Genomic DNA, 57671 nt, shown 5'->3' with positions numbered 1-57671 from the left:
ATCATCTGGTGCGTCTTGTCGTAGAAATCCTCGGTCTGCACCCGTTCCATCGCTGTAATCAGCGCCTCGCTTTGAAGCAGTACGGCGCCAAGCACCGCCTGCTCCGCTTCGAGGTTCTGGGGAGGTATCCGATCGAAATAGAGTTCTCCGCCCATTTTACTCCTCCGTAATTTGAACCTTGAGTGTTACTTTGACATCAGGGTGAAGCTTCACAGGCACCTGTGTTACACCCAATGTACGAATCGGCTCGCTCAATTCAATTTTGCGTTTATCAATCTTAATCTTTTGTGCCGCCAAGGTTTCTGCAATCTGCTTGCTTGTGATGGCACCAAACAAACGTCCGCCCTCACCAGACTTGGCTTTCACGGTTATCGTCATTTCCTCAAGCTTCTTCCCAAGCGCTATAGCTTCTTCTTTCTCCTGCTGTTTGCGTTTTTCTTCAGATACCTTCTGCTGCTCCAGCGTTTTCATGTTACCTGAAGTAGCGGGCCGAGCGATACCGCGCGGAAACAAGAAGTTTGTAGCATAACCTTCCGATACCTCTTTTACCTCGCCTTTCTTGCCTTGACCCTTCATATCTTTAATAAAAATAACTTTCATTCCAATAACCCCTCTTTCGCTTCAATGTCAGCCAGTACTTCCAAGAGCGCGTCTTCCGCTTCCTCAATCGTCATATCAAGCTGAACCGCGGCGTTGGTTAGATGTCCACCACCGCCGAGCCGTTCCATAACGACCTGAACGTTCATTCGCCCCATAGACCTTGCACTGATTCCAATCAGACCATCAGGCCGTTCGCCAATAACAAAGGAAGCTTGAACATCTGTCATATTCAGCAGCATATCCGCCACCTGAGCTATAAGCAGCTGAGATACCTTCTCTCCTTTATGTGTCACTGCGAGCGCGATGTGTTCATATACCATTCTAGCATGTTTTACAATCTCGGCCTTAGCTATAAATTCTGTCAGATCTTCTTTTAACACCCGCTGGATCATCATGGTGTCTGCACCATGCCGTCTCAGGAACCCCGCCGCTTCAAACGTACGCGATCCAGTATGCAGTGCATAATGCTTCGTATCCACTGTAATACCTGCGAGAAGAGCCGTAGCTTCCAGCGGAGACAAAGACACCCGGTCATGAATGTATTGAAGTACCTCGGTCACCAGCTCACAGGCTGATGATGCATACGGCTCCAGATATACGAGCACGGCATCATTAATAAATTCTTCACCACGACGGTGATGATCAATGACGACAACCCGGCTGGCCTGCTTCACAAGCCGCGGCTCCATCGTCATCGAGGCTTTATGAGTATCCACTATAACAAGCAGCGTATGCTGGGTTAGATTTTGCATCGCCTGCTCCGGTGAAATAAACTGGCTCATCAAGTTTTCATCCTTGCGAACCTCTTCCATAATCCGCTTGACGGAAGGATTGATTCCTTCAAGAACGATATGGGCCTCCACATCAAACAGCTGAGCTGCTTTCAGTACCCCTATGGAAGCACCGACCACATCCATATCCGGCATTTTATGCCCCATGATGATGACACGATCACTTTCCTGGATCAGATCACGGAGCGCATGGGAAATAACACGGGCACGCACCCGGGTCCGTTTCTCCACAGCATTTGACTTTCCGCCATAAAAAGATAACCTCTGTCCGGCCTTTACAGCGGCCTGATCGCCCCCGCGTCCAAGAGCCATATCCAATGATGACTGAGCCAACTGACCAAGCTCCCTGATGTCCTCCGAACCAAAGGCAAGCCCTGCACTGAGTGTCAGCGGCACCTTCAAATCAGCCGTCATCTCCCGAACCTTATCAAGAATAAGGAAGCGACTGTTCTCCAGAGCATCGAGTGATTTTTTGTTCAGCATCATCAGAAAACGCTCAGAGGAAAGCCTCCGTAAATAAACGTTGAACTCGCGAGCCCAATCTGTAACTTCACTGCTTACCTTCGCCAAAAGCGCTGTACGCTGCTGATCATCCATCCCCTGAGTTGCTTCATCAACATTATCCATCATCAAAATGCCAAGGGCAAGCCGCTCTTCCTCATAACGCTGACGCAGTACGACAAGCTCTGTAATCTCGTCCAGATAAATAAGCCGCTCTTCTGGTATAACGGTAGCTTCATAATATTTACGATCATGGTTCAGCACCAGACGCAGCTCCGCCTTTAAGCCCTCTTTGGACTCCTTTTTTTCCCGTATCGCATCGATAAGCTTGGGAAATAGTTCATTCAAAGGCATACCCACCAGTGTTTGGTGCGGAAACATGTTCACAACGAATTGATTGTGCCACTCAACGGTCTTATCCTCACTGTAGAGAATAATTCCAAATGGCAGCATACTGACCGCTTCGCCCTCCACACGCCGGATACGAAACGATAAATCACCGATATATTCAACCAGATCACTTCGGAACTTCAGCTCTGCCCTGAGCATCAAATAACCGCTTATAATCGCAAGCAGCAGGCCGATAACACCAGCCCAGGTATTATAGAAAGACAGAAAAGCAACAAGTAATAGAACCAGCGCAAACGCCCAGACGGTATGATAGCCGTGCCAGCGTTTCTGCAGAAATTTAGGCATGACTAATCACCCTATCTATTTTTTTTACTTATGGACTGTCGCAGTGGGAACGCCAGGTCTAATAAACCAATAATAAGCATCGGCGGGAAAAACAAAATCGGAACAGCGACAAGATATGGAACAATCGGATGCCATTTCTTCTCATGAGTGAGGAAAAAGAAAAATCCGAGAGCCTGAATCATAAAGCAAAACTGTAGCAGCGGCATGGCATTGACCACAATCATCTTCAGGGTGCCGCTATCTGTTCCCCTGCTGAACATACCTATTATCCAAACGATCAGATAATACCAAATCAAGGAACGGGGAAGCATCCATTCCCGCGCCTTTTTCAATGCAGGTACGGAGTAACCCATACTGCTCAGAATCGGACGAGTCAACGCATGTGTTACAGCCGTCATCAAGATCGAGCTAATAATCATCGCAAACGGAACCATCATCATGGTTCTCTCTTTAAAAGTGTCTATATGCTCCTGAGTCGGTACGAACTGTCCGGTCATACCGCTATCAACACCCATCTGCTCTAACGGTGAGGTTGTCATTTGTACAATTTGGTCCACATATTCCGACAGATCAATCTGGAAAAATGCAGTTCCAACTACAAGCAGTAGAAGCATTTCGATGAGTATGGACGCTATTCCATATTTCAACACACGCATTGCCGGCGCTCTCTTTCGATACCAGTATCCCATCACGATTCCGGGAATTATGAAATAAGCCGCAAGTATCAAATATATCGGAGAAATCAGTGCCACGACCAGCCATACCGGGGCAAGGTGAAGAATAAATGATTTTGTATTTAATGCTGTGAAAAGAATTGCAACCGGCACAATCACTAGAAGCGCGGTTACAATCGAAAATGGTGTAAGTAAAGAGAGCAGCAGAAGCAAATAAATAACGCTCCACACTACTGTTACCCAACGCTGTTTCAAATGTGCTCACCTCTTACGTAAATGTTCTTCCAACGCAGAAATATCCTGATACCAATCTTCCAACTGATGCCCTTCCTGCTTATGTTTCTTCAACTTTTCAATTAAGAGATCATCCATATCCCGATATGACATGCCTAGTCTACGGCCTAGTATGTAAGAACTCATCATCAAGCTAGCCAGACTGTCGCCCACCTTGGCTGTACTTCCTTCCCACAGCGCTTTGAACAGTCGGGATACGTTATCAACCACTTCAGTCTTGAGCCATTCAATTACCTTGGCGCGCTTAGCCACATCCAAATCCTTTGGCATGTTCGACAAGTTCCATCTCTCCCTGAAAAAAAGCTTTATTCTCCATTATATCACAAAAGCTACCCATCCACACAAAAGAGCCCAGCGGCTGGCCGGTCCCAAGCTCATCTGTAGAACAGGCCTGCTTCGCAAAATAAAGCGATGGCAGGCCTGTGAACTTGAGAAGTGGCAAACAATCATGTTTTAGGTTGCCCCATGTGACTCCAAACTTTCCTCTCTGGATACATACTTCTCACAGTATTCAATAATCTGGCTCCGTCTTACGATGCCGATAAACCGATTCATATCGTCTACCACGGGTACAAAGTTCTGTACTTTGGCCAAATTGATCAAATCCTCCATTTTAGCTTCGATCGATACGGGTTTAATATTCATACAAAGCGGAACATCTTTAAGTAAAAATTTCGATGCATTCTCAAATGTAATCTTCCCATTCGAGTTTTTCATGTGCCACAAAAGATCGCCTTCTGTTACCGTACCCGCATATTGTCCATCTTTATCGAGAATAGGCACGGCTGTATAACGATGATACTCCATCCGCTCTAGCGTCTGCCGCAGCGTGGAATCCATCGTTAAACAGATGACTTCCTGTTTCGGCAGCAAAAAAAACGCGATATTCATAATTATGAATCCTCCTTATGAGCGTAAACGTGAGGCCCATCCATAAAGTAATAATGTCTCATTTAAATAGCTATGCTGCAAAACCTGTACTTCATGAGCATTTTTGCAAACGCTTTATATATATACGCAAGCAACACATCAACTGTTTCATGAAGAACATAAAATCAGCAGTCGGACATTCCGGACTGCTGATTAAAAATTCAATGATATGCCCGTTTTGCCCATTCTAAAAGTCGTTATATATTGACTAATGGGATTATTTATTTCTCTGTGGTTTCCGTTTTGTTCGTGTCTTCAGGTTTCATCAGCTGAGATTCTGGAGTTTCTGGGTCCATCCAGTTATCGATCATCTCTTGAGCCCGTTTAACATCCTCATCATTGGCATCATTATAATAGACGCCATTCAATCTCATGCCTTCACCCATAATAGTAAAGCTTGTTATTTCCGGCTTGCCCCCGGTCAACATCTGCTTCGCCAGGTCTGTAATGAATTTAGGCTGCATGTCAGTCTGAAAATTATCGCCCATAATCTCAATAAATTCAGGCACTTTCGCGATTTGACCAGGTTCCATCATCCGTTTTGCTACCGCATCCAGAAACACCTGTTGACGCTTTGCCCGGTTGAAGTCACTATCTTCCCGGTAACGCACATAATTCAGCGCTTCCTCACCTGTATATATCGGTTTATTCGCTTTAACTGTAAATTTCTCGTGATTTTTTCCCTTATTTACAATGTCTTTGCCAATCGGAAGCTCAACACCGCCCATCGCATCAACGACATCCTTTAGTCCTTGGAAATTGATGGATGCATAATAATCGATCTCTTCATCCAGGAAAGCTTCCATCGTATCCTTGGCCATCTGATGCCCGCCGAAAGCGAAAGCGTGTGTAATTTTATCTTTCTTATCTTTACCGATAATATCCACATACGTATCCCGGGGGATAGAGACAAGCAGTATATTTGATTCTTTAGGACGTACCACAGCAAATATCATCGTGTCCGAACGGGCGGGCTCATCCTCGCGCTGATCGCTCCCCAGCAGCATAACACTAAACGGCTCACTTTGAAGAACGACAGGCTCAGGCGTTTGTTCACTCTGAAGCGGCTTATACGACTTTTGCAGCGAGCTCTCCACCTTATCCGACATGAATAAATCAAATGCCATTACTGCAAGCTGACCTCGGAACAAATAACCTAAGCCGCCCAGCAGCACAACTGCAGCAAGAGCAATATATAATGTTTTCCTCTTCATAGGATAGATTCCTTCTTTTTTTGTAAAATAAAAAGCATATTTATATGAGATAAACCAATTTTAGCGGAAAAAGTTTCTGCCTCTTGGCTCGCCTCCTTCCTTAATTAAACGGTAAGCGTAGGATTGACGCATGACCGAAGCCTGTTTCTAAGATAAAGGCTTAAAACTGCACACGGTCTATTGTAAACCAGAGTTGCGCTTTATGTGAAGTCCAGGACGGCAGTTCTATAAAACTACCAATTTAGGTGATTTCTCTGTAGATTAAGAAAGAGCAGCCGATGATTTCCCAATATGGAACCAATCATTCAGCCGCTCTTTCAAGGTTAATGTTTTAGAAAAACCATAATCAAATAACTTTCGAGCCTCTTCAAACTGAGCTTCCTTACTTTCAGTCCCCAGCACAACGGCTATGAGACGGCTTCCTGCTTTTTCAGCTGTTCCGGTAAAGCAATAACCCGCTTTTTCCGTATAGCCTGTTTTTAATCCGTCTGTCCCTTCGTACGAATAAGGACCGCCAAGTGAAGGAAGCATCCAGTTGGTCGTGCTTAAGTACAGGTCTCGGCCTGAAAGCTTCATTTGTGTCTTGCTTGATGTATTTAATATTTCAGGGTAACTTTTGATGAGATGAGATGCAAGCTTGGCTGTATCGATCGCCGTCATACGAGTCTCTCTTGGATTGTCAGCAGAATTTTTACCACTATGTTCAAAACCTGACGCACTGAAGAAGTATGTTTTGCTGGAAAGTTGAAGCTCTTTCGCCTTCAGATTCATTCGTTTAACAAACTCCGATTCTGACCCGGCAAAATGCTCAGCAAGCGCTACTGCCGCATCGTTCGCGGAATAGACAGCCATGCTTTGGAACAGCTCCCCCAAAGTAAGCTGATCCCCTGTATTTAAAGATAACCGCACCCCGCCTACGGTACTTGCGTTCTCGCTAATCGTCACTACTTCATCCCAATCATGATGACCACTCTTCATTTCGTCCAGGATGATGAGTTCAGTCATCATTTTGGACATACTCGCTGGAGGCAGAGGCTCATCCCCATTTTCACTAAACAGAATTTGTCCAGTATTCATATCCATAAGCACAACTGCCTTAGCTTCTACTTCTGGCCTAATACCGATACGTTCTGTATTCGTTGTAAAGATCAAAACGACAGGAATTACTATAACTGCACTGATTACAAACCATAACCACCGTTTTTTCATATGTAAGCCCTCCATAATATTAGACGGATGAAACGGCGGTTTAGTCTGCATTTTTTTCAAATTTTCTTAATATTTTCGAAAAAAAACAGCGAACAGATGACCTGTCGCCGTTTTCATATAACAATGAATCATGTATTTTTATTTAAGCATAATGACAAGCTACATAATGTTCATCGCCCATGTTACGATACTCCGGTATTTGCTGTTTGCACAGGTCGGAGGCAAGCGGACAACGAGTATGGAACTTACATCCAGAAGGTGGATTCGCTGGGCTAGGTATATCGCCTTTCAAGACGATTCGCTCACGCTTTAATGTCGGATCTGGAACCGGAACAGCAGAAAGAAGAGCTTTCGTATATGGGTGAAGTGGATTACGGAACAGTTCTTCCTTGCTGGCCATCTCAACCATAGAACCCAGATACATCACGCCAATTCGGTTGCATAGATGCTCTACAACGCTGAGATCATGGGATATGAACAAGTATGTGAGCTGTTTCTCCCTCTGCAGATCAGTCAGCAAGTTAATGATCTGTGCCTGTATGGATACGTCAAGCGCAGACACCGGCTCATCGGCTACGATGAATTCCGGGTTCAAGATCAAGGCCCGTGCAATACCGATCCGCTGACGCTGTCCTCCGGAAAATTCATGCGGGAAACGGTCATAATGATAGCCAGACAATCCGCAGATCTCAAGCGTTTCAATGACCCGATTCTTTAAATTTTTTCGGTCAACAAGTCCATGATCCAGAAGCGCTTCACCAATAGCTTCCCCTACTTTAATTCTCGGATTAAGTGAGCTGAAAGGGTCCTGGAATACGATCTGCATTTTAGGTCGCATTTCACGCAGCTTATTTTTGGACAACGTATGGATGTCCTGACCATTGAAAACAACTTGTCCCTCTGTTTTTTCAAGGAGGCGGAGAATAGTACGTCCTATGGTACTTTTTCCACAGCCTGATTCTCCAACAAGCCCAAAGGATTCACCGCGATTAATCGTAAAGCTGACACCATCGACAGCTTTAACGTTGCCGACTTTACGCTGGAATACACCGCCAGTAATAGGGAAATATTTCTTCAGATCGGTAACTTCAATCAACGCCTGACTCATTTCTTTTTCCCCTCCTCTTCGTACAGCCAGCATGCAACCTTATGACCATTAGGATCGACAGCAAGCGGAGGTTCCTTCTCAGTACAAATATTCATACAAAATTCGCATCTGTCGTGGAAATGGCAATTGTTCCCGAGCTCAATCGGATTAGGTACTTGCCCCGGTATCGAATATAAACGGTCCTGCTTTTGGTTAATAATTGGCTTGGCTTTTAAAAGTCCTTTCGTATATGGATGCTTCGGATTCTGGAACAACTCGATGACAGGAGCCTCTTCGATTACTTTACCGGCATACATAACAACTACATAATCGGCCATTTCTGCCACGACACCGAGGTCATGCGTAATCAACATAATCGATGTATTAAACTTATCCTTAATATCACGCATTAAGTCCAGAATTTGTGCCTGAATCGTAACATCAAGCGCTGTAGTCGGCTCATCGGCAATGAGCAGCTTTGGATTACAACTGAGCGCAATTGCGATCATAATCCGCTGACGCATACCGCCGCTAAGCTCATGCGGGTACGACTCATAAATTTTTTCTGCACGAGGGATACCGACAAGATTGATAAGTTCTATCGCACGTTCACGTGCTTCCTTGCGGTTAACCAGTTGGTGAAGCATAATCGGCTCAACAATCTGCTCCCCGATCGTCAATACGGGATTCAAGGAAGTCATCGGCTCCTGAAAGATCATGGCGATATCGTTACCACGAATCATGCTCATATCCCGTTTGTTCATTTTGAGCAGGTCCTTGCCCTCAAAAAATATCTCTCCCCCGACTGGAGGGACATCAATCAAACGCATCAGTGACATGGCTGTCACACTTTTTCCGCAGCCTGACTCACCGACTACACACAACGTCTCGCCTTCACGAATCGAAAAGCTGACATCGTCGACGGCTTTCACGATACCTGCGGAGGTATGAAAATGCGTTTTTAAATTGCGGAATTGTACTAAATCTTTTGCCATGATCGCATCTCCTACTTCTTCATTTTAGGGTCAAGTGCGTCGCGAAGTCCGTCGCCGATCAAATTGATCGCTACAACGGTAATAAGAATACACATACCTGGTGGTACCCACAGCCATGGTCTCTTATCGAAATCAATCATATTGTTGGCAGCCGAAATCATATTCCCCCATGATGGTGTTGGCGGAACAACCCCGATCCCAAGGAAGCTAAGTGAAGATTCATAAATAATAGCTCCGGCTACACTTAGCGTAGCGGATACGATAATAATCGGCACTGTATTCGGCAGCAGATGGCGGAAGATTTTACGACGGTCCCGAAGACCGAGCGCTTCTGTCGCCTGCATAAATTCCTGTTCGCGAAGCGTTAATATTTGGCCGCGTACAAGCCTGGAAAGACTGCTCCACCCCAATAAACCGATCATAAGCATCAGGAAAAATATACGGTTTTTGGGCTCGATTTCAAGATCGGATAATATTGCCCCCACAATAATAAGGATCGGCAGAGACGGCATCGCCATAAAAATATCAGCAATACGCATAATCAGCGTGTCTGCATATTTACGATAAAATCCAGCCAATGCCCCGAGCGTTGCCCCAACAACTACGGAGATCCCCGTAGCAACCAAGCCAACGGTAAGAGAAATTCTGCCTGCCAGCATCAGTCGGAGCAAGACATCCCGCCCAATCTTATCCGTTCCAAGCCAGTGAGCAGCACTTGGCGGCAGGTTTTTATCTTTTGCGCTGTATTCATGAAGTGAATACGGTGAGAGCAGCGGACCCGCAAAAGAAAACATAATCATAATTACCAAAATAATAAGTCCCATTACAGCCAAACGGTTTCGTGCAAAACGACGAATCGCCATTCGCCACGGCGAATCCGGCCGCTTCTTCGGAACTTGCAGATTCGTTTTTACTGGTGAAGTCTCAACGGACAAATGAATCTCCTCCTACTTTAAGCGAATTCTTGGATCAGCTAATCCGTACAGCACATCAGAGATCAGATTGCCGATGAGCGTAAGGGTAGCCAAGAACACTGTAAACCCAAGCATGAACGGATAGTCGCGCATGGTGATCGATTCCAGATAAACCTGACCAACCCCGGGCCATATAAAGATTTTCTCCAAAATGATGGCACCGCCAAAAAGAGCAGGCAGTTCAAATCCCATCAGTGTAATGGCCGGAAGCAGTGCGTTACGAAGCGCATGCTTGAATATAACTTTACGTTCTTTCAGCCCTTTGGCTCTTGCCGTCCGAATGTAATCCTGACGGATAACTTCCAGCATGCTTGTACGGAAATAACGGGTTAAACTGCCTGTACTCAGCATCGTTAATACAGTAATCGGCATTAACGAATGCTTGGCAACATCAAAAATATATTCCCAACCCGTTGCATTTAAGCCAGCTGTCTTCATACCGCCCACAGGCAGCCAGCCAAGATCCAAGGCAAAAATCTTAATGAGAAGTAGTCCGATAAAGAAAGATGGAAGCGACATACATAAAAATACAATTAATGTGACCGCCTTATCAAAGAATGAATACTGAAATTTGGCGGAAAATACACCTGCGAAGACAGCAATAATCCAGCTAAACATCAAGCTGAAAAAGGCGATAATAAATGAATTCCCGACATAGTTCCCTATAACTGTCGTAACGGGCTGCTTGTGCTGAAGGGATTCCCCCATGTTTCCCTGAATCATATTCCCGACCCAAGTGAAATAGCGCTCTATAGGGGGCTTGTCCAAACCGTAAATTGCCCGAAGCTGAGCCGCTTTTTCTGCGGTCATGTTCGGGTTGTTTTGAGCTGTAATATAATCACCTGGAACCAAAGCGGATATCGCAAATATAAGAATGGATATTCCGATCAAGGTCGGAATGATCTGCAGCAGCCTGCGAATAATGTAATGCTTCATATTATTCCTCCTGGCATATAAGTGGATATGCCCAGCTCTTGCGAGCTGAGCATATTTCTCTTGCTGTTATTGCTCCAATTCAACTTTATACAAACCATGTGTAAAGTCTTTATAAGGGGAGATTTCCATATTTTTAACTCTGGAGTTTATCGCCCACATATCACGTCTTTGATATACCAGGATCGCAGGAACATCTTTATTTATCTCTTGGTACATCTTCTTGTATGCTTCCTTACGACCTTCAAGCTCCATAGCTGCCAGGCCTTCTTTAGCATACTGGTCGACCATCTTATTCGAATATCCGACATCGTTCTGTGCTCCGTTAGTAATGTATACCGTTGAATCTGGGTCCGGTGTCAAGCCCCATGCTGCGAAGAACATATCGAAGTTGCCCTGGTCCTTCTTATCCATAATCGCATTGAAATCAAGCGTCTCGGCTGTTACTTTAATACCTAGCTCTTGGTAATTCTGTGTCATAACCGGAATAAGAGCATCTACTACTTCGTTATCAGCTGTTGCGGAGAAATTGATTTGAAATTTAATTCCATCCTTCTCGCGGATACCGTCTGCACCTTTAGCCCAACCTGCTTCATCCAGCAACTGGTTTGCTTTATCAATGTTAAAATCGTATAGTTCAATACCTTCATCTGTGTATGACCAAGACAAGCTAGTCTGTGGAATGTTAATCACGTTACCGAATTGACCATAGACGATTTCTACAATTTCAGGACGGTTCAAACCGTATATAAGCGCTTGACGTACTTTTTGATCCTGGAATTTAGGATCATTGTGGTTCATTGCAATGTATCCGTAACCGTTCGTTTTGAAAAGATTTAAATCCAGGAAACCATAAGACTTCAATTCTTCAACATTGTCTTCGTTAACTGTGACTTCATCGACATCGGTTTCACCAGACTTTAACATCGCCATTTTTGTTTCTGCGGTTGTTGACTTGAAAATCAGATTTTTAATTTTCGGTGCGCCCAGGTGATAGTCCGGATTCGCTTCCAATACGACCTCTTGACCTGGAGTGAAGCTCTTTACGGAATATTGACCGCTTCCGATTGGCTTCGAGTGCAAATCCTTCATGTATTCCAGATCACCTTGCTTGTAATCCTTGCCATAGTAATGTTCTGGAAAGAAATAGATCGTTCCCAGTTCATCTTTGGTCATCGCGTTTGGCTCAGTCACTTCGATTTCAATGTTGTGATCATCAATGATCTTAACACCAGAAATTTCGTCTGCCTTGCCTTCGTAATATTCTTTACCGCCTTTAATATTGACCTTGTGAATATCGGATTGGCCATCATAGCTCTTGTCATGAAGTACTTTCAGTGCAAATGCATAGTCTTTCACAGTAACTGGAGTTCCGTCTGTATACTTCACACCCTGCTTCAATGTAAACGTATACTTTTTCTTGTCCTCTGAAACTTCAATCTTCTCTGCCAGACGGTTTTCATATGTACCGTCATCTTTAACAACCAGGAATGCATCAAACACAGTGTCTACAACATGTTTGTCGTATCCTGTTTGCCAGTAGAACGGGTTAAATACACCTTTAGGTGCAGTCATACCAACAACCAGCGTGTCTTTACGATTCAGTGCTGTTGGAACGTTCTTTTCAGGACTTTCTGCTTCGAAATACCCCATGCTTTCGTCTCCACCTTCAGCAGAGGTTCCATTATCTTTCTCCTCTCCATTCGGCGCTTCCTGACTTACTTTTTCCCCCTCTTGCGGTGCTTCACTGTTGCCGCCGGAGCATGCTGCCAGTACAGTGGTGATGGCAAGCAGCATGATGACCAGCCATAGCGACATTCTCTTCCTCATGCTAATCCTCCTTACTAAATTGATGTTGCTTATAAATTATTAGGATAATTTGGTTATTATCCATAAATAATTACGTTTACTAAAATTTAGAATGTCACTACAACTATGAAAAAGAGCCTGTAAGCTTCCATTAAATATACCAATGGTCAATTAGTACCAAAGTCGCTAAATAATATCTCGATCTCTATAAAATTAATGTTATGATACGTGTAAAAATAGATGACGTCAATTACTTTTTTAAATTTTCTCTAAAAAAATTGTTTTATGTGTTGATTTCGGGGTATAAGGCGAATTTTCTTATAAAAATTGTCTATGATAGTTTCAGAAAATAGATTAATTTTAATGTTTTGTTCATAAAATTTTCACATTTTTTCATTTTTTAAAGTTAAAAACGAGTTTCTATGTAAGGATTTTTAACATGGAGTAATGTATTTTTAATTCCTAAGTCCTTTTGCATCCTAAAAATAATCATTACAGGTCATATTCAGGGTACAAAGTTTAACCTGGTTTACTGAACGAGCTCTTTTTGAAGCGATTTCATGTAAGATTTAATAGAATCTAGATAGATAGCCCTATAACAAAAAAGAACCCGGTATCATCCGGATTCCATCTTACACTTTATTCCTTTAAATATTTTTGACCCAAGCCAGCTTGAGGTCCATTTCCTCAATGCACTGTTGATGATCATGATTGTCATCTGCTACCAATGGTGTAACTGGGTATATTCGCATGGCCCCCTCAAAAGTTCTGAGCAGTGGCTGCAAATTGTGAATCCCTCTGATTTCTGGACTTAGCCAGGTTTCCACACCTTCTTTAGACAAAATTGCTGGCATCCGGTCCTCGAATTCCCGAATAAACACATTAGCTCCTGTCATTAACATCGTGCACGTTCTCATTTCTTCGCCATTGGCACTTCGCCAGATCTCATACAGGCCGGCAACTCCGAACAATTCATTATTCGGATGAACAACCCTTACAGCATAACTTTTCTTCCCTACGGTTCTCCAGTAATAAAATCCATTACAAGGAATAACGCAGCGCCGCAAATCGACGATTTTGCGATATGAAGGATTTTGATGTACTTGATATAAGTCAGCATTCACGGCAGCCTTACCCCAATACGGGACTAACCCCCACCGAAATTCATCAAGCACTTTTTCGTTCTGATCACGAAGAATGACTGGAATCTTTTGTGTTGGACTGATATTGTAGCGATTTTTATAATAATACATCACTCTGTTGATTTGAAACTGTTTGCCGAGCTCTTCGATACTTGCGGACATTGAAAATCGTCTGCACATGAAAATGCCTCCTTTTTTCCTTATCGTTTGGATAAAAGAGGAATATTATGCACGCTCGATTGATGTTTACTGTGAGAGGACATTTCAAATAGAACAATTAAACCAGTTTGCCCACTGACTCTATTTAACATATTTCGATTCATTTATCGTCAGCTGACAAATGTCTTATGGAAAAGGACAAAACTGATGCATGGTTTCTCCTTCTATTCGTCAACTTATTTAATTAAGAGAAATATTCATAATAGTTGATTTTAAAAGAAAAATGATTAATGATTTAACGTGTTTTTACAAAGGATAGAATAAGATTCAATTAAAGTTATTATTTTCACATAAATACAATTGTCTACTAGTAGGAGACGGATATGTGTTCAAATTAATTTTTTTAATATGAGTGAACACCTTATATTGAAAATACATATGTCTTTCTATAATGGACATATCCTGAAGAAATGGTACCGGTCATTCTCTTCTTTTCTCATGTTCTAGAGAGTATATAACTTCGGTGCATTTCACTATGATGTTAAAACCAAAACGATAAAAGTGATATGAAGTTGGTCGATACTTTTATCGAAGTCATCGAGGACGAGCAATTGCCGTTAAAATTATTTTTATCAGCAAAGAAGATGGAAAGAGCGTTAACGCTGGCCTTACGTTACACCAGTATCATAATATATTCAGCAGGAAGCCCCCTGCCATGCTAGCTGCAAAAGTGCATTTAAAAATGTGGGTTTTTCGATTTTAGGGCAATTAACTATAAAAGTACAGTTAACATTCAAGCTTTTCGCCAAAAAGCTTGTTTCAGGCGAAATCAAATGTATTATTGCAGGTAAACTGCCTAAAGAAGAAAATATCGCTGATTTAAATGTATTATTGCAGCTAAACCGCCCAAAAGAGAAAATGTGGCTCATTTAAATATACTTTTGAAGTTAAAGAGTATATGTCGCGCTTCAGCTCATCGGCCAGTGGGGGTAACGTTATTTAACCATGTTAGATAAGGCTCCTTACCTTAATCCCATGAATTTATACTTGATATGTAAAAAAGAGCAGTTCAGCAACTTAGGCTGAACCGCTCTTCTTATTATGCGGAGATTTACTCCGTTGTATATGGAAGCAATGCGATTTGACGGGAGCGTTTGATCGCAATCGTCAGGGCACGCTGATATTTTGCACTCGTTCCAGTCACACGACGTGGCAAAATTTTACCGCGTTCGCTGATGAACTTCTTGAGCAAATCTGTATCTTTATAGTCAATGTGAGTAATCTTATTCACTGTGAAGAAACAAACTTTACGACGTTTGTTGCGGCCGCCGCGGCGTGCCGGTCTTTTATCGTTGTCTCCGCCTTCTCTTTGCTTAAAAGCCATGCTTTATCAGTCCTTCCTAATTTAAAATGGCAAATCATCATCCGAAATATCGATCGGTTTTCCTTCATCGGAAAAAGGATCTTGATTGTTGCGTGAGTAGTTGCTGTTCCCGCGGTTTCCGCTGCTGCTTCCTCCGCCAAACGACGATTCCTCACGATTTCCGCCACCTTCACTCTGATCACGGTTTGATTCCAGGAAGCGGACATTATCGGCAATGACTTCGGTAACATATACACGTCTACCTTCGTTATTTTCGTAATTCCGCACTTGAATACGCCCTTCTACAGCCGTCAGACGACCTTTACGCAAGTAGTTCGCACACGTTTCAGCAAGCTGCCTCCAGGTCACGATCGGAATAAAATCCGCTTCGCGTTCCCCTCCTTGTCCGACAAACGGACGATCCACAGCAAGTGTAAATTGTGTGACCGCTACTCCTGTTGGCGTATAGCGCAGCTCCGGATCCCGGGTCAGCCGGCCGATCAAAATAACACGGTTCAACAATCCAATCCCCTCCTTAGAACGAATTTATTACAAAACCTCTCGGTCTTAGGCTACGTCCTTCGTAATGAGATAACGAATGACTTCGTCAGAAATCTTCATGATACGCTCAAGTTCAGCGACAACTTCAGGTGTTGCATTGAAGTTCACCAGAACATACACACCATCACGGTATTTCTTGATCTCATACGCAAGACGGCGTTTACCCATTACTTCGTGCTTTGTAATTTCTCCGCCGTTGGAGATGATGCCTTGGAATTTATCGACTGCAGCTTGAACAGCTTCTTGCTCAAGGTCAGGACGAATAATGTACATCACTTCATATTTGCGCATATCTTTCACCTCCTTATGGACTTCGGCCCCCAATCCAGTTGGGAGCAAGGAACGAGCATTAACTCGCACCATAATAATATATCAGAACGAATGATCGGATGCAAGTTCTTTTACCTCTTAAGCAAACGATCAAATGCTTCATAAAATCTGATTGAAAAATAAAAAAGCTCCTATCATGAAGATAAGGAGCTATTTTTCCACAAAAAAATTATCTACTTTTCATTTTCAGCTGTTATTGATTAATACTGATAATATAAAACACCAATATAATTCCCAGTCCATACATTGTTAGCAGGATCTAGTAGGAATTCGCTTCCTGGTTGAAGAGTAACTGTTCCAATATATCCTCTACCATCATCATGAGTTGTTGTTTGTGGTGGTTTTCGACCATAAAAAGTTTTTGTACCACGCCATTCATACGACGATACTTGTAAAGCGCTTTCAAAACTTGTGGAGGAAGTAGAATTTGAAGTTTGGGGTGTCTGCTCAGCAAAGGCTGAAGCACCGCCAGCTACTAAAGAAGCAGTAAGAACAGTACTTGCAATAAGTGAACGAATCTTCATTTCATCATCTCCCTTTTTAAGTATGCACCTATAATATACTATAATATTCCAAAAGTAAATCTTTTAAGCAAATATATTAATAAATTCAATTATTAATATATTCAGGATAATTATTGTCGCGAAACAACTTCTGCTCACTCACAACCTTTACACCTACCCCTTAAATATCTTACCATTCCCCGATCCCGCCCTTCCGCTCTTTACCTGCCATGATTCCTGCTTTATCGGTACAACCTAAGAAAGTATTTCATTATAATGAAGGAGGAATCGTCATGGGTGAGCGCAGTGAGTTTCACAGTGGAGAAAAAGCGCCCAACAATGGTGTGTATATCGAAGTTGGTGTAAGAGACCACATTATGGGTATTGAAGATCCTCAACAAGTGAAGCTTAACAAAGGAGACCCGTTCCCTGACAACACAAATGATGACCGGGTATGGGTAAACAAAAGGCGGGTACAGCCTAAATAATTGCTTTACCCGAACTTTTTTAAATACCTTGCGTATAATAATCCGTTTATTACGCACAATATCATTAGGCGGTGCACTTGAGAGAGGTGTGGTTCCGTTGGACAACGCAGCTGAATTACGCATAGAATCTTACTCTGCACGAAAAAGCATGCGGAGGGAATAAGCAAAAGGCTTGACCTGTATTGGACAAGTAAAGGCTGATTTACCGAGGTATTGCGATAGTGTATGCTATAGATTCCAATTTCACAAGCACCGCCTAACCAGCAGGAGGGCTCACGGAGCCCTCCTTTTTTCACTTAGATTGGATTTGGCACGGGGTACCGCATTTAGAATAGATGCATTTTGTATCATTCTCATCAAAACGAAAAGAACCTTTCGCTGATTTAAACAGCGAAAGGTTCATGTTATGTGTTCAAAAGTTGATGATGAAGGTGGCGGAAAGGGTGGGATTCGAACCCACGCACGCCTTGCGACGCCTAGCTGATTTCGAGTCAGCCCCCTTGGGCCTCTTGGGTACCTTTCCACAGCACGATTGATTATAACATGTCTTGCTATGCCGGGTCAATATGGTTACAATCACGTGCCAGCTGTTATGCGATCAATGTTTAGGCGTTCTCATTTTCGACAGCTGCAGACCGCAAAACCTTTTTCATATTTTTCTCAAATTTGGCTCGAGGGATCAGTACACTATGCTGACAACGGGTACACTTGATTCGGATGTCCATCCCCATACGAATAATCTCCATTTCATTATTCCCGCATGGATGGGGCTTTTTCATCTGAACCACATCCCCCAATTGAAACACTTTTCGTTCCATTGCCACTCCCCCTTTAATTGAACGATAATTCCGTATATTGTTATCTATTCTATGCATGATCTCATTGATAATCAAGTGAACTGATCATATTCTTTACAATCCTTGCGAAGACTGACGCATCTCCTCCGCTTCCAGCTCCTGCTTAATATCTTTATAAATCTCCCGTTCGGCTACTTCCCGTGCATTCGGATGACACTCGGCAGCGATCCGCACGACATATTCGGCGGTTGTAAGCGATTGGATTCCAAGGATTTCAGGATCTTGCAGCAGTTCAGGCCGGCGCTCCTTAATCCCTTCTAACGCCCGTTCAATCAGTGACAATGTTTCATTTAATCGCTTCTCATTCTTCACAGGCAAATCGACGATCGCAAGAGAATTGGACACCGAGTAGTTCGTTACACTCGTAATCAGACCATTCGGAATAACATACGTTTCCCCATTCAATCCGATGATTCGAGTTGTACGCAAACCGATTAACTCCACAGTCCCTCTAAACTCCCCGCTCTTGATCATATCACCAACAGCAAATTGATCTTCTAATATAATGAAAAATCCAGTTATTACATCCTTTACCAAACTTTGCGCCCCAAAACCGATAGCTAACCCAAGCACACCTGCACCAGCAAGCAGCGGCCCCAGTTCGAAATTAAGCTCTGATAAAATAATCAGTACCATGATAAAGTTACAAACTACGGCTGTTACATTTTTCAAAAGCTCTCCTACCGTAACAAACCGCCGCGGGTTCATATGGATTCTACTTTTTTCCTGTCTCTTTAAAAACTGATCTATCATTTTATAAACAACCCGTATAATGATACGGGTAATTAAAAATATAACTAAAATTCGAATAGCAGCAAACAATACGCCCATCCACATATCTGCATCCGTCATCCAATTCCAAAACGCATCACTCAATTTCCAAGCCTCCTTTAGCGCTTTTTCAGTTTGCTCTGATATTAAACCATTTTGGTTAACCATCAAATAATCCTCCCAAATACTCTAGATGCTTATGTAAATCATGTTGTCGTTCTGCGTAAAGATCCCCCGGATTTCTACCCCTTCTTGGGTAATAATCTCTTGTACCTCTTTTAACGCAGCGGGTGGAAATTGAATCGATAATGCACAGCCGGCTGTAATCTCTTTCGGTGTCGGAAACAAGTCAATTTCAATTTCTGCATATTCCAGCAGCATTTCTGCCCGAAGCGCCTGCTGCGTAGAATCAAAAGCAATCAGCATCATAGGGCACACCACACCTTTCAAAAATACCTTCGGCTCATCATATTCTATGAACATACAGATTAATCTTCTTTTATCGATCCAGAAGTATAAAAACATTCTTTCATCCATATACTAATACTACCAATCGCAGATGAAAGGGAGATTCTACTTATGAACCTGAATCGTTTATCTAAATCTTCACCCCGTCAGCAATTTTCAAGTTTAAAAATACCACATACGGATCCTGAAATCCATTCTGCTATAATCCATCGTCTACTTTATTACCTCTCTTCCGGGGTGGAACACCGTCCTTTAGTTATCGTCTGCATCGGTACAGACCGCTCCACCGGGGATTGTCTCGGTCCACTCGTTGGCACAGCTCTTTCGCGTTACAACAGCTCGCTATTTCACCTGTACGGCACATTGGACGAGCCTGTTCACGCAATGAATTTGAAAGAAACACTTGCGGCTATTCATGAGCGTTTCGATAATCCCTATGTCATCGGGATCGATGCCTGTCTCGGTCAATCATCGAGTGTGGGATCTATTCAAGTTTCAGAAGGTCCTCTCCGTCCAGGTGCAGGCGTACATAAAGAATTGCCGCCGGTTGGCGATATCCATGTAACTGGCATCGTCAATGTCGGCGGCTTTATGGAATACTTTGTTTTACAGAACACTCGTTTAAGTCTTGTTATGCGGCTGTCAGACATTATCGCCAACTGCCTTTTTGCGGCTATGAAAGAATGGAATCGCACTACCCTACTTGCAGCGCAAGACGTATAGCCTCTTGTTCCTCAGGAGACAAAGAATGCTGGGACTCACCGTTTTTGAGCGGTTTGGCATATACAAAGGAACTCTCCCGATGGTATAGGCCGGTTAGTACCAATCCATCCCCTTTCTCACTCAAAATGGCGATGGAAAAACTCAGGTCGTTCCCTCGTTCACCAAATGCATTGTATCGAACGATGCCTGTTTTGGATTTAACATTTTTCATATTTTCAGTAATGGATTCTAGATATGAGCGATGATTGCCTTGTTCCTCTTCAATAGCATCCATTTGAACCTTCTGATTGAGGAGCAATGTTTCCAGATCCTCTACTCCGCTGCCGGACATCATCGCCTCATATTTACGACGCATCTTACGAATCTTTACGCCTTGCACCATTACGGTTATCCATAAAATAAAAATGATAGCGACCATTCCGACGACAAACCAATGAAGTTGTTCCATGATCAATTCATTTAATTCAGACATACCTCTTCATTCCTTCTCCCCAATCTTGATCTGTCAATCAGCTCTGAATTTCTGCTATAGCATGAACTATGCTATCAATATCTTTTTTAGTGGTCCATAACCCGACACTGGCTCTAACAGCGCCGGTGTTTTCTGTTCCTGCCGCCATATGCGCTAGTGGAGTGCAATGATATCCTGCACGTACAGCAATGCCATATTTCCGATCCAATATGAACGCCAACTCAGAAGCATCCTTCTCCTCTGCTATAAAGGACACAAGTCCCGTTCTCGGTTTTCCTAAATCAGGACCTAATATTGTTATACCTCGTATAGAGGATAATCCCTCCATCATCTGCTGAGCAAGTTCCCATTCATGATGATATATTTTTTCAGGTGTCCATTCCAGCACTTTATTAACACCCGCTTGAAGACCCGCATATCCAATCGTATTCGGTGTCCCTGCCTCATACCGGTCTGGTCTTATGTTTGGCTGTTCTAGAGCGTTGGATTGGCTGCCCGTCCCGCCATGCATTAATGGCTTCAGCTCGATATCCGGCGCAATATAGAGCCCTCCTGTCCCTTGAGGCCCCAAAAGCCCTTTATGTCCTGGAAAAGCGAGCATACCGATGTTCATTTCCACTACATCAATGGGTATCATTCCTGCACTCTGAGCGGCGTCAACAAGAAGCACAGCTCCATAACGGGCTGCTAATTCACCAATCTCTTTAATAGGAAGAATAGATCCGAGCAGATTAGAGCTATGAGAACACACCACCAGACGGGTATTCTGATTAAAAGCTCTCTCCACCTCTTTCAGGTTCACTTCTCCCTCTGTATCGACAGAAATATAATCCACACGGATTCCCTTGGTCCGTTTCAAATATTCCAGCGGTCTCCTTACTGAATTATGCTCGATCATCGTTGCAATAACATGGTCTCCCTCATTAAGGTAACCTTTGATCGCCAAATTCAGTGCCTCAGTCGTATTTGAAGTTAACACAATATCATTGGGATTATGAACAGCGAATAATTGTGCCAATGCTCTGCGCGTGTTAAAAAGCACTCTTGATGCATTTACCGCCATACGATGACTTCCGCGGCCTGGATTGGCCCCAGCTTCATCCATCGCTAGCTTCATAGCCTCCATCACTTCCGGAGGTTTTGGCCAAGAGGTAGCCGCGTGATCCAGATAAATGATTGAGTCCATCCTTGCATCTCCTTTATTCCTGCATCACGTTTAACAAGTGCCGTCAAAGCAACCTTTCCCTGCAGGAAAATAAGAATATGTTTCATGATAAAACCACTTTTGCCGTTGTATAGACGTCGAATTTAAAGTACGGTGCAATTTCCTACAAGAAGGACTAAACACATGACTGAATAGCTACATTCCAACCACTTTAAGCGTAAACACCCTTGCTCTCTTCGACGAGTACAACTTGCGTTTCAAGAAAGAATTTTAAGTTTAAAGGATCGTGCTAAACTTATACTTTCTCAGATTTTAAGAAAGACATGTCTTGTTCCAATTTAAGGAACACCGACATGTCTTTCCCCATCAAGATGTGATATTCCATATTAGCGAGCTATAATCTTGTGAAGAAAACCCAGATGATCATTAAGATTATCCCTTCACCCTAATCAAATTAGAGAAGGCTTTAACCTCACTAAACTGGACAAACACTTTCTCACGACAGATCATCCTGATATACGCACTATCCATTTTAAAACATCATATATTTAAAGTGAAAGTTACTGCAACAGTTCAAGCAACCGCTCTAAATCTTGCTTGCTATAATAATTCAGCTCAATTTTCCCTTTATCCTTATTATGCTTAATTTTGACGGTAGTTTTAAAACGTTCACGCAAGCTCTCTTCCAAATGATCGATATAAGGGTCCCGTTTCTTGACCTTCACCTTATCTTTTTCCGTTGGCTTACGATCGAGATTTTTCACCGCTTCCTCAAGCTCGCGCACACTCCACTCTTGCTCTACGCATTGTTTTGCCAATTGTTTAACAAGCACTGGATCTTTCAAACCTACAATTGCTCGTGCATGTCCCATAGATAATGTTCCACGTGAAACATTTTCCTTCACTTCTTCAGGCAAAGACAAAAGTCTTAAAAAGTTAGCGATATGAGAACGGGATTTACCAACCTTTAAAGATAATTCTTCTTGAGTCAAGGAGAATTGTTCCATAAGCCCTTGATATGCAACAGCTATTTCCATGGCATTCAAATTTTCACGCTGCAAATTTTCAATCAGTGCAATCTCCATAACCTGCTGATCGCTAAATGGCCGAACTACGGCTGGAATGGTAGCTTTTCCGCAATATTGAGATGCACGAAAACGACGTTCACCAGCGATAATTTCATATCCCTTAAGAACACTTCGCACAATAATCGGCTGAATGACACCATGCTGGCGAATGGATTCAGCCAGCTCCTGGATCGCTTCTTCATTGAACGTTTTCCGAGGCTGATACGGATTCGCCCGCAGCTGACTAAGTGGGATTTCAACAACTTTATCATCCTCGTTAATAGACAAGGAAGGAATAAGCGCATCCAACCCTTTTCCTAAACGTTTACTCATAAGAGATCACTTCCTTTGCCAATTCCAAGTATACCTCTGCTCCTTTAGAACGAGGATCATACGTTATAATCGACTGCCCATGAGAAGGCGCTTCACTTAAACGAATATTTCTTGGAATGATGGTCCTGTACACTTTTTCCTGAAAATATTTCTTAACTTCCTCAATAACTTGGATTCCTAAATTTGTACGAGCATCCAACATCGTAAGAAGTACGCCTTCAATTTTAAGAGAAGTGTTTAAATGCTTCTGTACTAATCGGACTGTATTCAAAAGTTGGCTCAAACCTTCAAGCGCATAATATTCACATTGAATCGGAATAATGACTGAATCTGCAGCCGTCAAGGAATTGATCGTCAGAATACCAAGTGAAGGTGGACAGTCAATCAAAATATAATCGTAACTCGGCTTGATCAATTGAAGAGATTTCTTCAATCGAACTTCACGTGAAATCGTGGGAACGAGCTCAATCTCAGCTCCAGCCAGCTGAATCGTCGCAGGGATGATATCCAGCCCTTCAATATTCGTTGCATTTATTGCTTCTTTCGGATGCACTTCATTAATAATGATATCGTATATGCAGTTTTCTACATCTGCTTTATTAATGCCAACACCACTGGTTGTATTTCCTTGGGGATCGATATCCACCAAAAGTACTCGTTTGCCTAGCGAAGCCAGTCCTGCGCCCAGATTGACAGAAGTCGTCGTTTTACCAACCCCGCCTTTTTGATTTGCTATGGCAATTATTTTAGACACTCATTTCACCTCAATGTAGGAAGACTCTTCTAGTAGGCTGCATAAGATGATATACAGCTTAAATGCTGTATATTGCACATTTGGATGATCGGCTGCTCTTTGGGAGAGACAGCACCGGAACGGTTATGCGCGATCCGCTGGGTTCGGACACGAAACCATTTTTTGAAGATATTCATACGTTAAGCTCCAAAAAATGCGGTCTGTCTTCCTTGGAGGTAATCTCATAAGCAGCTTCTTAGGTCAACAGAAAAAGCGGCACAATGAATACCGCTCTCACGCTTTCATGTCATACTATCGATTATCGTTTTGGAATTTTTATAACAATCTCATAATGGTCTTCATGATCGTTCTCTGTCGTCTTTATCGCCATACCAGAACCTGAGACCATATCGATAGATTGACGTATCGTGTTTAAAGCTAACCGAACGTCTTTCGTATAAGAGATTCGTTTTGATTTTTTCGTCGCCTTCACTTCTTTATAGAAAGCAACCCTTGCTTCCGTCTGTTTCACATTTAATTCTTTGGCTATCACTTCGCCCAATACTTTCAGCTGAGTTTCCTCATTGTCTAAAGAAAGCAGCGCACGAGCATGGCGTTCTGAAATCTTCCGTTCCATAAGCGCATTCTTTACTTCTTCCGGCAGCTGCAGTAACCGTATCTTATTAGCAATGGTGGATTGACTCTTGCCAAGACGTTGAGCAAGACTTTCCTGAGTTAACTGATGGAGATCGATTAATTTTTGATAGGCTACTGCCTCTTCAATCGATGTGAGCCCTTCCCGCTGTAAGTTCTCAATCAAGGCAATCGAAGCCGCTTGGGAATCATTAAACTCACGAACAATTGCAGGAATCGTATCCAGCCCCAGCTTTTTGACCGCTCGCCAACGGCGCTCACCAGCAATAATCTCATACAAGCCATTACGGACACGAACGACAATAGGTTGAATGACACCATGTGTTTTGATGGTCTGAAGCAACTCATCGATTCTCTCTTCATCAAAAATCGAGCGCGGTTGGTAGGGGCTGCTCACAACCTCATTCACCGGAATATGTTTCACTTCATCCCCATTATTGCGTTCCGCCGCCAAGCCAAACAACTTAGAAAATTGTTCCTTCATTCCGTATATTACCACCTAATTTCATGATAGCATGGATGACACCTCTGCTCTCTGCCGTGCATTTATACATTCACAGACAGCATAAGAACATAACCACTCTCACAACCGTAAAAGAGAAAAATATAGATTCATAAATGTGAGAGTTCTATGTTGTGCCAGGCATCTCCCTGCATAAAGCATTGCATTCTTCATGACATCAGCAAAAAAGGGACCGGCTATATCCGGCCTCTACCCCGTTCATACTACGTTTCTATTTTACCACTATTTGTCCTATAATCCTATTCTACAAACTCACCTTTTTTTCCTGCAATTTTAGTGTTTTTATACAAAAACCATCCCCACTACGATCGACATCTTTTTCATCTCTTCAATATAATCAAGTTTTCATCTGTCTTAAACCCTGACATATTTGCTGGGTAACTCATTCATCGTAAATAAAAGTATTTAGCTACGCTGCTAACGATGGATCAGATAAAAAATCATTATTCATCAGCAAAATTGTATTTCACTTCAATATGTTAAAAAACATTATCAAAAACCACATCATTATATCCAAAGAAAGAAACGATCTTATTGGTTCTATCAATATTACATTCATTCCAAAACTATGATGTAATCCAGTTGAAATCGAATTTTTTTCTACTGTTTCCCCACTCGTATGTTCATTAACAGTCCCCCACTATTGAATATAGCAAATAATCGACCCTTAAATAGTTAATATCTATCATAACAATTCTCTCAATTGATGATGGATGGTAATCCCTTTCCAACCTAAACATAATTTATAAAAGGGCAATTTCCCTTGTCCTTTAAAAACATAAAACTAGTCAATGGAGTAACGTATATTTTTGAAAAAATGTTAGTGACAGATCGTAGCTTCTTCAAAAAAGATAAGATTACAAGTATAGTCTGTGTCCCGACTCCACATGAGCAGTCAAAAAAATCTTCCGGATTTACAGTGATGCTACACCCTAGCAACTTTAATTCAACATCTATACAAAAAAAAGGAATGTTTCACGTGAAACATTCCTGAATATTCCTTAAAAATATACTATTATATGAGCGGCAACTTGGATGCTGTTCCAGGTTTGCGAGGATATTTAGCCGGAGTAGCACCCTTTTTATCGATAACGACGATATGCCGATCCGATTCCTCTACAGGCAGTGAGAACGAATGTACTTTGCTAAGTGCACCTTTTAACTCTTTTAAGCTTCGCCCCGCTTCTTTCACTTCATCCGAAGGGTCGCTGCCCTTCATTGCAGCAAACTGCCCCCCAACTTTTACAAAGGGTAGACAAAATTCGTTCAGCACAGCCATTCTGGCTACCGCTCTTGCGGTTACAACATCAAAGCTGTCCCGATACCCCTTTTTACGTGCAACCTCCTCAGCACGGCCGTGGATGAGTTCTACTTCTGTTAATCCAAGCGTATCGGCCACATGCTTCAAAAAGTTGATCCGTTTGTTCAGCGAATCTACAATCGTTAACCGAAGGTGAGGAAAACAAATCTTTAAAGGTATGCCGGGAAAACCGGCCCCTGAACCAATATCAGCCACCGTCGCAACCTTTTTCATATCTACAAAAAAAGCAAGGCTTACCGAATCATAAAAATGCTTCGTATACACTTGATCTCGTTCTGTAATACCCGTGAGATTCATTTTCTCATTCCACTCAACCAGTATTTTATAATAGTTCTCAAACTGGTTTAATTGTTTCTCATCTATCGTTATCCCCTGCTCACCGAGACGCTGAACAAAAGCTTCCTGAATCACATCCATATTCCTGCTTATCCTTTCGCTGCCGTAACCCGATTGTAGTGCTCCAGATAAACCAGGAGGATGGAAATATCAGCTGGTGTCACACCAGCAATACGGGAAGCTTGACCAATCGATATCGGGCGGATCTTGTTAAGCTTTTGTCTAGCTTCCATCGCTAAACCGTGAATATCATCATATACAATATCCTTCGGTATCCGCTTCTTCTCCATCTTCTGTAGACGCTCTACATGACCGAGCTGTTTTTCAATATATCCGGCATATTTAATTTGAATTTCTACCTGCTCCTTCATTTCCTCATCCAATTCAAAAGGAGAAGGAGACAGAGATTCAATCATAGCAAACGTAATTTCAGGCCGGCGCAAAATCGTAAGCAGGTTGGTTCCATCCTGGATGGGAGCGGAGCCCGCAGCTTCAAGCATGGAGTTTACCTGTACCGGCTTTACTTTTGCTGCCTTTAGACGCTCAATCTCCTGTTCTACAAGAGACTTTTTAAGGAGAAACTTCGCATAACGCTCCTCCGTAATCAAACCAATTTCATGTCCGATCTCCGTCAACCGCAGATCAGCATTATCATGGCGAAGCAAAAGACGATATTCCGCACGTGAAGTCAGCAGACGGTAAGGCTCATTCGTACCTTTTGTCACCAGATCATCAATCAAGACACCGATGTATCCTTGGGATCGGCTCAAAATAATAGCTTCCTTCCCTTGTACTTTACGCGCTGCGTTAATGCCCGCCATAATGCCTTGTGCTGCCGCTTCTTCATAACCGGATGTTCCGTTGATTTGCCCTGCCGTAAACAAGCCTGGAAGGCGTTTCGTTTCAAGCGATGGCCACAGCTGGGTAGCTATAATAGCATCATATTCGATCGCATATCCGTTACGCATCATCTCTACATTTTCCATGCCAGGTATGGAACGAAGTGCTGCTATCTGTACATCCTCAGGCATACTAGTAGATAGTCCTTGAACATAATATTCCTTCGTATTCTTTCCTTCTGGCTCAAGGAAAATTTGGTGTTTCTCTTTATCTGCAAAACGGGTTATTTTATCTTCAATCGAAGGACAATAACGTGGTCCTGTTCCTTCAATAATACCTGAGAACATCGGAGCACGATGCAAATTATCATTGATGATTTTATGGGTTTCAGCTGATGTGTAAGTCAGCCAGCATGGCAACTGTTCATTATCAGATGACTTCGTTTCATAGGAGAAAAACTTCGGCTTTTCATCCCCTGGCTGAATTTCCGTCTTCGAAAAATCAATCGTATCTTTATGCACCCGCGGTGGTGTTCCCGTTTTAAAGCGAACCAGATCAAATCCGAGTTCACGCAGATTTTCTGCCAGCTTCACAGACGGCTGTTGATTGTTCGGACCACTCTCATACGTCAGCTCACCCATAATGATTTTTCCACGCAGATAGGTCCCCGTTGTCAGCACTACCGTTTTGGCACGGTATTCTGTGCCCGTCTGTGTCACAATCCCTACACATGCACCATCTTCGACAAGCAGACGATCAACCATCCCTTGTCGTACCGTCAACTTCTCTTGTTTCTCCAACGTTTCTTTCATGGATTGCTGATACAAAAACTTGTCCGCTTGCGCCCGCAGTGCATGTACCGCTGGCCCTTTTCCTGTGTTCAGCATCCGCATTTGTATAAACGTCTTATCAATATTGCGCCCCATCTCGCCGCCCAGGGCATCAACTTCACGCACGACATGTCCTTTGGCTGGTCCGCCAATTGACGGATTACATGGCATAAAAGCAACCATATCCAAGTTGATCGTGACCATCAACGTATCGCAGCCCATACGAGCCGAAGCCAGCGCAGCTTCACAGCCAGCATGGCCCGCACCGACAACAATCACGTCATATATGCCTCCTGCATAACTCATGGCAAACCCTCCTGTATTTTATAATTCAAACTATATATATGAAAAACTTATTTTCCAAGACAGAATTGTGAGAAAATCTGATCAATCAGGGAATCGCCAGCCGTCTCACCTACGATTTCACCAAGCTGTTCCCAAGCAAGTTTTACATCAATCTGGATCATATCAATCGGAATGTATTGCTCAGCCGCTTCATATGCATCCATCAGTGATTTTCTCGCTTTCTTAAGCAGGGCGATATGGCGAACATTGCTGACATAGGTCAGATCTCCACCTTCAATCTTCCCGCTAAAGAAAAGTCCGGAAATTGCTTTTTCCAGTCCATCGATTCCTTCCTCTGTCTTCACAGACATCGGAACGATTAATTCATCCGGATAATAACGACGAACGATATCTATATCCAGCTGTGACGGTAAGTCCATTTTATTCAAAATGACGATACATTGTCTACCACGTAATTGTTCCATCAATTCCAATTCGTCTTCATGCAAAGGCTCATTTGCATTTAACACTAACAAAATTAAATCGGCTTCGTCTACAGCATGCTTGGAACGCTCCACACCGATCTGTTCAACAACGTCCATCGTCTCTCGTATGCCTGCCGTATCGAGCAGCTTAAGCGGTATGTTATTGATCGTGACGAATTCCTCAATAACATCACGCGTCGTACCTGGAATATCGGTAACAATCGCCCGATTATCATGAGTTAGAGCATTGAGCAATGACGATTTCCCCACATTCGGACGCCCTACAATCGCTGTTGTGATCCCTTCACGAAGTATTTTTCCTTCTTCTGCTGTCTTGAGTAGCTTATCGATCTCTTCCATAACGTAACGGCTTTTATCTTTAATAAACTCAGACGTAAGTGATTCCACATCATGCTCGGGATAGTCGATGTTTACTTCAATATGCGCCAAGGTTTCCACAAGCGTATAACGCAGATCATTAATTTTACGAGATAACGTTCCCTGCACCTGCTTCATCGCAACGGAGAACGCCCGGTCCGACTTGGACCTGATCAGATCGATCACGCCTTCCGCCTGTGATAAATCGATTCTTCCATTCAGGAAAGCCCGTTTCGTAAATTCGCCTGGTTCAGCAAGACGGATATCGTGCGTAAGCAGCAAGTCCATAACCCGCTTCACTGCGATAACACCGCCATGCGTGCTGATCTCCACTACATCTTCTGTCGTAAATGAGCGAGGTGCTCTCATCACAGTAACCAATACCTCTTCTACATTCTCCCGACTGAGCGGATCTATAATATGCCCGTAATGAACCGTATGCGAAGGCGCCTCAGATAATTTCGTTTTGCTTTTAAATATTTTTTCGACTTCTGTAATAGATTTAGGGCCGCTGACGCGGATAATCGCGATGCCGCCTTCGCCAACGGCAGTCGAAATTGCAGCAATCGTATCATTTATCATCATGACATTCACCTTCTTCTTGATCATTGATTTTCTAGCAAACATATTTTAAAAAAACAATGACTCCCTATTCGCACCAAGGAGTCATTGAGTCATATAATCTTTTACTGCTACTTCAAAGTAATAACGATACGGCGATTTGGCTCATCGCCTTTACTGAACGTTTTGACTTGAGCATGATTTTGTAACCTAAAATGGATGATCTTGCGCTCGGAAGCAGGCATAGGTTCCAGTACAATTTCTTTACGCGTCTTTACAGCACGCGCAGCCAAGCGATCAGCGAGGTCTTCCAGTGTTTTCTTACGGCGTTCACGGAAGTTCTCCGCATCAAGTATAATTCGGATATAATTATCAGAATAACGATTGGCTACGATATTCACTAAATACTGCAAAGAATCCAGTGTCTGTCCTCTGCGCCCAATGATCAGTCCTAAACCAGAACCGGATATTTGGAGTGTTGTAAATTCCTTACCGTGTTCGACCTCAACCGTAATATCCAATCCCATCGCTTTTGCTGTCTCGATCAAAAAGCCGACAGCCTCTTGATAAGGATCTTTATCTGATTCAAGGTTTGATGTGTCTTTGGTTAAGCTGTCCACTGTATCAGCTTCGTCAGTATCACCCGGTGCCTTCTGGATTTCAAGCGCAGGCGCTGTTTGTTTGTCAAAGGAGAAGTCATTTTTATGTTCTGCGCCGCCCGCACTACTCGAGAGAAGCGTAAGTTCAACTTTCGCTTCCTTCACCCCGAACAGCCCCAGGAATCCTTTTGACGGCTGACTCAAAATTTGAACCGATACGTGGTCCCGACTTACACCCCACTGGGCTAGCCCTTGTTCGACAGCTTCCTCAACGGTTTTTCCTGTTGCGACGAGTTTACTCATTTCGACTTCTTAGCTCCTTTTTTTCCTTTTTTGCCTTTCTTGGCGTTCTTTGGCCCCTTGCTTTGATTGTTTTGACCAGCGCTCGCCGTTTTTACATTGGCAACCACTGCGTTTTTATCATTGTTACGGTATAAGAAGTAGTTCTGTACGATCGTGTACAAGTTACTGTAGAACCAATATAACGGAAGTGCGGATGGGAATTGAAACGCCATCACAAAGATCAAAATCGGATATACAAACATCATGAACGTCATCATCCCCTGTTGAGGTGACGGGTTCATCTTCATCATCATTTTCGTTTGGAAATATGTCGTGAATGCCGCTAATACCGGCAGAATAAACAGCTTGTCCGGCTGTCCAAGTTGCAGCCATAAAAATTCGTGTTCACGAAGCAACGGATTATAAAAAATGGATTGATAGAGCGCAATAAAGATTGGCATCTGTACCAAAAGCGGCAAACAACCCGCCATCGGGTTAACCTTGTGTTCTTGGAACAGCTTCATCGTTTCCATCTGTACTTTTTCAGGAGAATCTTTATATTTCTCACGGATCTTCATCAGCTCAGGCTGAATTGCTTGCATTGCTCTAGAGCTTCTAACCTGCTTGAGTGTCAAAGGCAGGATCAACGTTCGAACGATCAACACCATGACCAGTACAGCCAATCCATACTCGCCATTAAACCAATTAGCAAAAGTATCAAGTGCTAACGTAAAGTAGTATACGACGTTGCTTTGCCAAAAACCTCCGTTTTTCAGGTCTTCAATAGTAAGTGTCTGGTTTGCTTGCGGTGCACACCCAGATAAAACAGTCATTGCTAATATGAGCAACGCTGTGAGAAGGAACCATTTCCCTCGACTTGTCTTCGTTAGCGACACTTCAAAACTCCTCTCTTAGCCATTCCATTCCATCGTAAATCATAACATATTTATATGGACAAATAAACACGGGCTCATCCCTTCTTCGGCTTTAAAAGTGACGATTTTCGGAGTACGTGCAGCACACTTCTTTCCAGCTCTTGATAGGACTTTCCCAATGCTCCTTTTCTAACGATAAAAATAATATCCATATGCTTTGCTATCTCATGTTGATGACTGCGAACAATTTCTTTTACCTGTCGTCTCAAACGGTTGCGGACCACAGCGTTTCCAATTTTTTTACTGACAGATATACCAACCCGAAATTGCTCAATATCTTTCTTGTAAGACCAATACACCACAAATTGATGATTGGCAAAAGACTTTCCATGACGATACACACGACTGAAATCAGCCCTGTTCCGTAAACGCAGTTTTTTTTGCACCTGTCTCTCCCTTGCCTGCCTTAAGGATTATTAATCTTTCACCATCGGCGTCCGACAGCATTTCTTCCTAATATATAGTATAGTCACACCACCCATGCGGTAAACGACATAACAGACGCTTGATTATGAAATGACAATATCAAATTCGCGAGTAAGCGCCCTGAATCGACTGCATAAGTGACGAACAGCGTTAAAATTTAAAAAAAGACCACCTCAGTGGTCTTCGTGGCATCGTGAATCACTATTCAAGCATTAAGCGCTCAATACTTTTCTGCCTTTTTGACGGCGACTCGCCAACACTTTACGTCCGTTTTTAGTGCTCATTCTTTTACGGAATCCGTGGTTTTTCTTACGTTTGCTTACATTTGGTTTGAAAGTCATTTTCATGATCGCTGCACCCCCTTAAAAGGAATCTGAAATTAACATATAACAAGGAAAAACGGTTCGCCATCATTAATAGATAGGACCGTTTCTGCCAAAAATATAAGAAATATGGATTAGCTGCATACTTCCTTATATTTAATAAATTTCATCACAGAAAATGCCTTTATATATTTAATCACAATCACATTCAGAAGTCAATCCATAACTTCCTGCCTCTTTTTCGAATAAGTTTTCCACATTTGATGCATGTATCCTTTTGTCTTCACGAATAATTATCCACATGGGGATAAGTGTTTTTGCTTGTTTTTATAATGCCTTTTGGCAATGATCGCTTTTTCGTTTAATTATGACTTATCAGGTTTACAGTTAACTTTAGAAGAAGTAATATGATGAAGGAAATAAGTTGTATACAAGTATACATATAAAAAAGGGGATGCACTTTATTATGAAAATCGGTCTGATCGGCCTGGGAAAAATGGGATTTAACCTGATGCAAAACATGCTGCGTCATCAACATGAAGTGGCGGCATATGATGTGAACTCTGATCTTGTTAAGCAATCATTAGATCACGGAGCTGAAGGGGTGTCTTCCCTGGAGGATCTGGTTGCAAAGCTGCCGGCCCCCCGGATTGTATGGATGATGGTGCCTGCTGGAGCCATTGTTGAATCTGTCATCGAATCGATTACCCCGCTTCTGCAAGCTGGGGATATATTGATTGATGGCGGGAACTCACACTACAAAGAATCTATTGCCCGTGCAGAGAAACTTAAAGCGCAAGGCATTCATTATTTTGATGCCGGCACTTCAGGCGGTATGGAGGGGGCGCATAACGGAGGCTGTTTCATGATTGGCGGCAATCCGGATGTATTCCCTGTCATCGAACCTGTAATTAAAGATATGGCCGTAGAAAACGGGTATTTGTATGCAGGTCCAAATGGCAGCGGCCACTTTTTGAAAATGGTGCATAACGGGATCGAATACGGCATGATGCAATCCATTGCTGAAGGGTTTGAAGTGCTTGAAAAAAGCAACTTTGACTATAACTTTGAAGATGTCGCACGCGTATGGTCGAACGGCTCGGTTATCCGCAGCTGGTTGATGGATCTGACTCAGAACGCTTTTTCAAAAGATCCGAAACTTGAAAGCATTAAAGGCGTAATGAAATCCTCCGGTGAAGGCAAATGGACTGTAGAGACGGCACTGGAATTACAAGCTAGTGCACCGGTTATTGCCATGTCATTGTTTATGCGCTATCGCTCACTTGAAACAGATACATTCCATGGAAAAGTCGTAGCAGCTTTGCGCAATGAATTCGGCGGCCATGCCGTTGAAAAATCGGAATAACGGTTTAAAACACTCCCTGCGCCAACCTGGACTATTTTGGCTTTCACCGATAGTATAAGTCCCTTTCGATATGATACAATCAATATGACTATCAGATATTCGAAATGGAGATTGTCATTATGAAATATCCTGTATCCTGGCTTCAGGGAGCCTCCCTCGGGGAGGCCATAACAAGTGAATTACGGCTTCAGATCATCAACGGAACCATCAAACCGGGCGAAGTGTTGTCTGAAAACCGAATTGCAAACGATTTCGGCACTAGCCGCTCCCCTGTTAGAGAATCCATGAAGACGCTATCTAATGAAGGATTAATCCGATTAGAGCGAATGGGCGCGGTCGTCATTGGGCTATCGCTAAAAGATATCGAAGAGCTTTATGATGTACGTTATCTCATTGAAAGCTTCGTACAGAGCCGGGTATTTGAAAACCCTCACCTGGATTTGATACAAGCTTTAGAACAGATCATTGACCGGATGAAACTAGCAGCAAAACACCGCAACTTCATAGATTTTGCTTATCAAGATCTAACTTTCCATGAAAAAATTATTTCAGAAGCACAGCATAAACGCATCCTGCATTTATGGAACAGCATTCGTCCGATCGTGATGACCGTTATGCTGATCACAACCGAAAACATATTTAGTAGCGGGGATTCCAAAATTGATTATGTGATACATAAACATATTAAATTACTACAAGAAATGAATTCTTTAGATTCGCAGCGAATTCAAGTAGCCATTCAGCAATATTTTGACGATTCCCGCAAAACTTTATATAGCAGCTTTCCCAAATGAAAACGGCACCATCCTTTTCGAACTTTTTCGAAACTTTTTTGTCGACAAGTACACAATACTTTCCTTAACGTTCATCAGCTCCATAATGTGGGTATATTATAAGTGGAAAGAAGGTATGCCTTTTGAATACGCAAAAATACATGATTGGTGTTGATATCGGAACGACAAGCACAAAAGCCGTACTATTTTCTGAAAGCGGAAAAATCATGGCCAAATCAAGCGGTGAATATCCGCTCCTCACGCCTGTTCCATCGTTTGCTGAACAAAATCCCGATGAAATTTTCGAAGCTGTTATATCCTCTGTTAAAGGGGTAGTAACGGGCAGCGGCATCGATCCGAACCAGGTACTGTTCATCTCCTTCAGCTCAGCAATGCACAGTGTTATTGCCGTTGACAAGAACGGAAAACCACTGACCGCTTGCATGACCTGGGCTGACAACCGAAGCTCGGATTGGTCTCTAAGACTGAAGAATGATTTCGGAGGACATGAACTGTATTTAAGAACGGGCACACCGATTCACCCCATGTCCCCGATCACCAAACTCATGTGGCTTCGCCATGAAAAGAAGTCGGTGTTTCATCAATCAGCGAAATTTATTTCGATTAAAGAATATGTCTTTTTCAAATTATTTCATCAATATGTCGTTGACCATTCGATCGCCTCTGCTACCGGTTTGTTAAACCTGAGCACCTTGAATTGGGACGAGGAAGCTTTAAAGATCGCCGGCATTACTAAAGATCATCTGTCAACTCTAGTTCCGACTACGCACATCATGACCGGACTGGATACCGATTATGCAGCTGCTATGGGTCTTTCTCCCTCAACCCCATTCGTGCTGGGAGCAAGTGACGGCGTGCTTTCCAATCTCGGCGTCAATGCGGTTGGCCCCGGTGTCGTCGCCGCTACCATCGGAACCAGCGGTGCCATTCGAACCGTTGTGGATAAACCGATGACCGACCCCAAAGGACGGATTTTTTGCTATGCACTGACTGAAAATAAATGGGTCATCGGCGGCGCAGTGAACAACGGCGGCATGATCTTCCGCTGGGTCCGAGATCAATTCGCCGCATCCGAAGTCGAAACGGCAAAACGGCTCGGCATCGATCCGTATGAAGTGCTGACCAAAATCGCAGAACGGGTTGCTCCCGGTTCCGACGGTCTTCTCTTCCACCCTTATCTTACTGGAGAACGTGCCCCCTTATGGGACCCGAACGCTCGCGGTTCCTTTTTCGGCCTCACCTTACACCATCAGAAGGAGCACATGATTCGGGCTGTACTCGAAGGTGTTATTTTTAACATGTACACCGTCTTGCTCGCCATGGAAGAGCAGATGGGAACACCGGCCAAAATTCATGCTACTGGCGGCTTCGCCCGCTCTCCAGTCTGGCGTCAGATGATGGCTGATATATTCAATCAGCAGGTGATCGTCCCTGAAAGCTACGAAAGTTCCTGTCTTGGGGCTGCTGTACTTGGTCTTTACGCTGTAGGGAAAACCGACTCCCTGGACATTGTGGCCGATATGGTAGGCGATACACATATTCATAAGCCTATACCAGAAAACGCTGAAATCTATAAGAGCCTGCTGCCGATCTATATCCGAATTTCCCGCAAACTAAAAGAAGACTATGAAGCTATCTCCGCTTTTCAGCACAAATTTATCAAGTTTTAAACGTTCTTTGTTCTCGATCACACAACAAAAAGGGTGTCTTAAGGTCATGGGCCTATGGAGACACCCTTTTTCGTCTGTTTGAAAAATGCTCCAAGTACGAATATTCCCCCTACCTGGCACATATAACGATTGAAGGAAAGGTTACCCACAGCCCTGGCTGCCAGCTTCACTTTTCTCCCTCAAGTTAAAAATCTGAACAATTCTATTTTACGTGCGCACAACCTGTGCATAATTTTTTTCGTATTCTTACCAATGTTGTCGAAACCCAAACAAATTATAAACAATATATAGTGGTGTGAATAAAAATTATGCACAACGTCTTGAATTTGTGGATAAAATGAGCTGATGCATTGAAAACAAGCCCTTCTTTTGCTATGATGATATTACTTTTGGATGTGAATATGTGAATGAACCCTCCATATTATCAACAGGCTGTGGATAAAGTTGTGAACAATTTCAATTTATCCATATTTTTTTGTTTTTAAGGAGTCTAATGTTGGGGATAAATCTACATCATTCATTTTCTTTCGACATTTCCACTCATGGCTCTAGCCGCATTTGGAAGATTTAAAGGAGTGACAGTTTTGGATAGCCATACTTCCGAATTATGGCAGCAAATTTTATCAGTCATACAAACCAAGCTAAGCAAACCGAGCTTTGATACTTGGTTTAAAGCCACCAAAGCATTAACACTGAATGATCACTCCGTTGTCATTTCCGCTCCTACTACTTTTGCCGTGGAATGGCTGGAAAGCAGATATACCAAATTGGTCAGCTCGACGGTGTATGAAGTATTGGGTAAGCAGGTTGACGTTCGGTTTGTCATTGAAGAGACCAAACCCGCTGATCCCGCCCCGCAACAGCCGTCTCAGCCCCAACAGGTATCCAGTGATGAAATTCAGTCTCATATGCTAAATTCCAAATATACGTTCGATACCTTCGTCATTGGCTCGGGCAACCGGTTTGCACATGCTGCCTCGCTAGCCGTGGCCGAAGCTCCGGCGAAGGCATACAACCCGCTGTTTCTTTATGGTGGCGTAGGACTTGGTAAAACACATCTGATGCATGCGATCGGACACTATATTTTGGAGCATAATCCGAGCAGTAAAGTCGTGTACATCTCTTCCGAGAAATTCACCAATGAGTTTATCAACTCGATTCGGGACAATCGGGCTGAAAGCTTCCGCAACAAATACCGAAACGTTGATATTCTGCTCATAGACGATATTCAGTTTCTGGCTGGCAAAGAGTCGACACAGGAGGAATTTTTCCATACCTTCAATGCACTGCATGAAGAACGGAAGCAGATCATTATTTCCAGTGACCGACCACCTAAGGAAATCCCTACGCTCGAAGAACGGCTTCGTTCCCGCTTCGAATGGGGACTCATTACCGATATTCAGCCGCCGGATCTGGAAACACGAATCGCGATTCTTCGTAAAAAGGCCAAGGCCGAGAACCTAGACATCCCGAATGAAGCGATGATGTATATCGCCAATCAGATCGATACGAATATCCGCGAACTGGAGGGTGCACTCATACGCGTTGTCGCCTACTCCTCACTTACGAACCAGGATGTAACGACTCATCTTGCAGCTGAAGCATTAAAGGACATCATTCCTTCCAGCCGTCCTCGAATGATTACGATTCAGGACATTCAGCAAAAGGTCGGAGAATATTACAACCTGCGTATGGAGGATTTTAAAGCTCGAAAACGAACGAAGGCAGTCGCATTTCCAAGACAGATCGCCATGTATTTATCCCGAGAATTGACGGACTTTTCCTTACCTAAGATCGGAGAAGCTTTTGGGGGACGCGACCATACGACGGTCATTCATGCCCACGAAAAAATCAGCAAAGCGCTTAAAACCGATCAGGAACTCTACAAAGTGATTAATAATCTCACGGAGAAAATCAAAAATCCAACCTGAACAAGTTCAAAGCCTATGCACAATCTATACACATGTGGATAGGCTTAATTTTATGTCTTTTCTAGGCTTATCCACATATTCAGTGTCCCTACTACTGATACTATTAATAACTAATAATAATTATCCTTATAGAAGGTTCTGCGATAATCGGTGCTGACCGATGTATTTCAAACTTTCGTATTTATCCGCAAGGAGTGAAATTGATGAAAATCAGCATATTGAAAACTTTTTTGAATGAATCTATCCAGCATGTTTCCAAAGCTATTTCCAGCCGGACTACGATTCCAATCCTGAGCGGAATTAAACTGGACGTAAATTTTCAAGGAGTAACATTAACCGCAAGTGATACGGATATATCCATACAGTCCTTTATACCTGCAGAAGATGAGAAACAAACGATCGTGCAAGTGGAGCAGCCAGGCAGCGTCGTTTTACCTGCCAAATTTTTTGTAGAAATTATAAAAAAACTCCCTTCAGAGGAAATTCAGATGGAGGTTAAGGAAAACTTCCAAACCTTTATTGCTGCAGGATCTACTGAAATTCAAATGATCGGCCTCGATCCTGAAGAGTTTCCGGTTCTTCCAAACATCGATGGAAGTCCGACCTTTTCTTTGCCTGGCGATTTGTTGAAAAATATGATAAAACAAACGGTATTCTCCGTTTCAACCCATGAAACGACACCGATTTTAACAGGCATACTGTGGCATCTGGAAGATAGCGAACTCAAGTTTACGGCAACGGACCGCCATCGTTTGGCAACACGTTCTGTGCAGTTGGAAGGTGCGGAAGATATTAAATTCAGCAATGTTGTTATTGCCGGTAAAACTTTGAACGAGCTAAGTAAAATCATTCCGGATCAGAACACGCTAGTTGATATCGTTGTATCTGACAATCAGGTTTTGTTCAAAATCGATCGCGTCCTGTTCTACTCTCGTATTTTGGACGGAGTTTATCCTGATACTTCTAGAATTATTCCGACAACTCATAAAACAGAACTGATTTTGGATACAAAAAAATTGAGTGATTCCATCGACCGTGCTTATTTGCTGTCAAAAGAGGAAAAAACAAATATTGTGCGTATGCAGACGATGGAACATGGGGGCATCGAAATTTCCTCCAGCTCTTCCGAGCTCGGTAAAGTACGTGAAGAGGTTGAACTGGTTGATTTTAAAGGGGAGTCGCTGAGAATTTCATTTAACTCCAAATACATGCTGGATGTACTGAAAGTTATCGAAAGCGAGCAGCTGCTGATCGCATTTACCGGTGTCATGAGCCCGATCATACTGAAACCTCTTGACGATAGCCAGAGCAAGTATGTGATTTTGCCGTATCGTACGACCAATTAAAGTTATCCACAGAGTGAAAATGAAAGGAAAACATGATGAAGCAAATTGTTATCCACAGTGAATATATTAAACTTGATTCGTTTTTGAAGCTGGCAGACTGTGTACCTACAGGTGGTATGGCGAAAGCTCTGCTGCAGGATGGTGCGGTTTTGGTCAATAGCGAGCTGGAGGAGCGGCGTGGACGCAAATTGTATCCGGGCGACATTGTAGAGGTGAAGGATTGCGGTTCCTTCCAGGTAGCCACGGAGTAAATCAACCTCCCGTAGCGACAAGACGAGGGAGAGGATTAATTTGTTTGTTAATAACATCAGCCTGCTGAATTATCGAAATTATGAATCACTGCGGCTGGACTCCTTCGGAGACGTAAATCTCATCATCGGACAGAATGCACAGGGCAAAACCAATTTGGTGGAAGCCCTGTTCGTTCTTGCGTTGACCAAAAGCCATCGCACGTCCAAAGACCGGGAACTGATCTCCTTCGAAGCGGCCAGTTCGCATATATCGGCTGAGATAAACAAGAAATACGGTGCTTTGAAGCTGGAGCTGTCATTATCTCCACAAGGAAAAAAGGCTAAGATCAATGGGTTGGAGCAGCGGAAGCTGAGTGATTTCATCGGGTCGCTGAATGTGGTCATGTTCGCGCCGGAAGATTTGGAAATTGTGAAAGGAACACCGGGGGTTCGCCGCCGGTTTCTTGACATGGAGATCGGGCAAGTGGCTCCAAGCTATTTGTTTCATCTGCAGCAGTACCAGAAAGTGCTTCTTCAACGAAACAATTTGCTGAAGACGCTTTGGGGCAAGGACGATTCACAGCAGGCGATGCTTGATGTTTGGAATATCCAGTTGGTAGAGCATGGTGTTAAAATCGTCAAGAAGAGGAAACAATTTATAAAAAAGCTGCAAAAGTGGGCTGAATCGATCCATCAAGGGATTACGAATGGAATTGAAGAGCTGCGATTGCAGTATCTTCCATCGTTCTCAGACGGAGAGGAAGAAGATGAAGCTGTCTTATTTGAATCATTTATGATAAAATTATCACAATTGAAAGAGCAGGAACTACGGCGCGGTATGACACTCGCAGGTCCTCATCGGGACGATCTGGCTTTTTTTATAAACGACAAGGAAGTGCAAACGTACGGATCACAGGGTCAGCAGCGGACAACGGCGTTGTCTCTTAAACTGGCGGAAATAGAGCTGATACAGGAAGAAATCGGCGAGTATCCTGTACTGCTCTTGGACGATGTGCTCTCGGAACTTGATCCTTATCGTCAAACTCAGCTGATTGAAACATTCCAGACGAAGGTGCAGACTTTCATCACAGCGACGGGGATTGAAAGTTTGAACACCGACAAATTGAAGGGTGCCAGCATTTATCATGTCCATAACGGACAGGTTGACTCTTAAGGAGTGGATTCGTATATATATTCATTTAGGTGGAGAAAAAATTATACGTTCATCGGAGCTGATTGGCATATTTGATGTTTCCATTGAGAAATCTTCAAAAATATCCAAGCAGTTCGTCACGTATGCGCAGCAGCATAAGGTGGTTGAGTATATTGGCGAAGAGGACCCTAAATCCATCGTCGTCACCAAGAGCATCGTTTATTATTCCCCGATTTCTTCTGCAACCCTGAAGAAACGAGCAAACATATTTGTTGCTTACGCATAAACAGAATCTGTAGAAGTAGGTGAAAGCATGTCTATGAATCAACCAGCTTATGATGAGAATCAGATTCAGGTATTGGAAGGATTGGAAGCGGTCCGAAAGCGTCCGGGCATGTACATCGGATCGACCAGTACGAAGGGTCTGCATCATTTGGTGTGGGAAGTGGTGGACAACAGCATCGATGAAGCGATGGCCGGAATATGCGATCACATTGAGGTTATTGTTCATCAAGATAATAGTATAACGGTTATAGATAACGGGCGGGGGATTCCGGTCGGTGAGAACACCAAGCTGAAGAAATCGACGCTGGAAGTTGTAATGACTGTACTTCACGCCGGTGGTAAATTTGGCGGTGGAGGATACAAAGTATCGGGCGGCTTGCACGGTGTCGGTGTATCGGTTGTGAATGCTCTGTCTGAAAAGCTTGTTGTTCAGGTTAAGCGTGACGGGCATATCTACCAGCAGGAATACCGTCGTGGAATACCACAGTACGATATTAAAGTCATCGGGGATACCGAAGAACATGGAACCATTGTCACTTTCTCGCCAGATCCAGAAATTTTTACAGAAACGACAGAATATGAGTACAATACGCTGCTGACACGGATTCGGGAGCTGGCTTTTTTGAACAAGGGGATCGCCCTCACTTTGACCGATGAGCGTACAGAAACATCCAACCGTTTCAGATTCGATGGCGGTATTATAGAGTATGTCAAATATTTGAATGAGAAGAAGGAAGCCCTTCATGAGGAACCTATCTATGTTGAGGGTTCTCGTGACAACATCCAGGTTGAAGTATCTCTTCAGTATAACGACAGCTATACAGAGAATATTTACTCTTTTGCGAACAACATCAATACCCATGAGGGCGGAACGCATGAATCAGGCTTCAAGAGTGCGCTGACTCGTATTATCAATGACTATGCCCGCAAGACAGGCATGATCAAAGATAACAGTTCCAACCTGACAGGAGATGACGTTCGTGAAGGTTTGACTGCGATCATTTCAGTCAAAATTCCGGAGCCGCAGTTCGAAGGACAAACCAAGACCAAACTCGGGAACAGTGAAGTTCGGGGGATCGTAGAGTCTTTGTTTGCAGAGAAGCTGCAGGAATTCCTTCAAGAAAATCCTTCGGTTTCCCGTCGTATTCTTGAAAAAGCACTTCAGGCTTCACGTGCTCGTGAGGCAGCTCGCAAGGCACGGGAAATGACGCGCCGTAAAAGTGCTCTGGAGGTCAGTGCTCTCCCGGGCAAGCTGGCGGATTGCTCCTCCAAGGATGCATCGATCAGTGAGCTTTACATTGTCGAAGGGGACTCCGCAGGCGGTTCTGCCAAGCAGGGCCGGGATCGTCATTTTCAGGCGATTCTTCCGCTGCGCGGGAAGATTTTGAACGTAGAAAAGGCACGGCTTGACCGCATCTTGTCCAACGCAGAAATCCGGGCGATTATTACAGCGCTTGGTACTGGCATCGGGGATGACTTTGATTTAAGCAAGGCAAGGTATCACAAGGTCATTATTATGACCGATGCTGACGTTGACGGTGCACATATCCGTACACTGCTTCTAACCTTTTTCTACCGGTATATGCGGAAGATTGTAGAAGCGGGATATATATACATTGCTCAGCCGCCGCTTTATAAAATTGAGCGCAACAAGGTAATTCGTTACGCTGGTTCAGAAAAGGAACGGGATGAGATCATTCAAGGCTTTGGTGAGAATGCGAAATACAACATTCAACGGTATAAAGGTCTTGGTGAGATGAATGCTGAACAGTTATGGGAGACGACAATGGACCCGGAAAGCCGGACCATGCTTCAGGTAACGATCCAGGATGCGATTTTGGCTGACAGCATTTTCGATACGCTGATGGGCGATAATGTTGAGCCGCGTCGCGACTTTATCCAAGAACATGCGAAGCTTGTTCGTAACCTTGATATATAAAAGAAACGCCATCGATCCTTATAAAAGGGATGCTGATGGCGTTTCTTCTTCATTCAGCAATGTTTTGAATCGCAGTAACTGGCTGTTAATTTGCCCTTTTCTTTTTGGTTGTGCTTCTTCCGTATGCATTGGCGTATTTTCTCACCTTTTGGTATATACTTTGATCTTTGAAAAACTTCTTGAACGGGAATAAGGCCGGTTTCGTGTTCACTTCCAAAATCCATATGTTCCAATTGGAGTCGATAGCTACATCAAGACCGATTTCCTTTAAATTTGGAAAAGATTTCTGCAGCTGTGAAGCGATATTAGTCCCAAGCGTATGCAGCTCTTTTCGAATATTATTGATCTCTTCTGATGTCATATGCTCACTCATCAGCACTTTGAAATGTTTGACAATGCCTCCGCTGTGATGATTCGTCACAATTTTGTTTTTTGCTGCAACGCGGCCGATAATGCCGGTGCTTTCCCATGTTCCATAAGGATTTTTTTGCACGAGTACCCTGAGGTCAAAGCTATTGCCTTTGTATCGGAGCATTCTAATGCCCTGTTGAATCAAGTATGTCTTACCTTGGCAAATGCGGTTAACTTTATTGTGGAGCTGTTCTATCGTTGTGAAATGTTCTTTTTTCGTCTCGTACTGAAGAACATATGATTTTTCATTATCGGGTAGTTCTGATTCTGACTCACTGGAATCCATCATTTCAACACACATCACGCCATTGCCATAGGTTCCCCGATCTGGCTTGATATAGACAAATGAATGCGTCTCGAGCATTTGTTCAAGGGCATCAAAGGAATATAGGCGGGTATCCGGTACATAAGGGGCGAGTCCTTTGTTTTTCAGGATGCTTTTCGTCTTTGTCCATTTGCTTGAAACGCGCTGTACAGTCAACCAATTTCATCCTTTCCGGTCCGTTTTTAATAAAATTGATAGAAATTATCATTTAAGTCAGAAATCATGAAGATTACACTTCTCTGTCTTGAAAACATAGGACAAGGACAGTAAACAATGATATAATATAAAGATGTGAAGATTTGTATTTGTTTATCATGATTCCTGTAATCCTTTGCCCTGCATTGTATGTGAAAATTAGCGCGGAGGACAGGGCGCTTCCCTAGTTCCGGGCAAAAATACATTTTTTGTGGCGTTTCAACAAGCGATGTTTAATTGTGCTCCTTTTGTGAAAGGAATATAATTGAAATTAAAAGATTTGCATTGTTTTTCATTATTTTGCTTTTTTCACATAGATCTAGGCACGGTTTGATTTAGGAAAAAGAAGGAGGTCCAGCATGGCGGAAGAAAATTTTTCCCAAATTAAAGATCGGGACATTGGTACAGAGATGCGCGAGTCCTTTATGGATTATGCGATGAGTATCATTGTAAGTCGGGCTCTGCCAGATGTGCGGGACGGATTAAAGCCAGTTCACCGTCGTATTTTGTATGCGATGTCTGAACTTGGAATGGCCCCGGATAAACCACACAAGAAATCAGCAAGGATCGTTGGTGAAGTTATCGGTAAGTACCACCCGCATGGTGACTCGGCCGTTTATGAGTCCATGGTACGGATGGCACAGGACTTCTCCATGAGGTATACGCTTGTTGACGGACACGGTAACTTTGGTTCCATCGACGGGGATATGGCGGCGGCCATGCGGTATACGGAAGCCCGTTTATCCAAGGTTGCTATGGAAATGCTGCGTGATATCAATAAAGAAACCATTGATTTTGTCCCTAACTATGACGGTGAGGAACAGGAACCTGTTGTTCTGCCGGCACGTTATCCAAACCTGCTTGTAAATGGTGTATCTGGTATCGCTGTCGGTATGGCAACTAATATTCCGCCTCATAATCTTGGTGAAGTGATCGATGGTGTCCAGGCGCTCATTCAGAATCCGGATATTACTTCTATGGAGCTAATGGATTATATCCAGGGTCCAGACTTCCCAACTGCAGGTTACATTATTGGGCGTGCGGGAATTCGTCAAGCGTATCAGACAGGTCGCGGTTCTGTAACGATGCGTGCCAAAGCGACGATCGAAGAAAATAATAATAAAGCTAGAATTGTAGTCCATGAAATTCCATATCAGGTAAACAAAGCACGTTTGGTTGAGAAAATTGCCGAGCTTGTTCGTGATAAACGAATTGATGGCATTACCGATCTGCGGGATGAATCGGACCGTAATGGTATGCGCATCGTCATTGAGCTGCGGCGCGATGTGAATCCGAACGTTGTGCTGAATAACTTGTATAAGCATACTTCGATGCAGACTAATTTCGGTATTAATATGCTTGCGATCGTTAACAATGAGCCGAAAATTCTAAATCTGCGGGATATGCTTTACTACTATTTGGATCACCAGGTTACGGTGATTCGCCGCCGGACTGAATTTGAACTCAGAAAAGCGGAGGCTCGTGCTCATATTCTCGAAGGTTTGCGAATCGCTCTGGATCATCTGGATGAGGTCATTGCCCTCATTCGTGCTTCACAGACGACAGAAGCAGCCCGAGAAGGCTTGATAGAACGTTTTGGTCTTAGCACCGAGCAAGCTCAAGCGATTCTCGATATGCGTCTACAGCGTCTGACAGGTTTGGAACGTGAGAAGATCGAGAACGAATATCAAGAGCTTATGAAGAAAATTGCCGAGCTTCGTGAAATCCTTGCGAATGAGCAGCTGATTTTGCAAATCATCAGTGAAGAGCTTCAAGAGATCAAAGAGCGCTTCAATGATGAACGTCGTACGGAGATTACGATAGGTGAAGACAGTATTCTGGATGAGGATCTTATTCCTCGCGAGGAAGTTATCATCACCATCTCTCATACCGGTTATATCAAGCGTCTGCCGGCTAATACGTACCGCAGTCAGAAGCGGGGTGGTCGCGGGGTTGTTGGAATGGAGACGAAGAGTGAGGACTTTGTGGAGCATCTCTTCGTAACGAATTCCCACCACTACCTGATGTTCTTTACGGATAAAGGTAAGGCGTATCGCTTAAAGGCCTACGAGATTCCGGAGCTTAGCCGGACAGCACGCGGCACACCGATTATCAACCTGATTCAGATCGAGCAGGGGGAAACGGTTAACGCGGTCATTCCGGTAGAAAACTTTGAAAGTGATCAATATTTGTTCTTCGCAACCTGTCAGGGTGTCGTCAAGAAAACACCGCTTGAAGATTACATCAACATCCGTAAAGGCGGATTGATCGCAATTAATTTGCGTGAGGACGATTCCCTGATCGATGTTAAGCTGACAGACGGCCAGCAGGAGATTATTATGGGTACCGCTCACGGCATGTCCATCCGATTCCAGGAAAGCGACGTACGATCCATGGGTCGGAGCGCTACAGGGGTCAAGGGCATTACACTGGATGAGGATGATTCGGTTATCGGAATGGATGTTGTGGACCAAGATCTGGATATATTGATCGTAACAGCCAAAGGTTATGGTAAACGGACTCCGGCAAGCGATTATCGTTCACAGACCCGGGGCGGTAAAGGGATCAAAACGATCAATATAACGGAGAAGAACGGCCCTGTTGTCAGTCTTAAAGTGGTGAAAGCCGAAGAGGATCTGATGATTATTACGGCCAGCGGCACGATTATCCGCACCAGCATAGAAGGTATTTCTACTATGGGACGCTATGCGCAGGGAGTTAAATTGATCAACATTCGTGAAGACGATGCTGTATCCACTGTATGCCGCGCTGATAAGAGCGAGGAGCCTGATGACGAGGAAGATGAATCTGGGGTAGACAATGCCAATGATGAACCATCGGAGCCATCTGCTGATTAGATAAGCGTAAACAGCTCGCCGTCTTTGATAGGTGAAGCTTGTGTTCGCGAAAAAAATCTAAGCATAAAGTATAGTAGTTAGATCTTCATGAAGAGCATGGATGCATGACGCGCATTCATGCTCTTTTTCAAAATATGAATTTGATAACAAAGAACTATTCACGATGAAGAAAGTGTTTACGAGTAACAATGTACATATACAGGTATTTAGTCTTGGACAGGCTAAGGAATTGGTACTATAATGTTGTTTGAATTAAGGTAAATTGGCTGCCGTTAGTAAAAAATCAAGCTGACGAATAAATGGAGAGGTTGATCATGACAATCAGATCCGTTAATGATTTACAAGCTGGTGTCAAACTGACTCAAGATGTGCATACGCCACTTGGCGGCCTTTTATTCCAAAAGGGAAAAGTTTTACTGCCTAGAGATTTGGATGTGCTAAAAGCTTTTTTGGTGAAGCAGGTGAATGTCGAGGGCTCAGATGGGGACACTACGAAAATTCCGACTGTTAAAACAGCAGGGCAAAAACCTGCACTTATCTTTTCGGATGTGGAAAATGCAGTAACTGATGAAGCTGCCAGAAAAGACCAACCTCTTCATGAGGAATATGATAATACGCTTAAATTGGTAAAAGGCTGCTATCAGTCAGCTCTTACAGGAGAGCTGGAAATGTATGAAGTCCGCAACCAGATGGAAGCCTTATTGAAGCATCATAAGGATTACGACATTCTGAAATTTTCGCCGCGTATGACCAGTCGCCATGAGTACAGATATCACCATGCTGTATTATGTGCATTATCGTCGTATAAGCTAGCTCGGTGGATCGATCTTCCGCAAAAGGATTGGCTGCAGATCGCTTTTGCCGGATTATTGCATGATATTGGGAACTGTAAGATTGATCCTCTTCTATTGAATAAACCGACCAAGCTGACAGCTGAAGAGAAAGAAGAAGTGCGCTGCCATACAACTTACGGTTATCAGATATTAAAAAATGTGACGGCTGTAAATGAAGGTGTGCGGCTAGCTGCTCTTCAGCATCATGAAAAAGTAGACGGATCGGGCTATCCTCTCCGTCTTGAAGGTTCAAAAATTCATATTTATGCCAGAGTTATTGCGGTAACGGATATTTTTCATGCTATGACACTAGATAAGCTCTACCAAGGGGCGCAATCTCCCTATATTGTTCTGGAGCAACTTCAGCTTGAGGCATTTGGCAAATTGGACCCAGTGATTGTTCAAACGTTCATCAATAAAGTAACATCTTTGCATAATGGCACAAAGGTTCGTTTAAGCAATAATGCTGTAGGCGAGATTGTATTTACAGACAGTTTGCATCCTACTCGCCCGATGGTTTCTGTTAACGGTCAGATTATCAATCTTATGCAGCAGCGACAGCTATTTATAGAAGAAGTTATTTCTTAAATAAAAATGATTGACTTATTATATTGTGTTGTGATATATTATTTCTTGTCGCTTTAAGCGAGATAATATATCACAACAATTCTTTGAAAAAAGTTTTTTTAAAAAAAGCTTGCTAAAATCAAATGGATATGATATATTATAAGAGTTGCTGATGCGAACGAGTTTCGCCGGTAACATCGAAGAAGTTGATCTTTGAAAACTGAACAACGAGTGAGTTAAACCGATCTTGCATTAGCAAGATCATAGAGAAGTAAAATTCTCGTCAGTTTTTCTATAATGAGCTAATCGCTCTTTCAATTTATTGGAGAGTTTGATCCTGGCTCAGGACGAACGCTGGCGGCGTGCCTAATACATGCAAGTCGAGCGGAGTTTTTAAGGTGCTTGCACTTTAAAAACTTAGCGGCGGACGGGTGAGTAATACGTAGGCAACCTGCCCTGAAGACTGGGATAACTACCGGAAACGGTGGCTAATACCGGATAATTTATTTCGCTGCATGGCGGAATAATAAAAGGCGGAGCAATCTGCCACTTGAGGATGGGCCTACGGCGCATTAGCTAGTTGGTGAGGTAACGGCTCACCAAGGCGACGATGCGTAGCCGACCTGAGAGGGTGAACGGCCACACTGGGACTGAGACACGGCCCAGACTCCTACGGGAGGCAGCAGTAGGGAATCTTCCGCAATGGACGCAAGTCTGACGGAGCAACGCCGCGTGAGTGATGAAGGTTTTCGGATCGTAAAGCTCTGTTGCCAGGGAAGAACGCTTGGGAGAGTAACTGCTCCTGAGGTGACGGTACCTGAGAAGAAAGCCCCGGCTAACTACGTGCCAGCAGCCGCGGTAATACGTAGGGGGCAAGCGTTGTCCGGAATTATTGGGCGTAAAGCGCGCGCAGGCGGCTCTTTAAGTCTGGTGTTTAAACCCGAGGCTCAACTTCGGGTCGCACTGGAAACTGGGGAGCTTGAGTGCAGAAGAGGAGAGTGGAATTCCACGTGTAGCGGTGAAATGCGTAGATATGTGGAGGAACACCAGTGGCGAAGGCGACTCTCTGGGCTGTAACTGACGCTGAGGCGCGAAAGCGTGGGTAGCAAACAGGATTAGATACCCTGGTAGTCCACGCCGTAAACGATGAATGCTAGGTGTTAGGGGTTTCGATACCCTTGGTGCCGAAGTAAACACATTAAGCATTCCGCCTGGGGAGTACGGTCGCAAGACTGAAACTCAAAGGAATTGACGGGGACCCGCACAAGCAGTGGAGTATGTGGTTTAATTCGAAGCAACGCGAAGAACCTTACCAGGTCTTGACATCCCTCTGACCGGTACAGAGATGTACCTTTCCTTCGGGACAGAGGAGACAGGTGGTGCATGGTTGTCGTCAGCTCGTGTCGTGAGATGTTGGGTTAAGTCCCGCAACGAGCGCAACCCTTGATCTTAGTTGCCAGCAGGTAGAGCTGGGCACTCTAAGGTGACTGCCGGTGACAAACCGGAGGAAGGTGGGGATGACGTCAAATCATCATGCCCCTTATGCCCTGGGCTACACACGTACTACAATGGCTGGTACAACGGGAAGCGAAGCCGCGAGGTGGAGCCAATCCTAAAAAGCCAGTCTCAGTTCGGATTGCAGGCTGCAACTCGCCTGCATGAAGTCGGAATTGCTAGTAATCGCGGATCAGCATGCCGCGGTGAATACGTTCCCGGGTCTTGTACACACCGCCCGTCACACCACGAGAGTTTACAACACCCGAAGTCGGTGGGGTAACCCTTAAGGGAGCCAGCCGCCGAAGGTGGGGTAGATGATTGGGGTGAAGTCGTAACAAGGTAGCCGTATCGGAAGGTGCGGCTGGATCACCTCCTTTCTATGGAGAATCGTTCTCTGCAACGAGAACATTCAAATAAAGGCTGACCTCAAGGTCGCCAATCAACTCACTCGTTGGTCAGTTTTGAGAGTTCAACTCTCAAAAAGAATGTGTTTTGATCCTTGAAAACTAGATAACGAAACGAATTTGCGAATTAGAAATATCCTTTTAGCTGAACTTGTGTCAAGTAATTGACCAAGGAAGTAAAAAGTAGCACGCGAAAGATTCGTGACAGGTGATCCTTTGAGAGCTTGTTTCATCCTTGGTCATAATCCGATCAAGAAACAAGCGAACAACAGAGCGCATGGCGCGAAACTTGAGCAAATGGTTAAGCTACTAAGAGCACACGGAGGATGCCTAGGCGCTAGGAGCCGAAGAAGGACGTGGCGAACAACGATACTGCCTCGGGGAGCTGTAAGCAAGCTTCGATCCGGGGATGTCCGAATGGGGAAACCCGGCTGATGTCATAGTCAGTCACTACTGCCTGAATACATAGGGCAGTCAGAGGCATACCCAGGGAACTGAAACATCTAAGTACCTGGAGGAAGAGAAAACAAGAGTGATTCCGTCAGTAGCGGCGAGCGAACGCGGAACAGCCTAAACCAGAGAGCTTGCTCTCTGGGGTTGTGGGACGTTCCACATGGAGTTACAAAGGAACGNCTGCAACTCGCCTGCATGAAGTCGGAATTGCTAGTAATCGCGGATCAGCATGCCGCGGTGAATACGTTCCCGGGTCTTGTACACACCGCCCGTCACACCACGAGAGTTTACAACACCCGAAGTCGGTGGGGTAACCCTTAAGGGAGCCAGCCGCCGAAGGTGGGGTAGATGATTGGGGTGAAGTCGTAACAAGGTAGCCGTATCGGAAGGTGCGGCTGGATCACCTCCTTTCTATGGAGAATCGTTCTCTGCAACGAGAACATTCAAATAAAGGCTGACCACAAGGTCGCCGATCTCTTTGCGAAAGCAAAGACACCAAATCAGGTTTAGGCCTGTTACTCACTCGTTGGTCAGTTTTGAGAGTTCAACTCTCAAAAAGAATGTGTTTTGATCTTTGAAAACTAGATAACGAAACGAATTTGCGAATTAGAAATATCCTTTTAGCTGAAACTTGTGTCAACAAGTTTTAACAAGAAAAGTAGCAGCGAAGGTTTTGAGGCTGGGGATCCTTTGGAAGCTCATTTCAACCATTGTTTATTCAATAAAGGAAATGAGCGGACAACAGAGCACCAGACGCAAAACCGGAGCAAGAATGGTTAAGCTACTAAGAGCACACGGAGGATGCCTAGGCGCTAGGAGCCGAAGAAGGACGTGGCGAACAACGATACTGCCTCGGGGAGCTGTAAGCAAGCTTCGATCCGGGGATGTCCGAATGGGGAAACCCGGCTGATGTCATAGTCAGTCACTACTGCCTGAATACATAGGGCAGTCAGAGGCATACCCAGGGAACTGAAACATCTAAGTACCTGGAGGAAGAGAAAACAAGAGTGATTCCGTCAGTAGCGGCGAGCGAACGCGGAACAGCCTAAACCAGAGAGCTTGCTCTCTGGGGTTGTGGGACGTTCCACATGGAGTTACAAAGGAACTCATTAGATGAAGAGGTCTGGAAAGGCCCGCCAGAGAAGGTAACAGCCCTGTAGTTGAAAATGTGTTCCCTCCGGAACGGATCCCGAGTAGTGCGGGGCACGTGAAACCCCGTATGAATCTGCCAGGACCATCTGGTAAGGCTAAATACTCCCTAGCGACCGATAGTGAAGCAGTACCGTGAGGGAAAGGTGAAAAGCACCCCGGGAGGGGAGTGAAATAGAACCTGAAACCGTGTGCTTACAAGAAGTCAGAGCCCAATTGATGGGTGATGGCGTGCCTTTTGTAGAATGAACCGGCGAGTTACGTTTACGTGCAAGGTTAAGGCGAGAAGCTGTAGCCGCAGCGAAAGCGAGTCTGAATAGGGCGAGTATAGTACGTAGACGTAGACCCGAAACCGTGTGATCTACCCCTGTCCAGGGTGAAGGTGCGGTAACACGCACTGGAGGCCCGAACCCACGTATGTTGAAAAATGCGGGGATGAGGTGGGGGTAGCGGAGAAATTCCAATCGAACTCGGAGATAGCTGGTTCTCCCCGAAATAGCTTTAGGGCTAGCCTCGGAGTAAAGAGTCGTGGAGGTAGAGCACTGATTGGGTGCGGGGCCCGCAAGGGTTACCAAGCTCAGTCAAACTCCGAATGCCATAGACTTATATCCGGGAGTCAGACAGTGAGTGCTAAGATCCATTGTCAAGAGGGAAACAGCCCAGACCATCAGCTAAGGTCCCCAAGTGTGTGTTAAGTGGGAAAGGATGTGGAGTTGCACAGACAACCAGGATGTTGGCTTAGAAGCAGCCACCATTTAAAGAGTGCGTAATAGCTCACTGGTCGAGTGACTCTGCGCCGAAAATGTAACGGGGCTAAACACACCACCGAAGCTATGGCTTGATGCTTGCATCAGGGGTAGGGGAGCGTTGTATAGGCGTTGAAGGTGTACCGTAAGGAGTGCTGGAGCGTATACAAGTGAGAATGCCGGTATGAGTAACGAAAAGATCAGTGAGAATCTGATCCGCCGAAAGCCCAAGGTTTCCTGAGGAAGGTTCGTCCGCTCAGGGTAAGTCGGGACCTAAGGTGAGGCCGAAAGGCGTAATCGAAGGACAACAGGTTGAAATTCCTGTACCACCGTAAACCGTTATGAACGATGGGGTGACGCAGGAGGGTAGTGACGCGGACTGATGGATGTCCGTCCAAGCAGTGAGGCTGATGTGTAGGCAAATCCGCACATCGCAAAGGCCAGGCTGTGATGGGGAGTGAAAATTGTAGTAGCGAAGGTCATGATCTCACACTGCCAAGAAAAGCCTCTAGTCAGGTGAAGGTGCCCGTACCGCAAACCGACACAGGTAGGCGAGAAGAGAATTCTAAGGCGCGCGGAAGAACTCTCGTTAAGGAACTCGGCAAAATGACCCCGTAACTTCGGGAGAAGGGGTGCCCCGGTAGTGTGAATAGCACGAGGGGGCCGCAGTGAATAGGCCCAAGCGACTGTTTAACAAAAACACAGGTCTGTGCGAAGCCGTAAGGCGAAGTATACGGGCTGACGCCTGCCCGGTGCTGGAAGGTTAAGGGGAGTGGTTAGGAGGCAACTCCGAAGCTATGAACCGAAGCCCCAGTAAACGGCGGCCGTAACTATAACGGTCCTAAGGTAGCGAAATTCCTTGTCAGGTAAATTCTGACCCGCACGAATGGCGTAACGATTTGGGCGCTGTCTCAACGAGAGATCCGGTGAAATTTTAATACCTGTGAAGATGCAGGTTACCCGCGACAAGACGGAAAGACCCCATGGAGCTTTACTGCAGCTTGATATTGGATTTGGGTACGATCTGTACAGGATAGGTGGGAGCCTAGGAAACAGGAGCGCAAGCTTCTGTGGAGGCGCCGTTGGGATACCACCCTGATCGTATCTAGGTTCTAACCTAGTGCCGTGATCCGGTACGGGGACAGTGTCTGGTAGGCAGTTTGACTGGGGCGGTCGCCTCCTAAAGAGTAACGGAGGCGCCCCAAGGTTCCCTCAGAATGGTTGGAAATCATTCGAAGAGTGCAAAGGCAGAAGGGAGCTTGACTGCGAGACCTACAAGTCGAGCAGGGACGAAAGTCGGGCTTAGTGATCCGGTGGTACCGCATGGAAGGGCCATCGCTCAACGGATAAAAGCTACCCTGGGGATAACAGGCTTATCTCCCCCAAGAGTCCACATCGACGGGGAGGTTTGGCACCTCGATGTCGGCTCATCGCATCCTGGGGCTGAAGTAGGTCCCAAGGGTTGGGCTGTTCGCCCATTAAAGCGGTACGCGAGCTGGGTTCAGAACGTCGTGAGACAGTTCGGTCCCTATCTGTCGTGGGCGTAGGAAATTTGAGAGGAGCTGTCCTTAGTACGAGAGGACCGGGATGGACGTACCGCTGGTGTACCAGTTGTTCCGCCAGGAGCACAGCTGGGTAGCTACGTACGGACGGGATAAGCGCTGAAAGCATCTAAGCGTGAAGCCCCCCTCAAGATGAGATTTCCCAATTTAGTAAGACCCCTTGAAGACGACGAGGTAGATAGGTTGGAGGTGGAAGTGCAGCAATGCATGGAGCTGACCAATACTAATCGGTCGAGGGCTTATCCAAAAGAAACCCCAAAAAGTGAAGCGAAGCTTTGGAGCAACGCCGATTACTTTTCGGGGACCCCGAACTGGAACCCACCAAAGTGAAGAAAAGCTTTGAAGCTGATTCCGAATACTTTGGCGGGGCCCGGAAAGATCTTACGATCTGAAGGGAAATGCTACGGATTCTAATAACGCAAATGTTTCGTATCTAGTTTTCAAGTGATCAAACACTTGAATCGTTTGGTGACGATGGCGGAAGGGTTCCACGCGTTCCCATCCCGAACACGACCGTTAAGCCTTCCAGCGCCGATGGTACTTGGACCGAAGGGTCCCGGAAGAGTAGGACGTTGCCAAGCGATAACCACTGTCGATATTTCGATGGTGGTTTTTATTTTTTGGTCGGAAAATAATAGATCTATAAATAACAGAAATAGAAGAAAATGTGACACTATTGATGAAGATTTTGTTACCGTTGTAAATAAAAAAATCAGTATAATAGAATTATTCATAAGCCAAGGCATAAGTCTGTTACAAGGCACTTTTTCCTATATTTTCTCGTTTGTATAGGGTATAAGTTTTTAAGTCTGAAGGCAAGTTTCTCCATAGACCAAGTCAGTGGAATGATGTTCTGATGCTCGGTTAATGTGGGGAAAGGAGGACGAATGGATGTTGTATAATAGTCGACTGCGGCTTGCCGGAATCATATGTGCATGTACTATATTGATTATGGGAACCGGATGCGGGTCATCAGCCCAGCCATCTTGGGAATCTTTTGTCGGAGCGGCTAATGTGAAATCCTTTCCAATACCAAAGGAAGCGAATAAGACCGAGCAAACGAAGGGAAATAGCGACTTGGATTATGTTCGCTATGCGCTGCCGGGATTAAAGGAATCCGAGGACCTTCCAGAGCCTTATCTCGAGGTGATCGAGTCATGGGGCTGGAGCGAAAAGAAGGAAGAACAGGATGGTTCATCGTTAGTTTTTGAAAAAGGGGAAAGCATCGTTAACCTTACGGTGTATGATGGCTTTTTAATTATATCGGTACCTGCACCGCTTAAGAAAGAAGCAATTCAAGGATTGGAAAGTAAGAAATAACCTCTCCATCAGGAAGAGGTTATTTTTTTTATTTGGTTTAGTTTTTTCGCATCTTTAATTTAGAATGCCACACGCTTATTTAAATTACTGTTTGTAGTATGATATATCCAGATTGCTGAACTTGATCATACCTTCTTTTTGCTGTCCTGAGAATCGCAGCAGGGCATAATAACGTGGCACGAGCAACCAAATATGCCAAAACAGAAGCGACACGACAAATGACAACGGTGACCAGAAAGCCATAATACCGAACAAGCACAAGCTAATCCAGGTCGTATGGATTTGTACTTTAGTAAAAACCCGAGAATTTACATGCTGGTCAGGCATATAACCGAGCCACGGCGCTTTTACGGAAAACCGCCATTTTTTTTGATAAGTAGAGCCAAGAAAAAACAATACAGACCGGCCGATGACAAAATGAATCCATAAGACAAGCGCAAAGGCTATCAAGAAGAAGAGAAAGCTGTACCAAGACATGACGATCATTTCTGCAGCAACTGCTACACAGGGGAGGATAAGATACAGCCATATGAGGTACTTGGAAATCGATACTTTTTTGAGCAGCCGGTATTGATAAAAGGTAGCTTGGCCATGAGGTTGTTCTGCCACGAGCTTGCTGGCCTCCTTTAATGGACATTTAGACAAAGATAAAAGTCTTTTATGTTTTTATCGGTTAAAAACTTATTTTTGTAAAGCGCTTAAGTACAGACACCATGTTGAAATACAGACATATACATATTAAAGCAAGAGGAGACACTATGAAAAGGTTTAAAATGGTAGAAACTGTGTCATACTAATAGTAAAAGAAGCAAGGTGGGGTGGCTCATGGATGAGATGAAAGAACACGTCTGTATTATATGCAGCCAGGTTAAACAAGAAGGAATTACAATTATATCACAATTTGTTTGTGAGGAATGTGAATCTGAGATTGTAAATACGGATGCGGAAGATGCTAAATATCATTTTTTTATTCATCAATTAAAGCAGATCATCGTGCCTAATAAAGTTTAGCAGAACATCATGTTCGAGGCCTGATAGAAGGAGGGCCTTTTTTTGTTGCAGGTGGATAAAAGGGGAAAGGCATAGGCGTAGGTTTCATTTTACGATAAAATAGGGTAGAGGATATAACCGAAAAGGAAATTAGGAAGTGGATATGGATAGAGAGAGAGCACCATTAATAGAAGCATTGCTGACCTATAAAAATAAGGCTAATATATCGTTTCATGTCCCAGGACATAAAAACGGGAAAGTATATGACGGAATCCAGGACGCTGAACTGTTCAGCGAGGTTATGAAAATAGATGTAACGGAGATTAGCGGCACGGATGATCTCCATCACCCGGAGGGTGTGATCCGTGAAGCACAGCTGCTGGCAGCCGATTGTTTTGGGGCGGAGGAGAGCTTCTTTCTGGTTGGTGGCAGCACAGCCGGAAATCTGGCGATGGTGTTGACGGTTTGCAGTCAGCCGGGTGATTTAATCCTCCTTCAGCGCAATGTCCATAAATCGGTTTTGAATGGACTGATGCTTGCGGGTGCCAGGGCTGTATTTTTGGAACCGCAGATCGATGAATATAGCGGGCTTGCTGTTATGCCATCGCAAGAAACGGTAAGAGCTGCGTTAGCTGCTTATCCGGAGGCAAAGGCTGTCTTTGTGACGTCACCCAATTATTATGGAATGGGCAGTGATTTGAAGGAATTGGCGGACTTATGTCACGCAAACGAGGTGCCTTTGTTGGTAGACGAGGCGCATGGCGCACACTATGGTATGCATCCGGATCTGCCGGAAAGCGCTTTGTCTTGTGGAGCTGACGGTGTCGTTCAGTCCACTCATAAAATGCTGTCTGCGATGACCATGGGCTCCATGCTGCATGTGCAAGGACGTCTTCTGGACCGCAGCTTGCTTCGCCAGCGGCTCGCTATGGTCCAGAGCTCGAGCCCATCATACCCTGTGATGGCCTCGCTCGACCTGGCCCGGCGCCTGCTGCACGCGCAGGGCCCTGGCGCCTTCACGGCGGGC

Annotated in this window: 53 protein-coding genes, 1 tRNA gene and 3 rRNA genes (1 of these 57 cut by a window edge); 20 read left to right on the top strand and 37 right to left on the bottom strand. The window is 44.2% G+C overall.

The window, feature by feature from the left end; genetic code table 11:
• From dnaB to C8268_RS21645, 14 genes are all read right to left on the bottom strand, one after another.
• Positions 1 to 155 carry the start of a replicative DNA helicase gene (dnaB, locus tag C8268_RS21710; RefSeq protein WP_106769612.1) on the bottom strand. It extends 1210 nt beyond the left edge of the window, so 155 of the gene's 1365 nt are visible here — the first part of the coding sequence; it begins with the start codon at positions 153 to 155; its stop codon lies beyond the left edge, outside the window.
• Position 156: 1 nt separating this feature from the next.
• Positions 157 to 600, bottom strand: coding sequence for a 50S ribosomal protein L9 (gene rplI / locus C8268_RS21705; RefSeq protein ID WP_106769611.1), 444 nt, complete (start codon positions 598 to 600; stop codon positions 157 to 159).
• Positions 597 to 2588 (bottom strand): DHH family phosphoesterase, encoded by a 1992-nt coding sequence (locus C8268_RS21700; protein WP_106769610.1) that lies wholly within the window; start codon positions 2586 to 2588, stop codon positions 597 to 599. Before C8268_RS21700 ends, rplI begins: the two co-directional genes overlap by 4 nt.
• Positions 2589 to 2599: 11 nt before the next feature.
• Complete coding sequence (locus C8268_RS21695) at positions 2600 to 3517, bottom strand: DUF2232 domain-containing protein (RefSeq protein WP_106769609.1); 918 nt, start codon at positions 3515 to 3517, stop codon at positions 2600 to 2602.
• Between the two features lie 6 nt (positions 3518 to 3523).
• On the bottom strand, positions 3524 to 3826 hold the full coding sequence (locus C8268_RS21690; protein ID WP_199795006.1) for a MazG-like family protein: 303 nt from the start codon (positions 3824 to 3826) through the stop codon (positions 3524 to 3526).
• Positions 3827 to 4009: 183 nt separating this feature from the next.
• The gene (locus C8268_RS21685) at positions 4010 to 4447 is read right to left on the bottom strand and encodes a CBS domain-containing protein (protein ID WP_106769607.1); all 438 of its coding nucleotides are present in this window, start codon (positions 4445 to 4447) and stop codon (positions 4010 to 4012) included.
• A gap of 260 nt (positions 4448 to 4707) precedes the next feature.
• Positions 4708 to 5700, bottom strand: a complete 993-nt coding sequence (locus C8268_RS21680) for an LCP family protein (protein WP_106769606.1) — start codon at positions 5698 to 5700, stop codon at positions 4708 to 4710.
• A gap of 261 nt (positions 5701 to 5961) precedes the next feature.
• A complete protein-coding gene (locus tag C8268_RS21675) occupies positions 5962 to 6909 on the bottom strand; it encodes a D-alanyl-D-alanine carboxypeptidase family protein (protein ID WP_106769605.1) in 948 nt (315 codons plus the stop codon).
• Between the two features lie 142 nt (positions 6910 to 7051).
• Positions 7052 to 8017, bottom strand: coding sequence for an ABC transporter ATP-binding protein (locus C8268_RS21670; RefSeq protein ID WP_106769604.1), 966 nt, complete (start codon positions 8015 to 8017; stop codon positions 7052 to 7054).
• On the bottom strand, positions 8014 to 8991 hold the full coding sequence (locus tag C8268_RS21665) for an ABC transporter ATP-binding protein (RefSeq protein ID WP_106769603.1): 978 nt from the start codon (positions 8989 to 8991) through the stop codon (positions 8014 to 8016). The genes C8268_RS21670 and C8268_RS21665 overlap by 4 nt, the downstream gene beginning before the upstream one ends.
• Before the next feature lie 11 nt (positions 8992 to 9002).
• A complete protein-coding gene (gene opp4C, locus C8268_RS21660) occupies positions 9003 to 9926 on the bottom strand; it encodes an oligopeptide ABC transporter permease (protein WP_106769602.1) in 924 nt (307 codons plus the stop codon).
• 12 nt (positions 9927 to 9938) lie between these two features.
• Positions 9939 to 10901: an ABC transporter permease gene (locus C8268_RS21655; RefSeq protein ID WP_106769601.1), complete on the bottom strand. Its 963-nt coding sequence runs from the start codon at positions 10899 to 10901 to the stop codon at positions 9939 to 9941.
• Between the two features lie 66 nt (positions 10902 to 10967).
• Complete coding sequence (locus C8268_RS21650) at positions 10968 to 12728, bottom strand: ABC transporter substrate-binding protein (protein WP_106769600.1); 1761 nt, start codon at positions 12726 to 12728, stop codon at positions 10968 to 10970.
• 626 nt (positions 12729 to 13354) lie between these two features.
• Positions 13355 to 14029, bottom strand: a complete 675-nt coding sequence (locus C8268_RS21645; protein WP_106769599.1) for an SOS response-associated peptidase — start codon at positions 14027 to 14029, stop codon at positions 13355 to 13357.
• Positions 14030 to 14752: 723 nt separating this feature from the next.
• On the opposite strand from C8268_RS21645, the gene C8268_RS21640 reads away from it, so the two are divergent.
• Positions 14753 to 14941, top strand: a complete 189-nt coding sequence (locus C8268_RS21640; RefSeq protein WP_106769598.1) for a hypothetical protein — start codon at positions 14753 to 14755, stop codon at positions 14939 to 14941.
• A gap of 178 nt (positions 14942 to 15119) precedes the next feature.
• On the opposite strand, the gene rpsR is transcribed toward C8268_RS21640, so the two are convergent.
• The 4 genes from rpsR to C8268_RS22815 form a co-directional block, all read right to left on the bottom strand.
• Positions 15120 to 15392 (bottom strand): 30S ribosomal protein S18, encoded by a 273-nt coding sequence (gene rpsR / locus C8268_RS21635; RefSeq protein ID WP_006207333.1) that lies wholly within the window; start codon positions 15390 to 15392, stop codon positions 15120 to 15122.
• 21 nt (positions 15393 to 15413) lie between these two features.
• Positions 15414 to 15893, bottom strand: a complete 480-nt coding sequence (gene ssb / locus C8268_RS21630) for a single-stranded DNA-binding protein (RefSeq protein ID WP_106769597.1) — start codon at positions 15891 to 15893, stop codon at positions 15414 to 15416.
• A gap of 45 nt (positions 15894 to 15938) precedes the next feature.
• On the bottom strand, positions 15939 to 16223 hold the full coding sequence (gene rpsF / locus C8268_RS21625) for a 30S ribosomal protein S6 (RefSeq protein WP_106769596.1): 285 nt from the start codon (positions 16221 to 16223) through the stop codon (positions 15939 to 15941).
• A gap of 239 nt (positions 16224 to 16462) precedes the next feature.
• Positions 16463 to 16786, bottom strand: a complete 324-nt coding sequence (locus tag C8268_RS22815) for a hypothetical protein (protein ID WP_158702799.1) — start codon at positions 16784 to 16786, stop codon at positions 16463 to 16465.
• A gap of 272 nt (positions 16787 to 17058) precedes the next feature.
• Here C8268_RS22815 and C8268_RS21615 point away from each other — a divergent pair, with 272 nt between their 5' ends.
• Positions 17059 to 17253, top strand: a complete 195-nt coding sequence (locus C8268_RS21615) for a YjzC family protein (protein ID WP_106769594.1) — start codon at positions 17059 to 17061, stop codon at positions 17251 to 17253.
• Positions 17254 to 17685: 432 nt separating this feature from the next.
• On the opposite strand, the gene C8268_RS21610 is transcribed toward C8268_RS21615, so the two are convergent.
• The 4 genes from C8268_RS21610 to C8268_RS21595 form a co-directional block, all read right to left on the bottom strand.
• Positions 17686 to 17776: transfer RNA gene (locus C8268_RS21610), tRNA-Ser, on the bottom strand.
• An 82-nt stretch (positions 17777 to 17858) separates the two neighbouring features.
• Positions 17859 to 18071 (bottom strand): DUF951 domain-containing protein, encoded by a 213-nt coding sequence (locus tag C8268_RS21605; protein ID WP_106769593.1) that lies wholly within the window; start codon positions 18069 to 18071, stop codon positions 17859 to 17861.
• A gap of 93 nt (positions 18072 to 18164) precedes the next feature.
• The gene (locus C8268_RS21600) at positions 18165 to 19049 is read right to left on the bottom strand and encodes a mechanosensitive ion channel family protein (RefSeq protein WP_106769592.1); all 885 of its coding nucleotides are present in this window, start codon (positions 19047 to 19049) and stop codon (positions 18165 to 18167) included.
• A gap of 21 nt (positions 19050 to 19070) precedes the next feature.
• On the bottom strand, positions 19071 to 19307 hold the full coding sequence (locus C8268_RS21595) for a putative Se/S carrier protein (protein ID WP_106770063.1): 237 nt from the start codon (positions 19305 to 19307) through the stop codon (positions 19071 to 19073).
• A 159-nt stretch (positions 19308 to 19466) separates the two neighbouring features.
• Here C8268_RS21595 and yyaC point away from each other — a divergent pair, with 159 nt between their 5' ends.
• Complete coding sequence (gene yyaC, locus C8268_RS21590) at positions 19467 to 20072, top strand: spore protease YyaC (RefSeq protein WP_106770062.1); 606 nt, start codon at positions 19467 to 19469, stop codon at positions 20070 to 20072.
• On the opposite strand, the gene C8268_RS21585 is transcribed toward yyaC, so the two are convergent.
• The 13 genes from C8268_RS21585 to rpmH form a co-directional block, all read right to left on the bottom strand.
• Positions 20044 to 20544 (bottom strand): DUF4446 family protein, encoded by a 501-nt coding sequence (locus C8268_RS21585; RefSeq protein WP_106769591.1) that lies wholly within the window; start codon positions 20542 to 20544, stop codon positions 20044 to 20046. The two genes, yyaC and C8268_RS21585, sit on opposite strands and share 29 nt — an antisense overlap.
• A 37-nt stretch (positions 20545 to 20581) precedes the next feature.
• A complete protein-coding gene (locus C8268_RS21580) occupies positions 20582 to 21730 on the bottom strand; it encodes an aminotransferase class V-fold PLP-dependent enzyme (RefSeq protein ID WP_106769590.1) in 1149 nt (382 codons plus the stop codon).
• A 539-nt stretch (positions 21731 to 22269) separates the two neighbouring features.
• Positions 22270 to 23109, bottom strand: a complete 840-nt coding sequence (locus C8268_RS21575) for a ParB/RepB/Spo0J family partition protein (protein ID WP_106769589.1) — start codon at positions 23107 to 23109, stop codon at positions 22270 to 22272.
• Positions 23102 to 23863, bottom strand: a complete 762-nt coding sequence (locus tag C8268_RS21570) for a ParA family protein (protein ID WP_106769588.1) — start codon at positions 23861 to 23863, stop codon at positions 23102 to 23104. Before C8268_RS21570 ends, C8268_RS21575 begins: the two co-directional genes overlap by 8 nt.
• Positions 23864 to 23892: 29 nt before the next feature.
• Positions 23893 to 24039, bottom strand: a complete 147-nt coding sequence (locus tag C8268_RS22810) for a hypothetical protein (protein ID WP_158702798.1) — start codon at positions 24037 to 24039, stop codon at positions 23893 to 23895.
• Positions 24040 to 24161: 122 nt separating this feature from the next.
• The gene (gene noc, locus C8268_RS21565) at positions 24162 to 24980 is read right to left on the bottom strand and encodes a nucleoid occlusion protein (RefSeq protein ID WP_106769587.1); all 819 of its coding nucleotides are present in this window, start codon (positions 24978 to 24980) and stop codon (positions 24162 to 24164) included.
• A gap of 1054 nt (positions 24981 to 26034) precedes the next feature.
• Positions 26035 to 26757 carry a 16S rRNA (guanine(527)-N(7))-methyltransferase RsmG gene (gene rsmG, locus C8268_RS21560; RefSeq protein ID WP_106769586.1) on the bottom strand — a complete coding sequence of 241 codons (723 nt, stop codon included), beginning with the start codon at positions 26755 to 26757 and terminating at the stop codon, positions 26035 to 26037.
• Between the two features lie 8 nt (positions 26758 to 26765).
• Positions 26766 to 28652: a tRNA uridine-5-carboxymethylaminomethyl(34) synthesis enzyme MnmG gene (mnmG, locus tag C8268_RS21555; RefSeq protein ID WP_106769585.1), complete on the bottom strand. Its 1887-nt coding sequence runs from the start codon at positions 28650 to 28652 to the stop codon at positions 26766 to 26768.
• A gap of 47 nt (positions 28653 to 28699) precedes the next feature.
• Complete coding sequence (mnmE, locus tag C8268_RS21550; protein WP_106770061.1) at positions 28700 to 30076, bottom strand: tRNA uridine-5-carboxymethylaminomethyl(34) synthesis GTPase MnmE; 1377 nt, start codon at positions 30074 to 30076, stop codon at positions 28700 to 28702.
• A gap of 110 nt (positions 30077 to 30186) precedes the next feature.
• A complete protein-coding gene (jag, locus tag C8268_RS21545; RefSeq protein WP_106769584.1) occupies positions 30187 to 30957 on the bottom strand; it encodes an RNA-binding cell elongation regulator Jag/EloR in 771 nt (256 codons plus the stop codon).
• On the bottom strand, positions 30954 to 31832 hold the full coding sequence (locus C8268_RS21540; RefSeq protein WP_106769583.1) for a YidC/Oxa1 family membrane protein insertase: 879 nt from the start codon (positions 31830 to 31832) through the stop codon (positions 30954 to 30956). The genes jag and C8268_RS21540 overlap by 4 nt, the downstream gene beginning before the upstream one ends.
• A gap of 74 nt (positions 31833 to 31906) precedes the next feature.
• Complete coding sequence (gene rnpA / locus C8268_RS21535; RefSeq protein WP_106769582.1) at positions 31907 to 32257, bottom strand: ribonuclease P protein component; 351 nt, start codon at positions 32255 to 32257, stop codon at positions 31907 to 31909.
• 252 nt (positions 32258 to 32509) lie between these two features.
• Complete coding sequence (rpmH, locus tag C8268_RS21530; protein WP_106769581.1) at positions 32510 to 32644, bottom strand: 50S ribosomal protein L34; 135 nt, start codon at positions 32642 to 32644, stop codon at positions 32510 to 32512.
• 442 nt (positions 32645 to 33086) lie between these two features.
• Between rpmH and gnd the strand changes: the two genes are divergently transcribed.
• The 9 genes from gnd (at position 33087) to gyrB (ending at position 43334) form a co-directional block, all read left to right on the top strand.
• Positions 33087 to 33986: a phosphogluconate dehydrogenase (NAD(+)-dependent, decarboxylating) gene (gene gnd / locus C8268_RS21525; RefSeq protein WP_106769580.1), complete on the top strand. Its 900-nt coding sequence runs from the start codon at positions 33087 to 33089 to the stop codon at positions 33984 to 33986.
• A gap of 119 nt (positions 33987 to 34105) precedes the next feature.
• Positions 34106 to 34780: a GntR family transcriptional regulator gene (locus tag C8268_RS21520; protein WP_106769579.1), complete on the top strand. Its 675-nt coding sequence runs from the start codon at positions 34106 to 34108 to the stop codon at positions 34778 to 34780.
• Positions 34781 to 34920: 140 nt separating this feature from the next.
• Positions 34921 to 36450 carry a gluconokinase gene (gene gntK, locus C8268_RS21515; RefSeq protein ID WP_106770060.1) on the top strand — a complete coding sequence of 510 codons (1530 nt, stop codon included), beginning with the start codon at positions 34921 to 34923 and terminating at the stop codon, positions 36448 to 36450.
• Positions 36451 to 37034: 584 nt separating this feature from the next.
• Positions 37035 to 38381 (top strand): chromosomal replication initiator protein DnaA, encoded by a 1347-nt coding sequence (dnaA, locus tag C8268_RS21510; RefSeq protein ID WP_106769578.1) that lies wholly within the window; start codon positions 37035 to 37037, stop codon positions 38379 to 38381.
• Between the two features lie 203 nt (positions 38382 to 38584).
• A complete protein-coding gene (gene dnaN, locus C8268_RS21505; protein WP_106769577.1) occupies positions 38585 to 39727 on the top strand; it encodes a DNA polymerase III subunit beta in 1143 nt (380 codons plus the stop codon).
• Positions 39728 to 39762: 35 nt separating this feature from the next.
• Entirely contained in the window at positions 39763 to 39978 is a 216-nt protein-coding gene (gene yaaA / locus C8268_RS21500) for a S4 domain-containing protein YaaA (RefSeq protein ID WP_106769576.1), read from the top strand.
• A gap of 40 nt (positions 39979 to 40018) precedes the next feature.
• On the top strand, positions 40019 to 41131 hold the full coding sequence (gene recF, locus C8268_RS21495) for a DNA replication/repair protein RecF (protein WP_106769575.1): 1113 nt from the start codon (positions 40019 to 40021) through the stop codon (positions 41129 to 41131).
• A gap of 13 nt (positions 41132 to 41144) precedes the next feature.
• Entirely contained in the window at positions 41145 to 41396 is a 252-nt protein-coding gene (gene remB / locus C8268_RS21490; protein ID WP_106770059.1) for an extracellular matrix regulator RemB, read from the top strand.
• 27 nt (positions 41397 to 41423) lie between these two features.
• On the top strand, positions 41424 to 43334 hold the full coding sequence (gene gyrB, locus C8268_RS21485; RefSeq protein ID WP_106769574.1) for a DNA topoisomerase (ATP-hydrolyzing) subunit B: 1911 nt from the start codon (positions 41424 to 41426) through the stop codon (positions 43332 to 43334).
• Between the two features lie 85 nt (positions 43335 to 43419).
• On the opposite strand, the gene C8268_RS21480 is transcribed toward gyrB, so the two are convergent.
• A complete protein-coding gene (locus C8268_RS21480) occupies positions 43420 to 44226 on the bottom strand; it encodes a YheC/YheD family protein (protein WP_106769573.1) in 807 nt (268 codons plus the stop codon).
• 398 nt (positions 44227 to 44624) lie between these two features.
• Between C8268_RS21480 and gyrA the strand changes: the two genes are divergently transcribed.
• The 6 genes from gyrA to C8268_RS21450 all read left to right on the top strand — a co-directional run bounded on the left by gyrA (position 44625) and on the right by C8268_RS21450 (position 55654).
• Complete coding sequence (gene gyrA, locus C8268_RS21475; protein ID WP_106769572.1) at positions 44625 to 47123, top strand: DNA gyrase subunit A; 2499 nt, start codon at positions 44625 to 44627, stop codon at positions 47121 to 47123.
• 314 nt (positions 47124 to 47437) lie between these two features.
• A complete protein-coding gene (locus tag C8268_RS21470; RefSeq protein ID WP_106769571.1) occupies positions 47438 to 48544 on the top strand; it encodes an HD-GYP domain-containing protein in 1107 nt (368 codons plus the stop codon).
• Between the two features lie 298 nt (positions 48545 to 48842).
• Positions 48843 to 50397 (top strand): 16S ribosomal RNA (locus tag C8268_RS21465).
• A 1254-nt stretch (positions 50398 to 51651) separates the two neighbouring features.
• Positions 51652 to 54581, top strand: a 23S ribosomal RNA gene (locus C8268_RS21460).
• A 217-nt stretch (positions 54582 to 54798) separates the two neighbouring features.
• A 5S ribosomal RNA gene (gene rrf, locus C8268_RS21455) occupies positions 54799 to 54915 on the top strand.
• Together the 16S, 23S and 5S rRNA genes form the textbook arrangement of a ribosomal RNA operon.
• Positions 54916 to 55225: 310 nt before the next feature.
• On the top strand, positions 55226 to 55654 hold the full coding sequence (locus C8268_RS21450) for a hypothetical protein (protein ID WP_106769570.1): 429 nt from the start codon (positions 55226 to 55228) through the stop codon (positions 55652 to 55654).
• 84 nt (positions 55655 to 55738) lie between these two features.
• Here the strand turns inward: C8268_RS21450 and C8268_RS21445 are convergent, their stop codons facing one another.
• The gene (locus C8268_RS21445; RefSeq protein ID WP_106769569.1) at positions 55739 to 56263 is read right to left on the bottom strand and encodes a hypothetical protein; all 525 of its coding nucleotides are present in this window, start codon (positions 56261 to 56263) and stop codon (positions 55739 to 55741) included.
• A 216-nt stretch (positions 56264 to 56479) separates the two neighbouring features.
• Between C8268_RS21445 and C8268_RS21440 the strand changes: the two genes are divergently transcribed.
• Together C8268_RS21440 and C8268_RS21435 are read left to right on the top strand one after the other, a co-directional pair.
• On the top strand, positions 56480 to 56665 hold the full coding sequence (locus tag C8268_RS21440; protein WP_106769568.1) for a sigma factor G inhibitor Gin: 186 nt from the start codon (positions 56480 to 56482) through the stop codon (positions 56663 to 56665).
• Between the two features lie 142 nt (positions 56666 to 56807).
• Positions 56808 to 57671 (top strand): aminotransferase class I/II-fold pyridoxal phosphate-dependent enzyme (locus C8268_RS21435; RefSeq protein WP_158702797.1); only part of this gene is annotated, 864 nt, incomplete at its 3' end.

It is taken from the genome of Paenibacillus faecalis, assembly GCF_900289175.1.
Lineage (GTDB): Bacteria > Bacillota > Bacilli > Paenibacillales > Paenibacillaceae > Paenibacillus_AQ > Paenibacillus_AQ faecalis.
The sequence above is the reverse complement of the archived record's forward strand: the minus strand, read 5'-3'. Positions and strand labels throughout refer to the sequence as shown.

Excerpts from the sequence above, each read along its gene's own strand:
- rplI (WP_106769611.1), bottom strand. The coding sequence starts at position 600 with ATGAAAGTTATTTTTATTAAAGATATGAAGGGTCAAGGCAAGAAAGGC.
- C8268_RS21700 (WP_106769610.1), bottom strand. The coding sequence starts at position 2,588 with ATGCCTAAATTTCTGCAGAAACGCTGGCACGGCTATCATACCGTCTGG.
- C8268_RS21690 (WP_199795006.1), bottom strand. The coding sequence starts at position 3,826 with ATGCCAAAGGATTTGGATGTGGCTAAGCGCGCCAAGGTAATTGAATGG.
- C8268_RS21685 (WP_106769607.1), bottom strand. The coding sequence starts at position 4,447 with ATGAATATCGCGTTTTTTTTGCTGCCGAAACAGGAAGTCATCTGTTTA.
- C8268_RS21680 (WP_106769606.1), bottom strand. The coding sequence starts at position 5,700 with ATGAAGAGGAAAACATTATATATTGCTCTTGCTGCAGTTGTGCTGCTG.
- C8268_RS21675 (WP_106769605.1), bottom strand. The coding sequence starts at position 6,909 with ATGAAAAAACGGTGGTTATGGTTTGTAATCAGTGCAGTTATAGTAATT.
- C8268_RS21670 (WP_106769604.1), bottom strand. The coding sequence starts at position 8,017 with ATGAGTCAGGCGTTGATTGAAGTTACCGATCTGAAGAAATATTTCCCT.
- C8268_RS21665 (WP_106769603.1), bottom strand. The coding sequence starts at position 8,991 with ATGGCAAAAGATTTAGTACAATTCCGCAATTTAAAAACGCATTTTCAT.
- C8268_RS21655 (WP_106769601.1), bottom strand. The coding sequence starts at position 10,901 with ATGAAGCATTACATTATTCGCAGGCTGCTGCAGATCATTCCGACCTTG.
- C8268_RS21650 (WP_106769600.1), bottom strand. The coding sequence starts at position 12,728 with ATGAGGAAGAGAATGTCGCTATGGCTGGTCATCATGCTGCTTGCCATC.
- C8268_RS21645 (WP_106769599.1), bottom strand. The coding sequence starts at position 14,029 with ATGTGCAGACGATTTTCAATGTCCGCAAGTATCGAAGAGCTCGGCAAA.
- rpsR (WP_006207333.1), bottom strand. The coding sequence starts at position 15,392 with ATGGCTTTTAAGCAAAGAGAAGGCGGAGACAACGATAAAAGACCGGCA.
- rpsF (WP_106769596.1), bottom strand. The coding sequence starts at position 16,223 with ATGCGCAAATATGAAGTGATGTACATTATTCGTCCTGACCTTGAGCAA.
- C8268_RS22815 (WP_158702799.1), bottom strand. The coding sequence starts at position 16,786 with ATGAAGATTCGTTCACTTATTGCAAGTACTGTTCTTACTGCTTCTTTA.
- C8268_RS21615 (WP_106769594.1), top strand. The coding sequence starts at position 17,059 with ATGGGTGAGCGCAGTGAGTTTCACAGTGGAGAAAAAGCGCCCAACAAT.
- C8268_RS21605 (WP_106769593.1), bottom strand. The coding sequence starts at position 18,071 with ATGGAACGAAAAGTGTTTCAATTGGGGGATGTGGTTCAGATGAAAAAG.
- C8268_RS21600 (WP_106769592.1), bottom strand. The coding sequence starts at position 19,049 with ATGGTTAACCAAAATGGTTTAATATCAGAGCAAACTGAAAAAGCGCTA.
- C8268_RS21595 (WP_106770063.1), bottom strand. The coding sequence starts at position 19,307 with ATGCTGATTGCTTTTGATTCTACGCAGCAGGCGCTTCGGGCAGAAATG.
- C8268_RS21585 (WP_106769591.1), bottom strand. The coding sequence starts at position 20,544 with ATGTCTGAATTAAATGAATTGATCATGGAACAACTTCATTGGTTTGTC.
- C8268_RS21580 (WP_106769590.1), bottom strand. The coding sequence starts at position 21,730 with ATGGACTCAATCATTTATCTGGATCACGCGGCTACCTCTTGGCCAAAA.
- C8268_RS21575 (WP_106769589.1), bottom strand. The coding sequence starts at position 23,109 with ATGAGTAAACGTTTAGGAAAAGGGTTGGATGCGCTTATTCCTTCCTTG.
- C8268_RS22810 (WP_158702798.1), bottom strand. The coding sequence starts at position 24,039 with ATGAATATCTTCAAAAAATGGTTTCGTGTCCGAACCCAGCGGATCGCG.
- noc (WP_106769587.1), bottom strand. The coding sequence starts at position 24,980 with ATGAAGGAACAATTTTCTAAGTTGTTTGGCTTGGCGGCGGAACGCAAT.
- rsmG (WP_106769586.1), bottom strand. The coding sequence starts at position 26,757 with ATGGATGTGATTCAGGAAGCTTTTGTTCAGCGTCTCGGTGAGCAGGGG.
- mnmG (WP_106769585.1), bottom strand. The coding sequence starts at position 28,652 with ATGAGTTATGCAGGAGGCATATATGACGTGATTGTTGTCGGTGCGGGC.
- mnmE (WP_106770061.1), bottom strand. The coding sequence starts at position 30,076 with ATGATAAATGATACGATTGCTGCAATTTCGACTGCCGTTGGCGAAGGC.
- jag (WP_106769584.1), bottom strand. The coding sequence starts at position 30,957 with ATGAGTAAACTCGTCGCAACAGGAAAAACCGTTGAGGAAGCTGTCGAA.
- rpmH (WP_106769581.1), bottom strand. The coding sequence starts at position 32,644 with ATGAAAATGACTTTCAAACCAAATGTAAGCAAACGTAAGAAAAACCAC.
- gnd (WP_106769580.1), top strand. The coding sequence starts at position 33,087 with ATGAAAATCGGTCTGATCGGCCTGGGAAAAATGGGATTTAACCTGATG.
- C8268_RS21520 (WP_106769579.1), top strand. The coding sequence starts at position 34,106 with ATGAAATATCCTGTATCCTGGCTTCAGGGAGCCTCCCTCGGGGAGGCC.
- gntK (WP_106770060.1), top strand. The coding sequence starts at position 34,921 with ATGATTGGTGTTGATATCGGAACGACAAGCACAAAAGCCGTACTATTT.
- dnaN (WP_106769577.1), top strand. The coding sequence starts at position 38,585 with ATGAAAATCAGCATATTGAAAACTTTTTTGAATGAATCTATCCAGCAT.
- yaaA (WP_106769576.1), top strand. The coding sequence starts at position 39,763 with ATGAAGCAAATTGTTATCCACAGTGAATATATTAAACTTGATTCGTTT.
- gyrB (WP_106769574.1), top strand. The coding sequence starts at position 41,424 with ATGTCTATGAATCAACCAGCTTATGATGAGAATCAGATTCAGGTATTG.
- gyrA (WP_106769572.1), top strand. The coding sequence starts at position 44,625 with ATGGCGGAAGAAAATTTTTCCCAAATTAAAGATCGGGACATTGGTACA.
- C8268_RS21470 (WP_106769571.1), top strand. The coding sequence starts at position 47,438 with ATGACAATCAGATCCGTTAATGATTTACAAGCTGGTGTCAAACTGACT.
- C8268_RS21450 (WP_106769570.1), top strand. The coding sequence starts at position 55,226 with ATGTTGTATAATAGTCGACTGCGGCTTGCCGGAATCATATGTGCATGT.
- C8268_RS21440 (WP_106769568.1), top strand. The coding sequence starts at position 56,480 with ATGGATGAGATGAAAGAACACGTCTGTATTATATGCAGCCAGGTTAAA.